This window comes from Gelidibacter sp., from assembly GCF_053579655.1.
The window spans coordinates 1-56,921 of the sequence record NZ_JBMDWE010000004.1 but is presented as its reverse complement, the minus strand read 5'-3'; the positions used below and the strand labels follow the sequence as shown (position 1 = coordinate 56,921).

Here is a 56,921-nt window from a genome sequence, read left to right as displayed (position 1 = left end):
GCCACAGGATTGCCAGCCTCAATGTTTTCTAAAGTCATGTTGACATATTCATCGCCTAAAATAGAGCGGACAAATTCGCCATCATTGGCGGCTGAAAAAGCACCAATCATAGTGAAAAGCGTGAAAATGATAAAGGCGATATAGACGAACTTCCGGTATTGGTACATAATTAAAGGCACTTCCGTTTTCCAAAAAGCGACGATTCTGTTGCTGTCTTCGCGTTTGGTTTTATATATTTTCTGAAAAGCCTTGGCCGCCAATTGATTTAAGTAGGTAATTACTTTACTTTTGGGGTAGTAAGTTTGCGCGTAGGATAAATCGTTAATCAATTGGATGTATTGTGAAGCGAGTTCATCCGGATTTTTAAAATCGTTATTGAAAATGGCAGTTTCAAAACTCAGCCATTTTTCCTTATTTTGCTTAATAAATGCAACTTCTCTCATACAGTTGTTAAAATAAATTATAATATGTCAGAGTTACAAATTAACACCACCCAAAATGTGAAAATTAACTTTACGGCTTCTGGCGTGGGCGAACGTTTGTTGGCTTTTGTGATTGACATGCTGATTAAGATAGGGTATATCACAATTTTGAATATGACGGTTGGTGCTTTTGAGGATATGGATCAGTGGTCGCAAATTGGCATCAACACTTTACTTGGTTTGCCAGTTGTTTTTTATACGCTGGTTCTGGAAGCGCTAATGGAAGGACAGACCATAGGGAAGAAAATCATGAAAATAAAAGTCGTGAAGATTGATGGCTATCAAGCATCGCTCGCCGATTATGTAGTGCGCTGGTTTTTTAGGATTGTGGATATTTATATTTTAGGTTTGGGGTTTTTCGTTATTCTCTTTAGTAAAAGATCTCAACGTTTAGGAGATATGGCAGCGGGAACCGCGGTTATTTTATTAAAAGACAAAGTGAATATCAGCCATACCATTTTAGAGGATTTAAGTGAGGATTATCGACCGACCTATCCAACCGTAATTAAGCTTTCCGATAACGATGCTCGCATTATAAAAGACACTTTTACCACCGCAAAATCAGCCAACGATTATCAAACCTTGATTAAGTTGCGCAACAAAATAACCGAAGTTATAGGTGTTAAGGCAATTAATGGGAATGATGTTCAATTTATTGATACGATTTTAAAGGATTATAATTATTACACGCAAAGTATGTAAGCAGCGAACCATATTTTCCTTTTCGGAAAATATGTGTGAGTCGCTTACCCTGAGCCTGTCGAAGGGTCTCAAAACTGACAAGTCTAAATCTAAATTGCATATTTTCCTTTTCGGAAAATATGTGCTAGTCGCTTACCCTGAGCTTGTCGAAGGATCTCAATAAGATAAACGGAACACAATTTATCAATTGTCTATGTAAATTAATATAGCGTCCCTCTTGGACTCATTCAATTCTATCTATGTGATTGCTATTGATATTTTGCCCCTCTGCGGCAATGTGTGTTGAGGGATTTTTTAATTAGCAGAATATTATCACTTCCTTATCCATCATCCAAACCTCAAAAACATCTCATTTTACATTTTTTCCATTAAAGATTCAGATTGCACAGCGCGTGTTCTTATCTTTGCTTACTGAATCTTTTTCCTAGAAACTATGTTTATACAGACCCTTGATGTTTTGGGGACGATCGCTTTTGCTATTTCTGGTGTATCTGTAGCAATGAACAAAAGAATGGATGCTTTTGGCGTTCTTATTATTGCTTTTGTGACCGCTGTGGGTGGTGGAACCCTTCGTGATGTTTTAATTGGGATAACGCCAGTAACTTGGATGACCAATATGACTTATGTATATGTGATATTCACGGCCACCGTTTTCACGATCGCCTTTAGACGAAAAATCAATCATTTGCGGATGTCTTTACTGCTTTTTGATTCGATTGGTATTGGGCTTTATACCGTGGTGGGTATAGAAAAAGGTATAGCGGCAGGTTTACATCCCATTATTTGTATTTCGTTAGGCACGATGACTGCTTGTTTTGGCGGTGTGATTAGGGATATATTATGTAACGAGATTCCTGTGATTTTTAGAAGAAAGGAAATTTATGCAACGGCCTGTATTTTGGGAGGGATTGTCTATTTTCTTCTAAGACTATTTCCAATTCCTGATAATATTATATTTATGGCTTCAGGTTCTGTGGTCATTATTGTGAGATTGATTGCCGTACGATTTAGTATCACTTTGCCAAATATGTATAAGCGGGAAGAAAGGTTTTAATATTGTAATTGACTTCTGAGGGATTGAATTTTCATCTTTAAAGATTATCTAAAGCTAATTGCTTTAACTTCTAAGAATTTTGACACGAATTTCACTAATTTTCACAAATTAGCGCCATACAGAGCTTACTGGTAAAAATATTTTATGTTAATTTCACGAATGTAACAGACTTTCATTCTGTTTTAAAATCCCTCGCCAAAGTGCATGTCGAGATAATATGTCACTTTAATCTATAGTTCTTTATTTCAGGCTACTTAAAAACTCTTGAGCATTCATTACAGTAATTAAGGATTTTTTAAAATCTTTGCCATTTCGAGTAATGATGATTTCGCATTCTGATTCTGTAGCGGTAAAATATTGTAATGCATCTTCAAAGTCTTTGAAAGAGGAATTTAGTGCTTTTTCAACAGTTTGTTCGTTAAGCCTACATGTTTCGCTAATGATGCTGAATTTCCTTAGTTTTTCTCTTGCAATTTCAGGATTTTCAAATTTTGAAATAAAATAATTGACAGTAGCGAATGAAATGGGGGACACCACCATCGTCACTTTTCCTTTTTCGGCTAAGGTTGCAATTTTGGCAATTGGCTCATAAAATGGTGCTCTTTCTCCCAGTAAATCCAACATGACATTAGTGTCTATGAAAAGTCTTTTTGTCATTTGTGTTTCTCAAGAAGGTGCTCTGAATACTCTTTTTTATAATCTAAATCAGTAGGGACTTGTTTTCCTGTGGCGATACTTTTGACAAAAGGCGATATATCAAACTCATCTTTAGAATTCTCTGAAGTTAGCGACTGAAGATATGTCTCCACTATTCTGGAAAGACTTGTGTTTTTTTTGGAAGCATATTTTTTCGCTTTCTCAATGACCTTTTGATTGAGCTTCAATGTCAGTTTGGTGTCCATCTTATAAAAAGTTATACGTATAAATATAATAAAATAATGCGTACAATTAACATGTTGTATCATATTCTTGGCAAACTCTTTAAAATTAGGATAAAAAAAAGCCACGTCTCAAAAACGTGGCTTTGCAATATAAAATAAATAATAATTAACTTTTCGGAACAGGGAATCCTCTGTCTCTCAACAAGGCTTCGATTTTTGCATCGCGACCTCTAAATAGTCGGTAGGCTTCTGCTGGGTCCATTGAGTTTCTTGGTGCAAATAAGTATTTAACCAATTTATCAGCCATGTCTTTATCGTAAAACCCGCCCGGCGCATCTCTAAACGCTTCTGAGGCATCTGCTGTTAAAACATCTGCCCACATATAACCATAATACGCAGTAGCGTAGCCTTCGCCTGAAAAGACGTGACCAAATTGTGGTGTTCTATGACGCATGACCAATTCTTTTGGCATGCCCATTTCGCCTAAAGTTTCACGCTCAAATTTGGCAATATCTATATTTTTTGGATCGGCCAAATGTAATTTCATATCCATCAATGCTGATGCTAAAAACTCCGTAGTTCCAAAACCTTGGTTGAACGTGGATGCCTTTTTGATTTTAGCAACCAATGCCGCCGGGATAGGTTCGCCAGTTTTGTAATGTACCAAAAACTGATTGATCACTTCGTCGGTAGATAACCAACGCTCCAATAACTGCGATTGGAATTCGGTATAATCCCTCACGCCACCATTTAAGGTTGGGTATTTTACGTTAGATGAAAAGAAGTGCAAGGCGTGACCAAATTCATGGAAGAAGGTCGTTGCGTCATCCCAAGACACTAAAACAGGCTCACCAAGAGCAGGTTTTACGAAATTGGAGTTGTTGGATGCTAATACTGTTTTGTCGCCGTCAAACGTCGTGTGGCTTCTGTAAGTTGTTGCCCATGCTCCAGAACGTTTTCCTTGACGTGCAAATGGATCCAAATACCATAAGCCGATATGTTTTCCAGAATCTTTATCCGTAACATCCCAAACTTTTACATCTTCATGAAAAACAGGCACAGATCCTTCTGCAACTGGGGTAAATTCATAATTGAATAAGCGTCCAGCAGTGTAAAATAAGGCCTGTGTCAATTTGTCAAGTTGTAGGTACTGTTTTACTTCTTCACTATCTAAATCGTATTTCTTTTGACGTACTTTCTCGGCGTAATATCTGTAATCCCATGGTTCAATCGTAATGTTGTCGCCACTGGCATTCGCCACAGCTTGCATGTCCGTTACTTCTTCTTTAACTCTTGCAATAGCAGCTGGCCAAACAGCCATCATCAAATCCATGGCGTTTTCTGGAGTTTTTGCCATACGATCTTGTAAGCGCCACTCAGCATAGTTATCATAGCCCATCAGTCCAACGCGTTCTTTACGGAGTTTTAAGATCTCAGCAATGAGTTTTTTGTTGTCAAATTCGTCATTATTATCGCCACGGGAATAGTAATTGTTCCATACTTGTTTGCGCAATTCGCGTTCCGTAGAATAAGTTAAAAATGGATCGACAGATGAGCGTGTGTTCGTAATCGCATATTTCCCTTCTTGTCCTTTTTCCGAAGCAATTTGAGCAGCCGATTTCACAAAAGATTCAGAAAGCCCGCCGATTTGATCCGCATTCAAATACGTTACATAATTTTCTTCATCATGTAAAACGTTGTTTGAGAATTTGGTATAAATTGACGAAAGTTCTTTGTTGATTTCAGCGAAACGCTTCTTTTTTTCAGCATCCAAGTTAGCGCCATTCATTTCAAAGCTTTTATAGGTCAAATCAACCACACGTTGTTGATCGGCTTCTAAAGGTGTTGTTTGAGAGGCTTCATAAACTGCTTTAATACGCTGAAACAGTTTTTCGTTTTGCGAAATTTTAGAGTTGTACTCTGATAGCTTAGGCGCTAATTCCGCTTGAAGGTCTCTAAATTCAGGAGAAGAGACGTTGCTGCTCATAATCCCGTAATAGGTAAAAACGCGTTCGAGTTCTTTTCCAGAACGTTCCATTGCAGCCATGGTGTTTTCAAAAGTTGGTGCTTCAGGATTATTGGCGATTTTTTCGATATCTGCCAATCCAAGTTCCATGCCTTTTTCCATAGCGCCCTTGACGTCTTCAACTTTCATTTTGTCAAATGCAGGAACGCCATTGTAAGGTCCTGTCCATTCTTGAAGTAAAGCATTGTCATTTTTAGCCATAGTGTCTTCCTTTTTTTCTTCGTTCTTACAGCTTGAAAAAGCAATAAGCGCACATAAACTCAAAGTTTTAAGGTGTTTTAAATTGTTTTTTGTCATTTGTTTTTTTAGTGTTGATTTGTAAAGAGTTCCAAGATATTGATTTAAAGACTCAATTTTCTTAATTAATTTATAATTTCTATTTTTCGGATATAAACGTTGGTTAATGGCCATTCGCCATCATCAGTTTTTTGAGCTGCTATGGTATCCACGACATCCATCCCATGGATCACTTTTCCAAATACCGTGTATTCGCCATCCAGATGATGGGCACCGCCTTGTTTTTGGACAATAAAAAACTCGTACGGAGAAGCCAATTTATAGGCGTTTTCAATCTCGCTGCTAGGCATGCTGATCACACCGCGATCGTGTAGAAATCCGCGTTTGGTATCTGGAGGCAATAAATACTTTCCAATTTTTGTGCGTCTATCGGCAATTGCTATGTCATCGCTATTCCCACCTTGAATGACGAAATTGTTGACGATGCGGTAAAACTGGGTATTATCAAAATAACCTTGTTTGATCAGGAAAATGAAATTGGCACGATGGAACATGGTTTCATCAAACAGTTGAATGTCGATCGTTCCAAAATCGGTAGTAATGCGGACTTTGTTTTCCTTGTATTCTTTTTCGTATTCCAGAAAGAAATCCATGGCATTTTTGTCCGTGAGTTTTGGGTGTTCACGTTGCTTTTTTTGAGATGTGTCTTTCTTGACTTGGAGGTGTTCCGTAGTTAAGGAATCCGGAGTAGAATAATTATTTTTTTGCCGAGATTGTTTATCTTCACAGTTAAGAAGCATAAAAAACACGCCAATGACCATTAAAATTCTCATATCTAAATGAATTTTGATACTTTTTTAAAATCGATCTCAAAAATAGAACATATTCCACTTCCAGGGCATGCTTCACAAGTTAAAATGTCGCCTTCCTTTCGGATCCAACTCATCGAGCAACAAAAGGAAATCATAAAAGACGCCCGAAAAGCAGGGGTGATGGCTTTGTTCTATCCTGATCTGGCGCAACGTACACGATTGATTTTGATTTTAAGAAAAACCTATAGTGGCGTACATTCTGCCCAAGTCGGTTTTCCTGGCGGAAAGTTGGAAAAGGAAGATCCGTCACTGGAATATGCGGCACTTCGGGAAACTTTTGAGGAAGTTGGTGTGCCTATTGAAAGCATGACGGTTTTGAAGGCGATGACGTGGGTTTATATTCCGCCAAGTAATTTTATGGTGTATCCTTTTTTGGGCATTACCCTCCAAACACCCCAGTTTTTGAAACAAGATGATGAGGTTGAAGATTTGATTGAAGTCACGCTTGACGATTTTCTCGATGATGATAATGTTGGCTCACAAATGTTGATGACGTCGTTGGAAAAAGAGGTGGAGGTTCCGGTTTTCAAGTTAAACGGACATACGGTTTGGGGCGCAACTGCTATGATGCTCAGCGAAATAAAAGACTTGTTAAAAAAAGTAGTCTAAGTTACAGATTTTACTAAATTTGTTTTTTCAGGTATGTTGAGGTTATACGCATCATAAATAGCATATCATAATCGTAAATATAAATAATGGGATTATTTAAAAGAAACCCTTTTGGTCATATACTTTTTGTAAAGAAATGGCTCATTCGTATCCTTGGAGCCGTGACTCACAGACGTTTTAGAGGATTTAATGAACTTCAAATTGAGGGTTCTGAGGTTATAAGAAATTTGCCGGATACCAATGTGCTTTTCATTTCCAATCATCAAACTTATTTTGCTGATGTCGTCGCGATGTTTCATGTATTTAACGCGAGTTTGAGTAATCGGGAGGACAATATTAAGAATATCGGCTATTTATGGCAACCCAAATTGAATATGTACTACGTTGCTGCCAAAGAAACAATGAAGTCGGGATTATTGCCTAAAATATTTGCCTATGTGGGCTCGATCAGTATTGAGCGCACCTGGAGAGCAGAAGGTAAGGAAGTGAATCGTCAGGTCAAAATGAGTGATATCACTATGATTTCGAAAGCTCTTGATGATGGATGGGTCATTACCTTTCCGCAGGGTACCACCACACCGTTTAGACCTATCCGAAAAGGAACGGCGCATATTATAAAGCGTTACAAACCGATTGTTGTACCTGTTGTGATTGACGGGTTTAGACGTTCTTTCGATAAAAAGGGACTTCGCGTCAAAAAGAAAAATATTCTTCAGTCGATGGAGATTAAAGCGCCTTTGGTTATCGATTACGAAAATGAAACTATCGATCAGATCGTAGAAAAAATTGAATACGCCATTGAGCAACACCCTTCGTTCCTGAAAGTTATTCCACAAGAAGAACTGAAGGCACAAGAGGAATTAAACAAGCTCAGAAGGTATAAAGTAGAGGAGTAAGCCGTAAGCATTGAAAAAACTAGATTATAACTCTAGTTTTTTCAATTCTTTATAATTCCTATTAAGTTTACTGAGCAGCAATCCATAGATCAACCAGTAGAAAAACAGTAAGACGGCTGCAAAAACCGCAATTACACCCGCTACAAGTAATATGGTTTTGGCATAGAACAAAAACGCTTCGCCATTGGCCGCAGCGGTTTGCGCTTTACTGATAAAGGCTTTGTCCTGGTCAAATTCAATGTATAGCACGGCCACAAACGTAATCGCCATGAAGGCCAGATTGAAAAACACATAATTCTTAACTGTTTTTCGAGTTCTTAAAATATTCTCCATCAATACTTTGGCGTTGTCTGTCACTGAGATTTTCCTGTAATTCTTATAGAATAAGAAGAAGAAATAAGCCAACACCACATATCCTAAAACAGTTAGGGGAATGATGAGGTAATCAGAGTCCATTTTATCAAAATGTTGTGCGTTTTCTGTGTCCTTTAAGAAAAAGGATAGGCATGCCCATAAGGCAAACTCCAACAGACTGATGATAAAGATCCATTTAACGATCGATGAGGAGCGTTTTAGGATCATTTTATATATAGCATCAGCAGAAACTTTAGGGTACTCTGTATCCTGCTGTTTCCAGTGTTTTTTTAATAGTTCTAATTCGTCCATATACTTAAGGATTAAGTATTGTTTTTAATTTGTTTTTAATCCTGTTCATTTTCACTCGGGCATTGACCTCACTAATCCCTAAAGTTTCGCTGATTTCGCGATAATCTTTTTCTTCTAAATAAAGAAAAACGAGGGCTTTTTCAATATCATTTAATTGATGAACGGCTTGATACAATAATTTCAATTGTTGCTCTTCCGTGTCGTCATATTCTTCAGCCTTGATTTTAAATTGAAAGGTTTCCAATTCATAAGTGTTGACTGTGCGCTTTGATTTTCGGTATAAGGTGATGGCAGTATTTAGACCTACACGATACATCCACGTGCTGAATTTTGCGTCGCCACGGAACTTCGGATAGGCCTTCCAAAGCTGTATCGTGATTTCCTGAAACAAATCATTATGGGCATCTCTATGGTTTGTATATAGCCTACAAACTTTGTGCACAATGTTTTGATGCTCTTCAAGCAACGCGACAAAATTATGTTCTAATTCTTTGTCCAATTCTGATGGTTAGTTGTGCTATTAGTAGAAGAATGTAGGAGATTGTTACAGAAATACTGGTTTATTTTTAAAAATATTAAGTGTGAAATTAATCTTGAATAAACACTTTGATTAAGATGAATTATAAATCTGATAAATAATGAGTTGAATAGTCACTATAGAGAACGTCTATGGTTGTTTTAAAAGGCCTAAAACAATAAAAAACTGCGCCAAGCCATAAGTGAGCATGATGCTGATGCTTGAAAACGGCAACGGCATATAAAATTTATTCAAGGCCAAAATGCTATCTGAAATCACGAACAATATAGCGCCAATAAACACGAAAATAAAACTTTTTTGAGACACTTTTTTCTGTCTTAAAAACGCCGAAATGATCATCAATAAAATAACGAGGATGTAAAAAACGACGGGAATTAATAAGTCGCCCAAGTTATTTTTGAGCAGATAAAAAAGTCCGAAGGCATAAAAAGTTAAAACGATAATTAAGCCAATGGGATTTGTTTTGGGATTTCTATTTCTGAAAAACACCAAACAATAAAATACATGTGCCACGAAAAAAGAGATCAAACCGAGCATAAAAAAGATTGGGGATTTATCCACAAACATTAAAAGGACATCACCAGATAAAGAGAAAATAAGTGCATTTGAAATCCATATTCTCGTTTTTAGAATCATCATTTTGCTCTGGACGAAAAAATAGAGAATTAAAGAAATGAGTAGTAAAGGTTTTGTTAGATAATGCCATCGGGATAAATTTTCAACGCTTCCGCAGATGAGTTCCGCCATAAGAAGCAATAGGAATAAAATCGTAAATTTTTTTTCAGTTGTGGTCAGCATCGGTTGGAATTTGTTTCTAAGATACTAAAATGCTAGAATTATATGCTTTAAAAATGATTGTCCAATTCATCCTCAAATTCTGACAGTTCAGAACTTATGAATTTTGATTCTGCTTGTTTCGATACACATTTGTACTATCAACAAATCCATCAAGTATTATGAAAGCGTTTATTCCAGTACTCTTGTTTTTTATAACTTCTATCAGTTTCTCACAAACTACAATTTCAGGGAAAGTAACCGATGCCAAAGGGTTGCCCATTGAAGGTGCCAACGTTTATCTGGAAGGTTCTTATGATGGCGGGTCTACGGATAGTTCTGGTGTGTTTTCTTTTACCACCAGCGAAACGGGAATAAAAACCTTAATCGTATCATTTCTCTCTTTTGAAACCTTTAAAAAGCTCGCTGAGGTCAAAACGATGACGAGTTTGCAGATCAGATTGAGAGAAGATGTCAATACATTGGATGCTGTAGAGCTGTCGGCAGGAGCTTTTGAAGCGGGCGACAATAGCAAGGTTTCCGTATTAAAACCATTAGATGTTGTTACTACGGCAAGTGCTTTGGGCGATTTTGTAGGTGCGCTACAAACCTTGCCTGGAACTACAACAGTTGCAGAAGACGGACGTTTATTTGTGCGCGGTGGGGAAGCCGAGGAAACTCAGATTTTTATTGATGGCATTCGGGTATTCACGCCGTATACGCCAACCACCAATAATGCGCCAACCCGTGGACGCTATTCGCCATTTTTGTTTGATGGTATTACGTTTTCCACTGGCGGTTATTCGGCGGAATATGGTCAGGCACTTTCTAGCGTATTGTTGCTGAATACTATTGATGAAGCCGATCAAAACAAAACAGATGTCAGTCTGATGACTTTAGGTGGAGGTGTCGGCAATTCTCGAAAATGGGATAAAAGTTCTTTGAGCGTGAATACTTCTTATATTAATTTGGCACCATACGTTGCTCTATTTAAGGATAGAAATGATTGGAAGAAACCTTATGAAGCGTTTTCGGGCGAAGCGGTATTTAGACAACAATTTGATAAAGGATTACTCAAACTTTACACTGCTTTTGAGTCTTCCAATTTCGAATTGACCCAAGAAGATATCAACTATGCTGAAGGTGTCCATTTTAAACTCAACAATAGTAATCTTTATTTTAACGGCTCTTATCAAGGCATGTTGACCGATGTTTGGTCTGTTTCTGGCGGATTGAGTTATACGCACGATCAAACCAAAGTTCGGATTATCGATAGCGATATTGACAATGCTGAAAACTCCTATCACGCCAAATTGAAATTCAAACGCCGATTTAGCAACCGTTTTAAATTGAATTTTGGTGGGGAATATTTTTCCACCCATTTCAATGAAAACTATCAGGATGACTTGATAGCTTCTAATAACTACGGATTCACGAATGACATTGCTGCCGCTTTTGTTGAAGCAGACGTTATTTTTTCAAAAAAGCTAGCGCTGAAAGCAGGTTTACGTGCCGATTATAGCCAATTGTTCAAATCTACAGAGATAGCGCCACGTTTGTCACTTGCTTATAAAACCTCCAAAAGCAGTCAGGTATCTTTAGCTTATGGTAACTTTTATCAAAATCCGAGTAATGCTATTTTGAAATTCGATCAAGATCTTAAGTCAGAAAATACGGCGCATTATATTTTAAATTACCAATACAACGCCGAAGGGAGAATTTTTAGAGCGGAGGCTTATTATAAAGGCTATAAACGTTTAGTAAAATACGACACCGAATTGGTCGATTTTGATACTCATTTTGATAGTTCAGGGAGTGGTTATGCCAAGGGAATTGACTTGTTTTGGCGCGATAATAAAAATATCAAGAACGTCGATTATTGGATTAGCTATTCCTTTTTAGATACGAAACGGGATTATAAAAACTATCCCTATGCTGCGCAACCAAGTTTCGTCAATAGACATAACCTTTCTGTGGTGGGCAAATATTGGATCGAAGACTTAAAAAGTCAGGTCGGTTTCAGCTATGGTTTTGCTTCTGGCAGAAACTATACCGATCCTAATCACGACGGATTTTTAAATGCCAAAACCAATTGCTATAATAATTTGAGTCTGAATTGGGCGTATTTATTGAGTCCTCAAAAGATTCTTTATTTTTCAGTAAACAATGCCTTGGGTTCTAAAAACATCAATGGTTATCAATTTTCAAACACGGTAGATGTGAATGGTAATTATTCAAAAAGAGCCTTACGTCCTGCTGCAGATCAGTTTTTTTTCATAGGTTTCTTTTGGACAATCAGTGATAAAGGAACGGATAATCAGTTGAAGAATTTATAAGTTGATTTTTTCCTTCCTTAAGAATTGATTGTTCTTAGAATCATAGGTTATATCAATCTGAAATCTCAATTTTTTTGGATTATGGTTTTAAAGCTGATTTCTTTATTAACTCCAAGCATTCGTTATACGTGATTTCGAAAGGTGTTTTATTTTCTGGGTGGTACTCAGTCAATTTTTGGTAGATTTCCTTTCTGACATCCGTGCAGGTGTTCAGGTAGAAATCATCCCCATCGTCGTTATGATCAAATCTTTTCATCATAACTGCTTGCAATGGGAAAACGATCAGATGTTACATTGTCGCTTCGCCATTTTATATTGCAGCCTAAACTAGGTTTTTGGTCTTCTGATATGGGTTGATTGTTCAATAGGGCATCCAGTGCATTTGTAAGATCTTCTCCCGTTACAGGAATGTTATTTCCAGGCCTCGAGCTATCGAGTTGACCTCTATAAACCAGTTTTAAATCGGCGTCGAAAAGATAGAAATCTGGTGTGCAGGCAGCATCATAAGCTTTCGCTACCGACTGCGTTTGATCATATAAATAAGGAAAAATAAAACCTTCGTCGATCGCTAGCTTTTTCATGAATTCCGGACCGTCTTGTGGGTAGTTTTCAACGGCATTGCTGGCAATCGCAACAAATTCAATGCCTTTAGATTTGTATTCTTTTGCAAGTTTTGCCAATCGCGCATTCACATGTTTAACAAACGGACAATGATTTGAAATAAACATAATAACCGTTCCGTTCACGCCTTTGCAATCTGCCAGGTTGCAATTTTCATTGCTTACCACGTCCAATAATTTAAAATTCGGAGCTTGAGTGCCCAAAGGCAACATGTTTGAAGGAGTATTAGCCATAACGTTTTATTTTTTTATATTGCGAGCTATTTCAAATTTTAAGGATGGAAAAGATAGTGACTTTTGAGGAGTTTGCCAAAGTTGATTTACGTGTGGGGACCATCATTGAGGTCAATGATTTTCCACAGGCAAGAAATCCGTCCTATCAGTTAACCATTGATTTTGGTGCCTTAGGAATTAAAAAATCTTCGGCACAAATTACCTCACTTTATTCGAAGGAGGATTTGCTCAACAGACAAATTATCGCAATCATTAATTTTCCGAAAAAGCAGATTGCCAAATTTATGAGCGAATGTCTTGTAATGGGAGCTGTAGAAGATAAAGATGTGTGTTTATTACGGCCAGAAATACATGTTAAAAACGGATCTACCGTAGCTTAAATCAAAACATTTTAGAGGAAAAAACATATGGCAACTATTATGGTTGCACTATTATGAGAAGCTATCTCAGGATTGCGTTATTTTTTTACTACAAAAAAATTAGTTCAATTATCAAGAACCATTACGTCCAAATCAGGCCAGACTTTTTTTAGGAAATCATCAAAATGGTTGGATGGATCCACTTATACTCGCCACTAAAAACGGAGATTTTTATTACTTCTTAATCCGCGCAAGCGTCTTTCAAAAACCATGGGTCAGTAAGTTTTTACAAAGCTTGCTAATGATGCCAGTATATCGGTTAAGAGATGGCTGGGATAAAAATTCAAAAAACAAGGCCGTTTTCAAATTCTGTTCGGACTTATTATCCGATCATAATGCCATCGTGCTTTTTCCTGAAAAAAGCTATAATATCCAACGATTTGTCCGGCCATTGAATTAAAGCTTTTCGCACATCATTGAAGAAGCATTAGTCAACTATTCAGAGAACGTTAAGATGGTGCCTGTGGGATTGAATTATAAAAGCATAGAGGATTTTGAGGATAGCGTCGTGTTGAATTTTGGAACGCCAATCGCGTCCAAGGATTATGAAAATCTTAATCTGAATGCCTCCGTATTACGAATGAAAAGTGATGTCCATAATGCTTTGATAGTACTTACAACACAAATGGATGTTGAAGATTATGATGACATTCTTCAGAAATTAGAAAACATAAATGTAGATTTTCTAAATCCTGAAGACGTCAATCAATGTGTGAAATCGAACTTTAAAGACTGCAACACTCTACCAAACCAGAATTTACGGCGACCTTTCGTTTTGCCTTGGTCATCAGTTTGGTGCCTATTTTCATGCTGGTTATGGCAGTCATCTTATGGTTTAATTTTGGCATTTCTTATGCGCTTTTGTATTTAGCATCCATTTTTGTTTTGAATTTGGTGGCGGTTAAATTATAGTTCGTCTCTAAAAAATATCGCATTCATCATGAGTTTGTTCGTTCCGAACCAGAACGCTCTGAAATTGGTGTTGTCCGTAAATGCCACTACTTTCCCACGTTTCATACGTTGCATTTGGTAAGGTACGGTCAGTGCCAAACTATCTAAATTGGACTTGGAAATATAACCGCTCATCAATGGATTTTTGGTGTATTGTATAGGGTTGTTATAGCTCTGTTTATCAGCTTTAACGAATAAAGTTGAATTTCTAAATAATGGCAGTTTGTCGTTTTTATAGCCAAAATTAATCGGATGGGAACGATCCAGTTTCGCTTCAAAAATAGCGCCGCCGATCACCTGAGCGCCATCATAATCGCTTCGTTCTTCAAAAGTGATGCTTTTGGCCACTCTTTCTGATTTTTTAATATCGAGTTTCATGAATTTATTCGTGTTCATCCAACGTAAAGTGTTCTTGAAACCAATAAGCGTTCCGCCATTTTCAACCCAGGCTGCTAAGGTTTCTGTATCACTTTTGCTGAGGTTGGCACTTGGTAAAATGATGGTGTTGTAGCGGCTTAAATCGGCGCGACCTAAATTTTCAGTATCCAATTTGGTCAAAATCATGTCATAACGTTGGTCCAAAAGATGCCAGATTTCGCCAGCATCAGAAGATGCCACACCATTGCCAACAATGAGTGCTATTTTTGGAAGTGTTAAGGGTTTGAATTCGTTGCTTCCCATGTTAATACCTTCGGTTAAACCTGTAGCCACTGCATCTATTTGGACATGCGCGTCTTTGGCCGCTTCATTTAAAAATTGGTAGAGTTCATCAGCATTTTTTGATTGGTTTTGAATAGGAATCAAAATTGTGCCATAATCATACTCTTTTCCGTTGGCACGAAATTTTTTCATGGCAACTTGCGCTCGTAAGTCGTTTTTTAGAATTTGATTCAATGCTTTAGGAGAATAATATTCATGCCACTCCATGATATAGGCATAATCACTTTTTGAATCAACTTGTCCTACTTTCATTTTTAAATCTACAACCCGATCGCCCAGATGTGAGGAAGGAATGCCTTCAACATAATCTAAATTAAATGCTAGGGGCAGGGTCCAAGCTGAAATATCATAAAATAAGCTATCCTGAAATGAGGTGCGTTTTTCAAACATGGCGTTGATCAATCGCGTGTTTTTCTGATTTTTTGGAACGACGTAACTATAGCCTTTTTTGAATTGCTTGCCGTCAATGGTAGCATCGTTTTTAAGTTCATACATTTCAATCTGATGTCTTCTTAATATTTCGGCCAATTCGTAGGTTTTGGCAGCATCCTTCGCATCGCCAAAAATGATGTTTTTTCCTTTTTCTTTATTGCCTTCATTGCGGGCGTTTTTGAAAAAGTCGTGTTGGTATTTTAAAATTTCTTCACGCATATGGTAACCCGCATCCAAAGTTGATAGTGCGGCTGTAAACTGATTGCGGATGGTAAAAGGGAAGGTTAAAATCCCGTTCGTGCTTTCTTGAATATGGCCTCTGGAACTGGCTTGTTCAAACAGAATGCCGATGCTCCCGTTAATATCAGGGAATGTGGAGCCTTTTCCATAATAGAAATCGTCAAAACTTTCTTCGGTATAATAGAAGGAACCGATTTTATCAAAAGCTTTTGCGTGATAATTACCGATTTTTTTGGTCAAATCCTGATTTAATTGCGGCGTGAGTGGATGAGTTCTGCTTGGAATTCCTGGTTGAAAAAAGAAAGAGGAGTTCGTGCCCATTTCATGATGATCGGTCAGGATATTTGGCAGCCACTTATGAAAGGTTTCCAGTCGCGCTCTTGATTCTGGCAATTGCACCGGTAGCCAATCTCTATTCATGTCAAACCAATAATGATTGGTTCTACCTCTTGGCCAAACTTCATTGTATTCGCGATCATTTGGATCTGGATTTAAGTTTTTGCTTTTATTGGAATTCGCCCAATAAGCAAAACGCTGTAATCCATCGGGATTGAATGAAGGGTCAAAAAGTATGATAGTATTGTCCAGCAAATCTTTAACAGCGTCACTTTCTGCGGCAGCGAGATAATAAGCTAATAAAAGTGCAGCATTAGAGCCACTTGGCTCATTACCATGAATGGAAAACCCTTGGTTGACCACAATGGGCATAGTGCTGGTGTTGACCGACGCATTATCTTCAGTGGCGGCGATATGTTGCTGACGAATGACGTCAATATTTTGATGGTTTTTTGGTGAAGTGATGGTCAGCAGTATCAAAGGTCGGCCTTCATAAGTGTTGCCTCTATTTTCAATAGTGATTCGGTCTGAGCTTGCCGCTAGTGCTTTCATGTATTCGACCAACTTGTCGTGGGTAATGTGCCACTCGCCAACTTCGTGGCCAATGACCGATTGCGGCGTAGGAATCGCTTGGTTGTAAGTGGTGTTTTGCGGGAGATAATAGCTGAGGTCCGTTTGTTTTTGTCCAAAAACGAAACAGGTCGTTAAAAAGAGTAGGGTGTGTATTAGTTTCATAGATATTTAGTTAGTTTATAAAATATAAAAAAAACCGCTACTTAAAGTAACGGTTTTTTTTATATTTTGTCCTGTGATCGCTTATATGTCTTCAAAGTTGATGTCAGTAAAGTTTTCTGCAGATTTAATTGTCTCTGAATCGAAATCCTCATCTTCAGCGTCAAGCTCTTCTTTTTTGAAATCTTTTTGATGACGTTCGCTGATGACTTCATCGCCTTTTTCATCAATAACATAATCGATCATTTCCTTCAAAATCACATTAAACTCACTGAAATCCTCTTTGTAAAGATAAATTTTGTGCTTTTTGTAGTGAAAAGAACCATCGTCATTCGTGAATTTTTTACTTTCTGTAATGGTGAGGTAATAATCTCCTGCTTTTGTGGCTCTTACGTCAAAGAAATAAGTCCTTCTTCCTGCGCGTAATACTTTAGAGAATATTTCCTCTTTCTCCATCATTCCGTGATCACTCATATGTTTTTATTTTAATTAGTAACAGTTTACGTACCAAAAATCTAAAAAATAATATTAGTAACCAACATTTTCTGAAATTTCTTTTAATGAATGGGCAAGAATCATCTGGCGTCAACGTAACGGTGCGACTTGTAGGGTTGAAAACAAATGGATTAGCGGTTAGAAAGGATTTGCCAAACGGTCTGAAACTAAGCTTTATTGAATAAATAATTTAGGGTTTGACTATTAAGATATTCCGTTTAATGGTTTTCTGTTAGCTGTTTCAGGTAAAGTTCCTTGTAATAACCATCCACATCAATCAAGGTGCTATGAGAGCCTTTTTGAAGGATTTTGCCGTCATCCAAAACAATGATAATATCGGCATTTTTGGCTGCAGAAATCCTATGGCTCACGATAATAGTGGTTTTATCTTTGGTAATGGTTTTGAGATTATTGAGGATTTTTTCTTCAGTCTCAGTATCTACGGCCGATAGGCAGTCATCAAACAATAAGATTTGTGGCGCTTTGATGATCGCTCTTGCAATAGAAATACGTTGCTTTTGTCCGCCAGATAAGGTAATCCCGCGCTCCCCTAAAATAGTATCGTAGCCTTTACTGAACTTCTTGATGTTTTTGTGGACGTCGGCATTTTTTGCGGCAGCGATGACTTCTTCATCCGTTGCATCTTCTTTACCAAACATGATGTTGTTTTTAATCGTATCAGAAAACAAAAAGGCATCTTGAGGCACGTATCCAATATGATCCCTTAAACTCGTCAAATTGAGATCTTGAATAGGCGTGCCGTCAATTTTGATCTCTCCAGAAGTGACATCATATAAACGTCCGATGAGGTCGAGGACGGTCGATTTTCCTGAGCCTGTTTTCCCAATAATAGCCATCGTTTGGCCTTTATTTAGCGTGAAGCTGACGTTATTTAGTGCTTGGATATTGGTATCAGGATAGGTAAAGGATACTTGGTCAAATACAATATCTCCTTTTATGATGGAAGGTTCTGGGTTATTGTTTTTTATACTTGGTTCCTGCTTTAAAAACTCGTTGATCCGTTTTTGAGAAGCTTCCGCTTGTTGTATGACCGAAGTCACCCAGCCCACAGTAGCCACCGGCCAGGTTAAAAGGTTGACGTAAATAATGAATTTGGCAATAACGCCTAAACTTTCAATTTCGCCATCGATATATTGTTTACCACCAATATAGATGACAATAATATTACTTAACCCAATTAAAAAGATCATCAAAGGATAGAATAACGCTTGGACTTTCGTAAGGTCAATATTTTTTTGTCGACTTTCCTCAGAAAGCGCATCAAAGTCAGCATTGGTAACCTCTTCAATGCCATAAGATTTGATGACGCTTATACCGCTAAAAGTTTCTTGGGTAAACGTAGAAAGTTTTGCGAGCCATTGCTGTACAATAGTGCTGCGTTTATGGATGGATTTACTTAAAATATAGATAAAGTAAGAAAGGATCGGTAAAGGAATAATAGTGTATAAGGTCAATGTCGGTGCAGAGCGAAACATTAAAAATAGCGCGATAATAAAAAGGGTAATCGTATTAATGCTATACATGATTGCAGGCCCAGCATATTCCCTGACTTTGCCAACGTCTTCACTAATCCGGCTCATCAAGTCGCCTGTCCGGTTGGATTTATAGAAGTCTAGAGATAAGCGTTGGTATTGCTGATAGACTTCGTTTTTTAAATCATATTCTATCTGGCGCGATACGTAAATAATGGTCTGCCGCATCAAAAAGGTGAAAATTCCACCCAAAATAGCTGCGCCAATGATGTAGACGATATTGATGAGTAATTCAGTTTTGACCTCGCCAAGGTCGGTCGTGAGCCCTTTCCGGTAACTGTCGATGACATCTACAGAGTTGCCAACGAGTTCTGGTGTAAAAAGAAGGAATATTCTTGCAACAATAGTAATTAAAATTCCGGCTAATAACTTATACCTGTACTTATAAAAATATTTATTGACGTGTTGTAGCTCTTTCATTGATTATTGTTGGCCGCTAATGCTTTAACCTTGAAGAATTTGGCGATTATATTTATGCAAAAACTCTAAATAGTGATTTATTTTTAATTGTGATTTTTTAGATAATCCAAAAAAGATGACCACTAATTGCAATCCGATAGTTTTGAAAGATATAAGTTCATAGAACTTTATCTACAGATCCCGATTTGAATAAGAATCTTTCGATAATCAAGAACACTATGTTTTTTTTGCATCGACAAAGATAATCGTTTAAAAGTAATTATTGGTATTCATAATAGGCTTTTAGGAGCAGTATTTGGTGGAAGGCAGATTTAAATTTATTCCTAGGAGCACCAAATTTTAGAATGGGGTATTGAATCTGTCCCGACCTCTTTTATGCTTCAGATCACTAAGCAGTGTGTTGTTTTATATCCTGAACTTGAGGAGTAGCATAGGCAAGAGGCCATCTGTAAAACAGAAAATAGTTGCCCTGTTTGTTTAGAGATATTGGAAGATGTCACCGCAAATAAGGTAAAGCCAAACAGGGTTCTCTTAACCATTGCTAAAGAACCTATTGAAAAATGAAAACCTGGATATTTAAAATAAAGTTGAGATATCCGTGGCAATTAATTTATCAAGTTATAAATTAATACTATTTTTGCAGACGAAAAGACACTAAGCTTTTTCACCTTTTAATTTAATAAGTTCTTATCAATGCTAAACAGAAGACATATTCGTATAAAAGTAATGCAAACCCTTTATGCGTTTGACGGTGGGGAAAGTGATGACTTCATAAAAGATCAGAAATTCTTGATCCAAAGTCTTGAAAACATGTATGATTTACATCTCTTGATGTTATCACTTTTAATCGAAGTTCAAAAGCGTGCTGAAGATTATCAAGAACGATCACAGCGAAAAATTTTAGCAACACAAGAAGAAAAAAATCCAAACAAAAAATTTATCAATAATCAGGTGCTGCAAATTTTGCAAGAAGATAGAGCGCTTCAAATTGATATCGAAAACCGTAAAATTGATCATTGGTATCTTGATTTTGAATATGTTGATATCATATTTAAAAGCATTATAGAAAGTGAACTGTATAAGAAATATATGGCCACTGATGTTTCTAGCTTTAAGGAAGATCAAGATTTCATTATTGATGTCTTTACTGAAATCATTGCTCCAAATGAAAAACTCTACGACTATATTGAGGATAAAAAATTGACTTGGTTGGATGATTTGCCAGTGGTTAATACAGGCATCCTTAAATTGCTTCGCAAGCTGAAAAAGGAAAATAAATCCGCCTATTTTACACCTAAACTTTTTAAAGACACAGAAGATAAGGAATTTGCAACGGCATTGTTCCAGAAAACTTTATTGAATAAATCAAAATTCAATCAGGAAATTGCGGCAAAAACGCAAAATTGGGATGCGGAACGTATTGCTAATTTAGATGGTATTTTACTTCAAATGGCCATTTGTGAATTTCAGAAATTCCCGTCCATTCCAGTAAAAGTAACCATTAATGAGTATATCGATATCGCCAAGGAATACTCCACGCCAAAGAGCAGTTTCTTTATTAATGGTATTTTGGATAAAATCGTTAAAGAATATAACGAGAACGGCGAGTTAAATAAAATAGGGCGCGGGTTGATGTAATGGTAAATTATTGCTATTTTTACATTCTCAAATTTATTTTAAGTGAGCATTTTAATCAAATAATAATACGATGAAAAAAATAATATTAGGTGTTTGTGCACTTTCTTTAGTTGGGTTCATGTCTTGTAAAGAAGATGCTACCGCAAAAATTAAATCCGAAAATGTTGTGGATGCGGCAGAAAGAGATGCGAACTCCGGTAGTTTTGCGATGGTGGAATTTGAAGAAGTCGAACACGATTTTGGAACCATAAAAAATGGTACTCCTGTAGAGACTATTTTTAAATACAAGAATACAGGAAGTTCTCCGTTGGTCGTTAGTAATATTCAAAGTACTTGCGGCTGTACAGTGCCTTCAGATTGGACAAAACAAGTTGCTCCAGGAGAAACTGGTGAAATGAAAGTGAAATTTGATGGTAAAGGAAATGGCGTTGTTACCAAATCTATAACCTTGACCACTAATACTGAAAAAGGTTCTGAGACCGTTAGAATCAAAGCAACCGTTGAAGGAGATCCAAATGCATCTGGTCAGCCAATGACGCAACAACCAGCAGAAGGCGCTCAATCTATTATGCAACAACCTGCTCGAAAATATAGCACACAACCTGGTCATGAAGGCCATAATCACGATTAATAATAAATAAGAATTGATGGAAGGAATAAGTTCGTTTTTACCCTTTATTGCGATGTTCGCTGTAGTGTATTTCTTTATGATTGCACCACAAATGAAACGCGCTAAAAAAGAAAAGAAGTTTGCAAGTGAATTAAAAAGAGGCGACAAAGTCATTACCAAAAGCGGAATGCATGGTAGAATTGCTGACCTCAATGATAAAGACAGTAGCTGTATTATTGAAACTATGTCAGGAAAAATTAAGTTTGATCGTTCTGCCATTTCGATGGAAATGAGCCAAAAGCTTAACCAAGATCCTGCGACAACAAAATAACCTGTTGCAATCGAATTAAAAAAGCCATTTCAATTGAAATGGCTTTTTTTGTGTCTATAAGTAATTAGATTTTTTGATTTTCAATGGCTTCTTTGAGGTAACTTAAAACGATATTCTGGTCGATATCAGATAGTGAGTTAAACCGCATCTGTCGCAAATGTTTCGTTTTTTCAGAAGCCTTTACCAATATTTTTTTTTCATCTTTAAGAACATCGCCTTGATGGAACCAAATACTAAAATGGTTTTTAAAAGCGCCAAGAGCTACTACTTTTTTGTTCTCTAAATAATAGGTTGGCGCATTCCATTTAAAGGTTTCCACCAATTCGGTAGAATTGATGAGGTGTCTTAAAAGTTGTAGTGCTTCAGCAAAATGTGAATGGACTTCAAGATAGTCTTCGATAGAATTTACTTTCTCCATGCGGATTTCATTTTTTTACATACCTCAAACTACTTCTTCAAAGCTACCAATTCTGCGATTTTACAAATTACTTCCGTCGCTTTGATCATGCTTTCCACAGGCACATATTCATAACGTCCGTGAAAATTATGGCCTCCGGCAAATATATTAGGGCAAGGCAATCCCATAAAACTCAATTGTGAGCCATCGGTTCCGCCTCTTATCGCTTTGATGATCGGTTTGACGTTGACCGCTAGCATGGCTTGTTCGGCAAGATCCACGATATGCATAACTGGTTCAATTTTTTCCTTCATGTTGAAATATTGATCCTTGATGTCAATGGTTATAACTTCTCTTTCGTACTGGGTATTCAAATCGAAGGCCATTTGCATCATGGCTTCTTTCCTGGCTTCAAAATGATCCTTGTCGTGATCTCTGATGATGTATTTTAAAACGGTTTCTTCAACTACGCCTTCAATGCTTGACAAATGGAAAAAACCTTGGTAGTTTTCGGTGTGCTCAGGTGTTTCCAGCATCGGTAAAGAATTGATGAATTCCGTAGCGATATACATGGAGTTGATCATTTTGCCTTTGGCATAACCGGGATGCACAATTTTGCCTTTGACTTTTACGGTAGCGCCTGCAGCATTGAAATTTTCGTATTCCAATTCGCCAATTTGGCTTCCATCCATAGTATAAGCCCATTCGGCACCAAATTTTTCAACGTCAAACTTATGCGCACCACGACCAATTTCTTCGTCTGGAGTAAAACCGACACGAATTTTACCATGTTTAATTTCAGGATGTTGAATCAAGTATTCCATCGCTGAAACAATTTCTGTGATTCCCGCTTTATCATCGGCACCTAAAAGCGTTGTGCCGTCCGTTGTAATAAGTGTTTGTCCTTTATATTGTAACAAATCGTCAAAAAGATCAGGAGATAAAATAATGCCTTCTTCCGCATTTAAAATAATGTCCTTGCCATCATAATTCTCAATGATTTGAGGCTTGACATTCGCACCTGTAAAATCAGGGCTGGTATCAAAATGAGACACAAAACCAATGACCGGAACCTCATGATCCACATTGCTCGGTAAGGTTGCCATAATATAAGCGTTATGATCAATGGAAACTTCTGTCATGCCAATAGCAGTGAGATCTTTAACTAAGGCATGGGCCAAATCCCATTGTTTTTCAGTGCTTGGCGTGGTGTCAGAATTAGGATCAGATTCGGTGTCAACGGTCACGTAACTTATAAATCTATCAATAATGTGTTGTTTCGGTATCATAACTTTTCAATTTTTTTTATTCAAAGTGCAATATAAATGACCCTTTTGTGCTTGGGGTTTAGAGTTCAAAAATACTACTAATTTTCAAAATGAATAATGACAATCTTTATTAAAGGAATGGTATTTTTGCACAACAACTTCTTAAGATCTATGTACAAAAGCATCATCCGTCCCTTGTTTTTCAGTTTTGATCCTGAAAAAATCCATCACTTTACATTTTCAATGATTCGTTTTTCAAACCTGATTGGCTTGGGAGGCGCTTTTCGAAGTGTTTATAAATTTGAAAATCCAAAATTGGAGCGCGAACTTTTCGGAATCAAATTTCCTAATCCTGTTGGATTGGCCGCAGGTTTTGATAAAGACGCGAAACTTTACAAAGAGCTTTCAAATTTAGGTTTTGGTTTTATTGAAATTGGAACCGTCACACCAAAGCCTCAGGATGGGAATGAAAAGCCGCGTATTTTCCGATTGATCGAAGACGAAGCCATCATCAACCGAATGGGATTTAATAATGGTGGCGTTGTAGAAGCAGTGGAGCGATTGAAAAATAATCCGGTACAAGGCGATAAGAAACGGGTGTTAATAGGCGGGAACATCGGTAAAAATAAAATCACGCCCAATGAAGAAGCAGTCAATGATTATATCATCTGCTTTGAAGCTCTTTTTGATTATGTCGATTATTTTGTGGTTAACGTCAGTTCGCCCAATACGCCAAACCTTCGGGCGTTACAGGAAAAGAAACCTTTGACGGATTTGCTACAAACCCTTCAAGATAAAAACAACTTAAAACACAAACGCAAACCCATTCTTTTGAAGATCGCTCCCGATCTTACAGATGAACAACTTCTAGATATTATTGACATTGTTTCCATCACAAAAATCGATGGCGTCATCGCTACAAATACGACCATTTCACGAGATGGCATTTCATCTGAAAACAAAAATGAAATGGGTGGTTTAAGTGGTAAACCCTTGACCAAAAGAGCGACTGAAGTGATCCGTTTTCTATCGGAAAAAAGCAATAAAGCATTCCCGATTATTGGGGTTGGTGGGATCCATTCTGCCGAAGACGCTTTGGAGAAATTGGATGCAGGGGCTGATTTAATACAACTTTATACCGGTTTTATTTATGAAGGTCCGGGATTGATAAAGGAGATTAATCAAGCGATTTTGAAACGCGCATAAGAGGGAATCAAGTATTTAAACCTAGAGATTATAATTGCTCAATTGTAGTTGACGATTTTAATTTAATAATTCTGTGTCAAAAGTAATTGAAATGGCTTTGTGGTTTCTTTGTGCAACTTTGTGTCATAGCTATTTATAACAATATTACTTCTCACTCAAGAAATTCCCGCAGATGACGCAGATTTTCGCAGATTCTTGGGAGTATAATATATTCTGACTTATATCTCATTTATAAATGATCGAAACCCTCATCTCCTTTTCAATAGCAACACTCGCGCTCGCCATTGCTCCAGGGCCTGATAACATCTATGTGCTTACCCAATCGTTGGTCAATGGTACCAAAAGTGGCATCGCCACTACGGCTGGTCTTATAAGCGGCTGCATTGTACACACCACACTTTTAGCATTTGGTGTTTCAGCAATAATTACGGCTTCGGAAGAGCTTTTTTATGGGGTCAAAGTTTTGGGCGCTTGCTATTTGCTGTATTTAGCCTATATGGTTTATAAGTCTGATGAGACAATTTCGCTTTCAGAAAACGCACCCAGAAAATCATATTTAGAACTTTATAAAACGGGCGTCATCATGAATTTAGTCAATCCGAAAGTGATGATTTTCTTCCTGGCGTTTTTCCCTGGTTTTCTTTGGAATGATGAGGGAAACACAGTTTTTCAATTTTACACTTTAGGAATCATTTTTATGGTTGTTTCCTTTCTCGTTTTCAGTAGCATCGCTTTATTGGCAGGTCGTATATCTGAGTTTATATTGAAAAGGAAAGGCGTTGGCAGTTTTTTGAAATGGCTTCAAATAGTCGTTTTTGTGGGCATCGCGCTTTATATCATCGCCGCATAAAGACGGGATTCGTCTTGTTGTAAGTTGTTGTAAATCAAAAGATAAAACTTTTTTTTGCACTTGTAAATTATATTAATAAATGTAATTTAGCAGTCAACTCAATTTAGTTTTATTATGAAAAAAACATTATTTCTTACAGGAATGGTCTTGTTGCTGTTCTCCTGTAACTCTGGCAACAAGGAATCTTCAGAAACTTCTGCAGATGGCAAGACTGAGAAAGTAAGCAAAAAGAATAGCAATAAATCTTATGATTGCTTAAAAAAGTTTGAGGACGATTACAGCTTACTTTTAACAAAAGAAGAAATGACATCCGTATATCCCATAAATTCCGATAAGGTCAAAGAGCAATTGCGTTCTGGCAGCTATGGCGAACATATGTATCAATGGCCAAGTAATCGTCCTAGTTTTACTATGGAGGTGTCCGGAATGAAAATGGAACTGCCAGATGAAAATACCATGGGTGTAAAAAATCTCTCTTTCTATTCGGATAAAAGTAATATCAAATCCAATATTGAAAACTTTGACATGGCTTACAAAGAATTATCTGAAAAAGAACTCGATCAAATTCAAGAAAATCTTGCCAAGCAGGAAGATGAAATAAAAAAGACGGGGGAGGACTTTATGAAAGTTCGTGCCAAAAGAAGTTGGGATTTTATTGAAGGTTTAGGCTCGAGTGCCTGGTATAAATGGAATGAGCAATGGGGTGGGGAATTGGTTGTACTGGCAGGAATATCTAAATTCACCATCATTACAAAAATTAGTGCCAACCCAGACGAGAATCGGGAAATAGCTAAAAAATTGGCGGAAAAAGTTCTTGCCAAATGTAAATAATTGTGAAGTGGACTTTTAAGGAAGTTATCTTAAAAGTCCGTTTTTTTTATCGAAATTCAATAATGATTATTTAAACTTCTTCTCTCATCATATGCTCGTGTTTATTTTTTTGAACTAAAGATTCCTGCCTTCGCAGGAATTTATATCTTTGAGCCAATGCAACAGGTGAAAATTATAGAATGTCCGCGAGATGCCATGCAAGGGATCAGAGACTTTATTCCTACTGAAAAAAAGGTGCAATACATTCAGTCGTTGTTACGAGTGGGTTTTGATACCATTGATTTTGGGAGCTTTGTGTCTCCAAAAGCGATTCCACAGATGGTGGATACGGCGGAGGTGCTTTCACAGCTAGATCTTTCCAAAACCCAGAGTAAACTTCTGGCTATTATTGCCAATACACGCGGTGCTGAGGATGCGTCCGTACACCCTGAAATTAGCTATTTAGGCTATCCTTTTTCTATTTCAGAAAATTTCCAAATGCGGAATACTCATAAAACGATTGCACAATCGGTAGTGGCTTTGAATGAGATTTTGGAAATTGCAGACGCTTCAAATAAAGAAGTCGTGGTTTATATATCGATGGGCTTTGGCAATCCATACGGAGATCCTTGGAATGTGGATGTAGTGGGAGATTGGACTGAACGTTTGTCAAAAATGGGTGTGAAGATATTGTCGTTGAGCGATACCGTTGGCACGTCTAATCCTGAGAATATTGACTATCTTTTTTCTAATTTGATTCCGAAGTATCCGCATATTGAATTTGGTGCTCACCTTCATACAACGCCTACTTCCTGGCATGAAAAAGTAGATGCTGCTTTCAACGCTGGTTGTAAACGTTTTGATGGTGCCATTCAAGGTTTTGGTGGTTGTCCAATGGCAAAAGATGAATTGACAGGCAATATGCCTACGGAAAAATTGCTCTCTTATTTTACTTCAAAAAAATGTAATCCTCTCAATGCCTTAAGTTTTGAAAGTGCCTATAATGAGGCGACCAAGATTTTTAAGAATTATCATTAATTGGGGATGAGGTTTGAGTATTACACTTTTCACCTCCATGAAAAGTGTTGACTTTTTTCAGTCGGCGGTTAGCAATCTTTAGTTTGATTATCAATTCGTTTAAGTTCTCCAGAATTTCTCTGGGTATCTCCATGGAACTTTGCGCTACTCTGTGCAATAACCTTTCAGTTTTTAGTGGGTAGTTATTAGAGGTTTGTACTTTCCTGAAATAGGTTGACTAAAAATTAATCAATTAATTATAGTCACTTATGAAAACACAAAAAGAACACTGGCTAAAAAAAAGCTACCAAAAAGTAACTTTAGAGACTAAACTTTTAGTCGTTGACCAAATCCTGAACGGCCAAGTATCCAAAAATTTCGCTTCTAAAAAGTATGACGTTCCCAGAACTACCATTAGCTATTGGATCAGAAAATATAGTACCTTAGTACAACAGAACACAGGCATGAGTAAAAACGATGAAATTAAAAAACTAAGGGAACGCATTGAAGAGCTGGAGTTTGTAAAAGACTTCCAGCAGGACATTATCGCTGAAATGGAACTTATTACAGGCGTGGATATGTCAAAAAACTCATTGCCCAAATCATTAGCAAAAGAGATAGAGCTAAAGAAGAAAAACCGTTTAAAAGAAAATGGCTCTATCAATGCTTTGGGATCACTAAGCAAGCCTTCCACAAACGACTCAAAACCCAGCAAAAAGAACTAATAGACCATCAGAAACTAATTGTAATGGTCAAGGACTACCGTAAAAAGGTAGGCTCTAAAACGGGTGGCATAAAGCTCTATGATGCCCTTAGACAAGACTTTATAAATGCGGATATCAAAATGGGCAGAGATAAGTTCTATCGGTTCCTAAGGCTGCATAAGCTATTGGTGCCCAAATCTAAAAATTACATTACCACAACAAACTCTAACCATATGTTCAAGAAATATAAAAACCTGGTAAAAGACCACGTTCCTACCCGACCGGAACAACTATGGGTAAGCGACATCACATATATTAAAACTGAAAATGGACACAATTATCTGGCCTTGGTAACAGACGCCTATTCCAAGCAGATTATGGGCTACAACCTGGACGACCATATGAGAACATCCCTCTGCACAGAGGCGCTCGCCATGGCCATCAAAAACAGAAAATATCCCAGTCAAAAGCTTGTTCACCACTCAGACAGAGGGTTCCAATACTGCAATCCCAAATACACCGAATTTGCAGAAAGCAATGGCATTACAATGAGCATGACCGAGCAATATGACCCATACGAAAATGCTGTTGCTAAACGCATTAATAGAACTTTGAAATATGAATATGGTCTGAAACAGACTATAAAAAATACAGAGTTGGCCAAGAAAATGACCCAGCAAGCTGTATATATCTATAACCATTTAAGAACTCATTTTAGTCTGGACTTAAGAAAGCCAGTTGAAGTACACCTGAACCCAAACATCAAATACAAATCATATCGAAAAAATAAAGTAAATTTGACCGAACTGACGATTTAAGCACGAACCCAGTTCGAATTATTTTTTTGCCTTCTAAACGGCTAAAAAAAATCATTTGAACGTCTAAAGTAAACCTAAAAAAAGGTCAACCTATATCAGTATAATACAGTTAGGCAATATATCACCATTTTGGTTTTACAACAATTCTCGAGGCAACTCCACGTTTTTCTGCGAATCTCTGTGCCACAACTTTCAACTCAACAACGCTCAAAATCTTTCGGCATTTCATATCAAAAAAACTATCTTTGATCCTTTCAAAATTAGACTATGAACGCACATTTTATAGCTATTGGTGGCAGTGCTATGCACAATCTTGCCATAGCTTTACACAATAAAGGTTATCAAGTTACAGGGAGTGATGATGAGATTTACGAACCTTCTAAATCGAGATTAAAGCAGAAAGGTTTATTGCCAGAAAGCTTTGGTTGGTTTCCCGAAAAAATTAATACTACAATCGATGCTGTTGTTCTGGGAATGCACGCCAAAGCAGATAATACTGAGCTTTTAAGAGCACAAGAACTCGGCTTAAAAATATACAGTTATCCTGAGTTTTTATATGAACAATCCAAGCATAAAACCCGTGTGGTTATTGGTGGAAGTCATGGTAAAACAACCATTACGTCCATGATTCTTCATGTGATGCAGTATCACGATATTGATGTGGATTATATGGTGGGTGCACAGTTGGAAGGTTTTGAGGTCATGGTAAAGTTGACCGATGCCAATGATTTTATTGTTTTGGAAGGCGATGAGTATTTGAGCTCGCCGATTGACCGTCGACCAAAATTCCATTTGTATAAACCCAATATTGCCTTGTTGAGCGGGATTGCTTGGGATCATATCAATGTGTTTCCAACCTATGAAGGTTATGTGGAGCAGTTTTCGATTTTTGTAGATAGCATCGTGAAAGGCGGCAGTATCACTTATAATGAGGAAGATTTAGAAGTTAAAAGGGTAGTGGAAACTTCTGAAAATACCATCCGAAAATTGCCATACCATACGCCACAGTATACCGTCGAAAATGGCCAAACGCTTTTGGAAACTCCGGATGGGCCGTTGCCAATTGAAGTTTTTGGAAAGCATAATTTGAACAATCTCGCCGGGGCGAAATGGATTTGCCAGCATATGGGAGTTGATGAGGACGATTTTTACGAGGCTATTGCTAGTTTTAAAGGTGCGAGTAAACGATTGGAAAAATTAGCAGAAGGCAAAAGTGGTATTGCCTTTAAGGATTTTGCGCATTCGCCAAGTAAAGTGAAGGCCAGTACATATGCGGTAAAAGAACAGTTCCCAGATAGAACCGTTGTAGCCTGTTTGGAATTGCATACCTACAGTAGTTTGAATGCCGATTTTTTAAAGGAATATAAAGGTACTTTGGATGCGGCTGATGTTGCTGTTGTCTTTTATTCGCCACATGCCGTTGAAATTAAAAAACTTAAGGAAGTAACCCACGATCAAATTGCGCAAGCCTTTGAGCGCGACGATTTGATTATTTATACGAATCCCGACGATTTCAAGAACTTTTTGTTTTCACAAAGTTTTGAAAATAAAGTGTTGCTGTTAATGAGCTCAGGAACTTATGGAGGCTTGAATTTTGAAGAAGTCAAAAGTCTGATCGTCTAGTGATTTCTAGAGATAGAATGCATGAAAAAGCCATTAACTTTGTTAATGGCTTTAAATTATATGGTACTCAAATTTTAGTTGATTTCAACGACTTCCAATTCAAAAACTAAATCCTGACCAGCTAATGGATGGTTTCCATCTACTACAATATGGTCTTCTTTAACTTCAATAACTCTAAATTGATGTTCTATACCGTCAGGTCCTTTTGAAGCTAATCCCATACCAACTTCTGGCTCCATATCTTGTGGCAATTGGTCTTTTGGTACTTGATGAAACAATTCCTCCAAAATATCGCCATAAGCGTCTTCTTTAGCTATTTCGACGGTTTTTTTGTCGTTCAATTTCATATCAATAATGGCATTTTCAAAACCAGGGATCAGTTTGCCATCGCCAATAGTAAATTCTAAAGGTTCGCGCTCCAAGGAACTGTCAAAAATTTGACCGTCGGTTAATTTTCCTGTATAATGAACTTTTACCGTATCATTCTGCTTTACTTGACTCATAAATTCGTTTTAATATTAATATAGGCTACAAAATTATAATTTATAAAGGGCACGACAAGGTTTTATCGTTTTAATCAGGATTTATTAAGAAAAGCTTAACGTAAACTGATGGTTTTGAAGAATTATAATATAAATAAGACCTAACGAATTTTGCTTTTTACCCTTAGTTTAATGGGTATTTTATAAAGATTCATTGAAGCTGTTTTTGGGGATTAAAATATAGATATTAAATCCTATTGGTATCCGAAAAAAAACTTGAAATACCTCGGCCAACCTTTTAAAACTGAGGTTTTTAAAGTTTCGTTCAATTCCAGGTTTCTTTGATTTTTTGTTATAAACACTTATAAATATCGCGAATTTGGACGTGCTCTTAGTGTTCGCTTATAACTTTCAGTGTTTTACGATATAAGTCTATAATCTATGTTCTATCAACGCAGTGGTCTTAGTTCTTTTATCAAATAATAGTCATTAAATCCATTTAATTATCGCGAAAAATAGAGTAATTTAGATAGGTGTTTTTTAATATCTCACTGGGTATTAACTTAATAAAAGTAGTGAATGAACCATAATTCGTTGCTTTTCCGGAGAAAATCGGTGGCTCAACTTCAAAAGGACTCCGAGACTTCCTCTTTAAAAAGAACCTTAACGGCTTTTGACCTCACGATGCTTGGCATAGGTGCCATCATTGGTACAGGTATTTTTGTGCTGACGGGCGAGGCGGCAGCTGGTACTCCTGATGCTTTGGGCGCAGGGCCAGCCATTACCATTAGTTTTGTGATCACAGGTTTGGCCTGTGGTTTTGCAGCTTTATGCTATGCGGAATTTGCCTCCATGATTCCAATCTCTGGAAGTGCCTATACCTATGCTTATGCATCTTTTGGCGAAATAATTGCATGGATTATTGGGTGGGATTTGATCTTGGAATATGCCATCGGAAATGTTGCGGTTGCCATTGGTTGGTCGGGTTATTTTAAGAGTTTTCTCAGTGGGCTTGGTGTGCATTTTCCACCATATTTGATGGCGTCAACAGGAACGGAATTAGTGCAATTGTCTAATGGAGAATGGCAGCCGCTTACGGATATTCTAAAAAGTCAACTGGGAAGTCAGGTCAATATGATGCCTCATGAAGTTTCTATCCTGAATTTGCCGGCGCTCATCATCACTTTTGTGGTAACTGTATTGTTGATTATTGGTATTAAGGAGTCTGCAAGAACCAACTCCGTATTGGTTATCATAAAACTTCTGTTAGTAGGGCTGTTTTTATATTTCGGTATTCCGCATTTCAATCCGAGTGAGCACTGGCAAAATTTTGCGCCCAACGGTTGGCATGGAATTATGACTGGTGCTGCGCTTGTGTTTTTTGCCTATATCGGTTTTGATGCCGTGAGCACCACGGCCGAAGAAACTAAAAATCCTCAACGGAATTTGCCTATTGGGATGATTGCGGCGTTGATCGTATGTACCATTTTATATATTGCCGTGGCAGCCGTGTTGACGGGAATGGTTCCTTTAGATGTGCTTGCCAACGAAAAACCTATTTCGGCAGCTCTGGACGCTGTGGGAGAAAATAAGGTGGCGTTTATTATTTCACTGGGAATTACATTGACCATGCCAACCGTTTTATTGGTGATGCAAATGGGGCAGATCCGTATTTTCTATTCGATGAGTCGCGACGGACTTTTACCGAAAAAATTCAGCAGGGTAAGTAAACGATTCAGAACACCAGCATATTCTACAGTTGTGGTGGGTTTATTGGTAGGTCTTTTAGCCGGATTTATGGATATTGGAGCTGTAGCTGAACTGACCAACATTGGAACGCTCTTCGCCTTTGTTCTCGTGGCCATCGGCGTTTGGATATTAAGAGTGCAACAGCCTGATCGCGTCCGAAAATTCCAAGTTCCTGCCTACAAATTTGTCTGTTCGGGTGCGATAATTGTCTGCAGTTATTTGATGCTTTCCTTGCCATTGATTACCTGGTTGCGATTTGTTATTTGGATGTCCGTTGGGTTGGTGGTCTATTTTATTTACAGTAGAAAGCACAGCGTATTAAATGAAGCTATTGAAAAGTTGGAATAGGAATTTCCATTGGTTTAATTCGTGCATCATCTAATTGAAAGTACAAACAGGACTATTTTCTCTCATATTTTAAGGTCGGACCAACGATTTCCATGTCATGGTCAATAAAAACTTTAGCCATTTCTTCATTTGTCGGTTCGTGGTCTAAAGCTGCAACGGTTAAGAAAAAATCCTCCATTTTTCCTGCGGGTTGAAAGGTCACCAACATTTTTCCTTTTTCTGAGAGCTGTGTCCATGCATGCGGAACTTTTTTAGGCAAAAAAATGGAATCTCCTCCAGAAAGTGTGAACTCATCATTTCCTACTTTAAAAAAATAATTGCCTTCCAAAACATAAAAAATTTCATCTTGAAAATAATGAACATGAAGCGGTGTGCCTTTTCCTTGAGACCGGGAAGTTTGTTCAAAAATTGCTAAAGAACTGTTGGTGTCGCTACCTGAAATTTTTAAATCCAGAACATTCGCATTCACACCTTTTAGTGTGATGTGTCCATGTAATCTTCCTTCTCCTGAGCTAACTTTGAAACCTTTAATATTTGGGTCTGTGGTTTTCATGTTTCTCGGATAGGGGGTTACAGGAAATACAAGTGAAGTGCTACTTGCAATACAGAGTTTTAAGAAATGATTGCGTTTCATGTTCTCACAAGTTTATTTGCCAATGATGAATGAGTGCTGGATAACCAGACAATTCTTCATTGGCATCCCATAATTGTAAGATATTAAATTACGCTAATTTTTATCATATTAAGCACGTTGTCAGTGTTTATAATGAAATATATTTATATTCAAAAATCTATTTTAAGATCGATTTATTTATCAAGGGTTCCACGCGTATTTGTGAATTGATTGCCTAAAATATACAAGTGTTTTAGACGAGTTACTCAAAAATCGCATCTTGTTTACAACAAATATATCTTCTAAAAGGCTGAGCGAAATATTTCAATTACTCCCAAGTTGATTTAAAATGACCTATATCGGTTCGTTAAATTTTATGTTTTCCGTTATTTATGTGAAGCCTCGGGCCAAACAAGTTTAATCTTAAATCAAAAAATTATGAGATGCCTTTTTCCTCTATTTCAGAATTAAATGTTGAATGAAAAACTCCATCATTCTACTGAAATTCAAAGCCGTATGTCCTTGGTCAGGACCAACTTGTACTTCAAAGCTTTTTCCTGCTTTTTGCAACGCTTGGATTAATTGCAAAGAATTGGCTGGATGCACATTATTGTCATTGGTGCCATAAAAAATCATCAATTCGCCTTTCAAATCATTGGCATAGTTCATTAAACTGGACGCTTCATAACCTTTTAGATTGTTTTCCAATAAGTTCATGTAACGTTCGGTGTAAATGTTATCGTAGTTTCTCCAATCGGTTACTGAGGAATTGGCTACTGCGGCATGATAGACCTCTGGAAATCTTAATAAGCTCATAGCCGACACTGTTCCACCATAAGAAGTGCCATAAACGCCAACTCTGGTGGTATCAAAATAAGGACGATCATATAATGATTTTACGCCCGCTGCAAAATCGTCCATTTCAACAATTCCTAAGTTGCCATATAATTTATCCAACATTTTCTTTCCTCTTCCGCCGACATTTCGTCCGTCGATGTTGACGACCAAAAACCCAAACTCCGTTATTGAGTTTGGAAGTGTGAAGTTTTCTGTAAAAGCGTTCACACCTGGACCGCCATAATTGCTTAAAATCAAAGGGTATTTTTTTGAAGGGTCAAAATCAGATGGAAAATGAATCAGTCCATCCAGTTGCGTTTCGCCATCGGCAGCCGTAAATTGGAATCTTTCAACAGTTTTAAAATCGAGTTCTTTGAATTTTGAAATATCTGTTTTTAGAATTTCTGAAACAACTTTTCCTTTATCGCTGACGAGGTTCATAAAAGGTGGCGTGTTATGTGTTTGTGCAATATCAACAAAGTATTTGCCAGTAGGCGATAGTATGACGTTGTGATTGTATGCAGGATTTGTTAATCGAACATCTTTAGTGCCATCAAGTTTAACCCGGTGCAACTGCATTTTCATGTGGTTGTCGCCACTAGCTGCCATGTAGTACACTAGCTTTTTAGCTTCATCGACTTCCACAATTCTACGCACTTCAAAATTGTGATTAGTGAGTGTGTTGACTAATTTCCCATTGAAATTGTAGAGGTGATAGTTTTTAAAACCATTTCTTTCAGAAGCCCAAATAAAATGTTGTTTGTCTTTTAATTTATAGATTTCTGGAGAATTTACGGTAAAGCTTGGCAGCCATTCTTCCCTAATCACAACGCGAGTTTTGCCAGATACAGGATCAGCTGCTTTGAATTCCATGATATCTTGCTTGCGATTGGTGCTGTGAAAAAGCAATTCTTTCCCGTCAGGCGACCAGTCGATATCATATAAATAAGTGCCGATGGCGCCGTCATTAAACGGCTTGCCGTCACGAGTATCTAGGGTAATTGTTTTTTTTGTTTCTAAATCATAAACCAAAAGATCGACAGGAAGGTTTTTGGCGCCCACTTTTGGATAGGCCTCTGTTTCTAAGGAGTCTTGTATTTTTGTTTGATGATAAAGCACATAATACTTTGTGGCATCTTTCTCCTTAAACCGATAGAAAGCAACTTTCTTACTGTCTGGCGACCACCACATGGCGGTGTTTTGAGCTAACTCTTCGCCATAAACCCAGGTTGCAATCCCATATTTCACTTGGTTTTCATCATTGCCATCCGTAGTAATGGCGATGACATTAGACCCATCAGGATTGCTGATGTACATATTTCTATCCTTAGTAAAAGCTTTTAACTTTTCGTTTGGGGAATTAACCGAGGCATATTGTCTGCCGCGCTCTGGTCTATTTCCTCTAGAAAAAGGCAGTCTTTGTGGTGCTTGATAGTCTTCAGATTTTATAATCTTCTTTTGATTCACATCAAAAGTATGCAGTATATTATCCTCAACATAGGTGAATGTATTGCCGTCTTTACTCCAAACAATGTTAGGTGATATCCTTTTTATAGAACTTTGTAATTGTGACGACATTTTTTGATGTTGTTCGTATCCTGGCATCTTTTTTAGTTTGTCTTGTCCTATTGAGGTGCCTGTCACTATTAAAAATAAAGATAGGAAACAGAAAGTTATTGATCTTTTAGAATGGCTAGGAATCATTTGAAACGGATTTAAGTTTGGTAAGAGGTAAAGTTACTTGAAATATAGACTCTTTAAAAACCAATGCCCGATGAAATTGCATCGGGCATTGGTTTTTAAAATATAAAAGTGTTTTGAAACAAATACCACTTTCACTTCTTTGGATTATCTAATCGGTAATCGTATTTGTGAAGGATATTTGCTTGAGTGATGCACTTGGTTTTCGGCGATAACACCTTCGGTTTCGTCGTAATTATTTCCTCCAGTGTTCATATTACGTCCAAAACGTGGAAAGTTACTGCTGGAAATCTCGATACGGATACGGTGTCCTTTTTTAAAATAGTTGCTTGTAGACATTGGTGTCAAGTCAACTTTATAGACTTTCCCGCCTTCCATAAACACTTCTTTTTCATAGCCTTCTCTATAACGCACACGCTGAATGGTTTCGTCAAGATTGTAAGCTGTTCCATCAGGATAGACATCGATTAACTTAATAGTAAAATCAGTGTCCTTGGCATCGGAAGAAACATAGAGCGTAGACTCGATAAACCCGGTTACTTCTACGCCTTCCTTAAGAACATCCGTGGTATAAACAAGGATATCTGGGCGCTCCTCCATTTTTTGTTGATCGAATGCACCACCTTGCACGGCATTTCCTGTGCAGCAAACATTACCACCCAAGGAGGTAACGGGATTCATAGGATCATAAACAAAAGAGTCTGGATTATCTTTAGTAGGTTTCTTTTTGGTAAGCGTACCGTCGCCTTTAAGAGTGTTGACTTTTCCGTCACTATTTAGGTAATAGGTGGTCATTTTACTATCTGCAGGTGGCCATTGGTCTGCCGATTTCCATTCGTTGCTACCCATAGTAAAATATTGAACGCGCGGAGTTTTTTTCTTAAAATCATTAGTTTCTCCCTTCAACCAAAGATCAAACCAAGCATAAATCTGTTCATCATAATTTAGTCGGGCATCGCCTACGCTGCGTTCTCCAACCACCGTGTTTTCGGTGGCGCGTGTAAATGCACAATGAAGCGTAGGGGCAATTACCAAATACTGATTTTCTCTTATTTCGGGATCTTTGGATTTGTTGCGAACATAGTTGAACAAGGCTAAGTTGGGCGTGATCGACACATCATATCAAGAGGCGAACCAGAAACTTGGAGCGCCAATTTCCATGGTATCATGATAAAGTCCGCCTTCATACCATGCTGGGTCATTTGGTTTGCGTACCACCATTTTATCAAATATTTCATTTTTCCCATGCATATTCTTAACAATATTCTTTAAAGGCAAATGCTTAAGAGCTTCTGCCATATCTATTGATGGGTTTTTTGGAGACAGATCATAAAACCTTGAAATTCTGATCAGGTCTTCTTGTGTAGCACCTTCAGGAATTCTTGGTTTGAATTTGTCCTGCTCAACACCGTATAGCCAAGCGTAGAATAAAAGTTGTTCAGCGCCACCTCTATACCAGTTGCCTTGTTCCTTGATGTTGCCTACCGTTCCTACGCCTGCACCAAAACCTTGTGGCACCATGGCGGCATGTGAAGGATGATCCAGTGCGGATACGGCCATTTGCCATTCGGCCGTGGATGAGCAGCCAATGGTACCAATTTTACCGTTAGACCATGGTTGAGCGGTCATCCATGAAAAAGCATCATAACCATCAGTAAGGGGCATGCCCAGAATATCCCACTCGCCTTCCGAAAAATAACGGCCGCGCTCATTTTGCACTACAAAAGCGTAGCCTCGTTTGACCGCTTCATAAGCTTGTTCGGCAGTACGGGTTTGTTGCACGCCATCCACCCAAGTATTAAAATTATAGGGGGTGCTCGAAAAGATTATGGGAACTTTTCCTGAGGTTTTGGGCCTGTAAATATCCGTGGCCAGACGAATGCCGTCTCGCATGGGCATCATGACCTTTTGATCAACAATGGCAATTTCATTAAGTTTTTCAAATATGTCTTGTTGATTTTGACCATAGAATATCTGAAAAGTAAATAAAAAGAGAAAGAAACTAGGAATACGAAAAGGTTTCATATGATTAATTTATTTGTTGGTTTGCTATATGGGATTACTAATTTAAAGAAAATTAATTCAAATGCTTTAAAGCCAGAAAACTTATGAGGTGAATCTTATTAAATTTAAAATTGACCACTTAATTAATGAAAATCCCGATGAAAATGCATCGGGATTTAATTTTAATAATGAATCATTTATTAACGGGTTTCCGGTAAAGGAATTGGCATTGCATTGAAAACTTGGTCTCCAGGTCTATCTATGGGCAACGTATTGGATAAGTTATAGCGTCTTAAATCGAACATTCTATGATTCTCAGACCAAAGTGAGTATCGACGTTGTTTCAGCATTTCCGTTGTTAATGCAGCTGCAGTTTTCGCTCCTGAATAATTAGGTAAATTAGCTGAATTACGGATTACGTTGAGTGCATCTTCTGCATTTTGTAGATTATTGGCTAAAATACTTGCCTCTGCATAAATCAATATCAACTCCTCATTTCTAAGGAAATCGATAGGGCTGGTATCGGATGGGCATAAACGTGTTTCATGAGTGCCGTTAAGATTATCCTGTGTGGTTGGGTCTGGTCTTAAAGCTTAGTTCTTCCTATATAGAATCACAACAATTTATGCGTAATCTTAAAATCCCCTTTTTTTTACTTGTGCTCAACTGTGGGCAACGCCACAAATGAAAAAAGCCTAGAAAATCAATGATTTTCTAGGCTTTTACTGGTCGGGGTGGCAGGATTCGAACCTGCGACCTCCGCGTCCCAAACGCGGCGCGATAACCGGGCTACGCTACACCCCGAAGTGGTTATCTTTTGTATCGATTGCTTTATCGAAGGTGCAAATATATAGCTTTTCTTTAAATAGTAACGATAATTATTTCTAAATTTAAACATTAAACTCTAATTGTATGAAAATAAGAAGTTTTGTGGTGTTAATTGCTCTATTTATTGGAATGACGTCCTGTGCGCAGGATAAAAATCCTATTAATATGAATCATACTTATGAATTAGTCGTCTCTGATTTAACTATTCCTTGGGGAATTGTGTTTCTGCCCGACAATTCAATGTTAATCAATGAGAAGGAAGGGAAGATGATTCGTTTTAAAGATGGTGTTAAAACCGAAGTACAAGGCGTTCCAAAAGTGTATAACAGAGGTCAAGGCGGACTTTTGGATTTGGCACTTCATCCTAATTACAAAGAAAATGGTTGGATTTACTTCACGTATGCATCTTCTGAAGGGGAAGGCGAAGGCGGACATACAGCATTGATGCGCGCTAAACTTGATAATGATACGCTCGTAAATAAAGAATTGCTATACAAAGCCACACCAAATACAACTAAAGGGGAACATTTTGGCTCGCGAATTGTTTTTGATAATGATGGCTATCTCTATTTTACCATTGGTGAGCGTGGCAATAGAGATGAAAATCCGCAAGACATTACGCGAGATGGTGGTAAAGTGTATCGGTTAAATGATGATGGCTCTATTCCGAATGATAATCCGTTTGTAAATGAACCAAACGCGAAAAAGGCTATCTACTCTTACGGACATCGGAATCCTCAAGGTATGGTCGTAAATCCTGATACGGGTCAAATTTGGGTGCATGAACATGGACCTAAAGGTGGCGACGAAATAAATATCATTAAAAAAGGGGCAAATTATGGTTGGCCTGTTATAAGTTATGGTGTTAATTATAGTGGTACAAAATTCACTGATATTACTAAAAAGGAAGGCATGGAGCAACCCATTCATTATTGGGATCCATCCATTGCGCCTAGTGGAATGGCATTTATTACCAGTGACAACTATCCGGGTTGGAAAGGTAACTTATTAGTAGGATCATTAAAATTCAGTTATATGGATAAGGTGGTCCTTGCCGATGAGAAAGTGGTCAAGGAAGAGCGTCTTTTAGATGGATTGGGTCGCGTGAGAACGATCGTTCAAGGTCCTGATGGTTATGTATACGTAGGTGTTGAAAACCTGGGAATCGTTAAACTCTTACCTAAAAATTAGTGTTCAAAATGATTGGAATATTTGTGTTCTTAAGTCTTTTGCTTTCTTGCAATGACGCACCAAAACAAACTCCAGAACTTAAAGAGAGTATCGCGCGAGGTGCCCTAGTGTATGAGGATTTTTGTATGAATTGCCATATGCCCAAAGGCGAAGGTGTACCGAGTGCTTTTCCACCATTGGCAGATTCTGACTATTTATTGGGCAAACGCTTAGAAAGTATTAAGGCTGTTAAATATGGAATGTCTGGAGAAATTACCGTCAATGGAAATGTATATAATAGTTCCATGGCTGCGTTAGGACTCTCAGACGACGAAGTAGCAGATGTGATGAATTATATATTAAATTCATGGGGGAATGATGATGGTAAAATAGTAACCCCCTCTGAAGTTTCCAAAGTTCAGCAATAGTAGTTCTTAATAATTGGTTAAATTTGCCCTCAAAATCTAAACATTAAGGAATGCTGATTATAGGAATTGCAGGTGGTACAGGATGTGGTAAAACTACGGTTGTCAATCAAATTTTAACTGAATTGCCTGAAGGCGAAGTGGGCGTCATATCCCAGGATTCTTATTATAAGGATACGTCGCATTTAAGCTTTGATGAACGTGTGAAAATTAATTTTGACCATCCGCGTTCCATTGATTTTGAATTGTTGGAAAGCCATTTACAGGAGCTAAAAGAAGGTAGAGACATTCAGCAGCCGATATATTCATTTATAAAACACAACAGAACCGGTGATACTGTTTTGACGCATCCTCGAAAAGTAATGATTGTTGAAGGTATTTTGATTTTGACAAATCCAGAGTTGCGCGAAATGTTTGATATCAAGATTTTTGTGCATGCTGATAGTGATGAACGCTTGATCAGACGTTTGAAACGCGATATTTCTGAACGCGGACGTGACTTGGATGAAGTGTTGGCCCGATACAAAAACACTTTGAAGCCAATGCATCAGCAGTTTATTGAGCCAATGAAAGAATATGCAGATATTATTATTCCAAACAATAAGTACAACACTGTGGCTGTCGATATTGTGAAATCAATCATTAATGAACGTTTAGCATAGATGAATCGTAAATATTTAAAACCATTCAAAAATATGTATGTGATCATCTTTATGGTGTTCGCGGTATGGATGTTGTTTTTTGATGGCAATTCTTTTTTGATCCACCATGAATTAAATTCAGAAATGAACGCTTTGAAGAATGAACGTGACTACTACAAGAAAGAGATTATAAAGGATAAGAAAGGCATAAAAGCCTTGAGTACGGAAGAAGGTTTGGAACGATTGGCTCGCGAAAAATATTATATGAAGCGCGTGAATGAAGAAATTTATATTATCGAATACGAGGATAGTATAGAAAATCAAAATGATCATGACTAAAACGTTATTTGAAGATTTTTCTGAGGTCTCCTCCAAGCAATGGAAGCAACTCATTCAATATGACCTAAAAGGAGCCGACTATAACGAAACGCTTATTTGGAACACTGATGAAGGTATTCATGTGAAGCCTTTCTATCATGCAGATGAGTTTAAGGAACTCCCGAATGTATCGGATACAAAAGCTACGGAATGGCAGATATGCCAAGCCATATTCGTCGCCCATGTTGAAAAATCAAATCTTAAGGCGGTTAATGCGATCGAGCGGGGCGCGGAAAGTATCAAGTTTATTCTGCCTTCTGAAGAAATTTTAGTAAAAGACCTTTTGGTTAATATCAATTTAGCGAAAGTTGCTGTTTTTTTTGAATGTCAATTTATATCTTCAAAATTTGCAAAGCAATTTTCATTCATCCCAAGTAAGGGAAACAAACATATTCAAGTCGATATTATTGGGCATCTTGCCAAAACAGGAAATTGGTATAACAATCTGAAATCAGATTTTAGCGAATTTGAAGCCATTATAAAGCATACCAAAACCTTTACCGTAAATCTGCGATTATACCAAAATGCGGGTGCCAATATGGTGCAGCAATTGGCCTACGCTTTAGCGCACGCCAATGAGTATCTCAATTATTTAGAAAGTCTATTGACGAGTTCAGCGAAGGAGTCCTTTGAAGTCATCTTCAATGTTTCGGTAGGCACCAATTATTTTTTTGAAATCGCAAAACTTCGAGCGTTGCGGGAATTATGGCGAACGTTGGCAGAGGCTTACGGTTTTAATACCGAATGTTTTATTGTTGCGATCCCAACGAAACGCAACAAAACCCTTTACGATTATAATACCAATATGTTGCGTACGACCACCGAATGTATGAGTGCAGTTCTTGGTGGCGCGAATACAATTTCTAATTTGCCATACGATGCCATTTATCATAAGGACAATGAGTTTGCAGAACGTATTTCAAGAAATCAATTGTTGGTTTTAAAGCACGAAAGCTATTTTGATAAGGTAAATAATCCAGCAGATGGCGCTTACTATATCGAAAGTATAACAGAACAATTAGCAGAAAAAGCCTTGGTACTTTTCAAGGATATCGAAGCTAACGGCGGATTTTTACAGCAGCTAAAGGAAGGCACGATTCAAAAGAAAATAAAAGAAAGCGCAGCCAAAGAACAAGAACAGTTTGATAAAGGCGAATTGATTTTGTTAGGCACCAACAAACATCCTCATGCGGATGATAAAATGAAGCATGAATTGGAGTTGTATCCTTTCGTTAAAAAAAATCCTGTCAAAACCTTGATAGAGCCTATTATTGAAAAGCGTTTGGCGGAAGCTGTCGAGCAAAAAAGATTGGAAAACGAGTGAATTAAATAATCATAATATGGAAGCTCTAAGAAAAATTGTAAGCGTAAAAAATCGTACGATTAATATCGTCCTTCCAGATGATTTTGATGCTAGTGAAGTAGAAGTTATTATTTTTCCATCTAATAAATCAGATAGAGACGAATATAAAGTTCCACAATGGCAGATTGATCGTGTCAGAGAGCGTACCGATAAATATTTAAAGAATCCGAATGATGTTGACGAAATCAATGATTTTTTAAAAGAAATAGAAGATGAATTATAGCGTAGTGATTCTTCCTGAAGCAAAACTTGAATTTAAGGAAGCGATCTCTTATTATAAAAATATAAATCCTAAGCTTTCTGATAGGTTTTTTGATTCTTTTAAAGAAAGTCTCAATAATATTAAAAGTGAGCCCTTACTTTTCAATTGTGATATGATAATGTAAGAATAAAAATGCTTAGAACATTTCCCTATCTTATTCATTATCTTATTCATTGTTAGATTTATGAGTCTAAAATTGTGATTAAATTGATATGTCATTCGTCAAAAGACAGTGATATTGATATCTTTTAAACAAAAAGTTATGAGTAGAAAGAATTTGCAACATATCGAATTGAACCGAAGACGGATGACGGATGACGGAAGAACGAGTTTAGAATCTAGTAAACTCGAAACTTTAAACGAGAAACCAGAAACTTTCCACACGGCAGAAGACATCGATATCAAATCCACTAACGGCAAGGAAGATATAAAGGACCTCGAGCATCTCAATTTTATTGCTGGAATCGCACCAAACCTTCGCGGACCCTACTCGACCATGTATGTTCGCAGACCTTGGACAATTCGTCAATACGCTGGTTTTTCAACGGCAGAAGAAAGTAATGCGTTTTACCGACGCAATTTGGCTGCAGGACAAAAGGGATTGTCGGTAGCCTTTGATTTGGCCACGCATCGCGGTTATGATTCTGACCATGATCGTGTGGTGGGCGACGTTGGTAAAGCTGGTGTTGCCATTGATACCGTTGAGGATATGAAAATTCTCTTTGATCATATTCCTTTGGATAAAATGTCGGTTTCCATGACCATGAATGGCGCGGTTTTGCCCATTTTGGCATTTTATATTGTGGCAGCTGAAGAACAAGGCGTAAAGCCTGAACAATTGGAAGGGACGATCCAAAACGATATTTTAAAGGAATTTATGGTACGGAATACTTATATCTATCCGCCAACACCTTCCATGAAAATTGTTTCTGATATTTTTGAATATTCCAGTAAATTCATGCCGAAGTTCAATAGCATCAGTATTTCTGGATACCACATGCAAGAAGCAGGCGCTACGGCCGATATTGAATTGGCCTATACCTTAGCAGATGGATTGGAATATATCCGGAAAGGTCTTGAAGCGGGCATGGACATTGATACGTTTGCACCACGTTTATCTTTCTTTTGGGCCATAGGGATGAACCATTTCATGGAAATTGCCAAAATGCGCGCTGCCCGAATGTTATGGGCAAAAATGGTAAAACAATTCCATCCTAAAAACGACAAATCACTCTCGTTACGTACCCATTCCCAAACTTCGGGATGGAGTTTGACCGAGCAGGATCCGTTTAATAATGTGGCAAGAACTACTATTGAAGCGGCAGCAGCAGCGTTTGGAGGGACTCAAAGTTTACATACCAATGCCTTAGATGAAGCGATTGCACTGCCAACCGATTTTTCAGCACGAATTGCACGAAATACACAACTTTTTCTTCAATTGGAAACCCAAATCACTAAGACGGTTGATCCTTGGGGAGGAAGTTTTTACGTTGAAAAACTGACACACGATATCGCTGTAAAAGCTTGGGCTCTGATCGAGGAAGTTGAAGAACTTGGAGGCATGACGAAAGCCATTGAAGCAGGCATTCCAAAATTGCGGATTGAGGAAGCAGCGGCACGTAAGCAGGCACGAATTGATTCTGGTCAGGATATCATCGTGGGCGTAAATAAGTACAGATTAGAAAAGGAAGATCCGATTACAACTCTTGAAGTCGATAATCAAACGGTCAGACTTTCGCAGATTGAACGATTAAATAGAGTGAAGGCTGAACGGAATTCTGGTAAAGTAGCACAAGCTTTGGCTAATTTGACGGAAGCCGCTAAAAATATTATAAATTCGGATCGAGGCTCTGATGAGAATTTGTTAACTTTAGCAGTAGATGCGGCAAGAGAGCGCGCTACTTTAGGCGAAATTAGTGATGCACTTGAAGTAGCATTCGGTCGTTATAAAGCTCAGATTAAATCATTTTCAGGCGTGTATAGCAAAGAAATAAAAGACGATAGTTCGTTCAAAAAAGCACGGGAACTTGCCGATAAGTTTGCAGAGCAAGATGGTCGTCGTCCGCGTATCATGATTGCCAAAATGGGGCAGGACGGTCACGACAGAGGTGCCAAAGTAGTCGCCACAGGCTATGCGGATGTTGGTTTTGATGTGGATATTGGTCCGCTGTTTCAAACTCCAAAAGAAGCTGCTAAACAGGCGGTTGAAAATGATGTCCATATTCTGGGCGTGTCTTCACTGGCCGCAGGTCATAAAACTTTAGTCCCGCAAGTCATTCAGGAATTGAAAAACTACGGTCGCGAAGATATTATGGTCATTGTCGGAGGAGTCATTCCTAAACAGGATTACCAATATTTATTTGATGCAGGAGCTGTTGCCATATTTGGTCCTGGAACGAAAATTAGTGATGCAGCCATTCAAATGTTGGAGATTTTGTTAGATGAATAGCGCTTTTCTAAAAGGATTTTATTCTATAGTACTTTCGTTTTTACCAATCCTCATTTTAAATTGAAAACTTATTAAACATAGACCATTAGTGTTCGATAGAGCCTCCTTATTACACCAGTTGGAAAATAACAGCGATTGGGATGTTATTGTTATTGGAGGTGGAGCAACTGGTTTGGGCGTGGCTTTGGATAGTGTGACGCGCGGCTACAAAACACTGCTTTTGGAACAGTCTGATTTTGCAAAGGGAACGTCTAGTAGAAGTACCAAACTCGTTCATGGCGGCGTACGCTATTTGGCACAAGGCAATATTGATTTGGTCAAAGAAGCCTTGTATGAAAGAGGTTTGCTATTGAAGAACGCTTCGCACTTGGTCAAGAATCAGACATTTATTATTCCGACTTATAAATGGTGGAACACTTTGTTTTACACCATTGGTTTAAAAACCTATGATCTTTTAGCTGGAAAGTTGAGCTTCGGGAAATCCATGAGAATGTCTAAAGAAGAAACATTTTCAAGACTTTCGACTATTAAAAAGGAGCATCTTAAAGGTGGCGTAGTCTATCATGACGGACAATTTGATGATGCGCGATTAGCAGTCAATATTGCCCAGACCGCTATCGAACAAGGTGCGACGATTTTGAATCATTTTAGAGTCATTCAATTGCAAAAAGATGCGAATGGCAAACTTAATGGAGTTACGGCAATTGATCATGAGTCGCACAAAGAATACATCTTAAATACAAAAGTAGTCATCAACGCGACAGGCGTGTTCACAGATGAAATCCTAAAAATGGATAATGCGGATGCTAAAAATACGGTAAGACCAAGTCAAGGCATTCATTTGGTGTTAGATCGCTCATTTTTGCCAGGTAAAGATGCCATCATGATTCCAAAAACAACAGATGGACGGGTTCTTTTTTTGGTGCCTTGGCATAATAGAGTAGTGGTAGGAACTACGGATACCTTATTGGACAGCCATAGTTTGGAGCCAAAACCCTTGGAAAAGGAAATTGATTTTATTTTGGAAACCACAAATGCTTATTTGAATAAAACCGTTACTAGAGCTGATGTATTGAGCATCTTTGCAGGATTACGTCCGTTGGCAGCTCCAAAAAATCCTTCAGAAAAAACAAAAGAAATTTCAAGAAGCCATAAAGTAATTGTTTCTGAATCGGACTTAATTACCATCACAGGTGGAAAATGGACCACCTATAGATGCATGGCACAAGACACCATGAAAAAGGTCATTGCTATGGGGAAATTGCCTTATACCGTGTGTCTGACCAAACATCTTAGAATTCATGGTGCTGATGGTGCTACAGATTATACTAATCATCTTTATATTTATGGAACTGATCAAAAATTTATTGACCAACTAATTAAAGAATCTCCAGAATTAGGCGAAAAATTGCATCCGCGTTTAGAATTTTTAAAGGCCGAAGTGGTTTGGGCAGTTACCAATGAAATGGCACGAACGGTTGAAGATGTTTTGGCCAGGCGTGTGCGTATCTTGTTTTTGGATGCCAAGGCTGCTCAAGAAGTTGCACCACAAGTGGCTGAAATTCTTACAAAATATTTAGGTAAAGACGAGGATTGGAAGCAATCACAGATAGAGGAGTTTACGCATTTAACAACTCAATATATTTTATAGGAGCTTATTTTTTTTTTAACGCAAGGACGCTAGGTTTTTTGCAAAGATCGAAAAGAAAATAAACGACATTTAAGAATTATAGTTTCACAGTCATTGTTGTCCGATAAAAAAGGAGCCCTTAAAAATGGCTACTTGAATAATATCGTAAATTAGAGTTGCAAAATTCAAAATACGATGAGTAAAAGTAATTATTATTCTAGTAAATCTGTTTTCGGACAGCTGATTTCTTTAATAGACGATTCTTTGGTAAGAAAAGAGGTCAAAAAATTTGAGTCAGACCTTACACCAAACGATTTACTACAAAAGACCATTTGATAAGTATGCTTTTTTGTTCATTTTCAAAGAGTATATCACTTCGAGTAATATCTATTGCAATGCTTGGTCTATCAGGAAAAACGGATGGTTTTCAGTTAAATCCTATTCTAAAAAAGCGCAATTGAACATTTTCAAATTTGGTCAGCTTCTGTAAAAACCATCTTTTAAATTACAACAATTTGATGAAATTTCTAGAAAACCCGGAAAAAGACTGGATTAATAAAGCTGAGCAAGAACAATTATCTTTTAATTGGTAGCCTGTTTTTGAAAAATAATAAAGCGCAGAGATTAAGAGGCTGGTAGTCAGATAAGTGAAAAATAAATTCAAGTGGTTTTATCTTTTATCGGACATTAATAAATTTGTTTATTAGTAAGTTTTAATTTTTAGTCTTCAATTTGATCTTCCAATCGGTCCGACCCATCCAAATCCAATTCAATTATTTTGCTCACAGTTATTGTTAAAAGAAAATATACAAAGATATTTTGGGTGTGCCTTGTTATTGTTTCGTTAATTTGCCGAATATAAATTTTTCAATGATTGACCTCCATCTTTTAGAGCATTTAGAAACTTACCTTACCCCAGAAAGAAAAGTACGATTCGATACCGTTCTTCCAAATCGGACGAAACATTTTACCGTGGCCACAGAAGATGTGTACCAATTACACAACACGAGTGCAGTCATTCGGAGTTGTGATGTTTTTGGGATTCAGGAAGTCCATATTGTGGAAGAGCGAAATTCCAAACGCATTGATCGTGAAATTGCAATGGGCTCTCAAAAATGGGTGGATTTACAAAGATTTCATACCGTGAAAGACTGTATTCAGAATCTAAAAGAAAATGGCTATCAAATTGTCGCCACAACACCTCACGAAAACGAGCAGGTACTTGCCGATTTTGATATCAGTAAAAAGTCTTGTTTTTTCTTCGGAAGAGAGACGGAAGGTTTGTCACAAGAGGTTTTGGACGCTGCCGATTGCTATTTGAAAATTCCGATGGTCGGCTTTACCGAGAGTTTGAATATTTCGGTTTCCGCCGCAATAATCTTACAGGATGTCACAAATAAATTACGGAAATCGGATGTTAAATGGCAGTTATCTGAACATGAACAATTAGAAAAGCGATTGGATTGGATCTCAAAAACCTTGAAAAGTTATGATGAGATCGTGACGCGTTATTACAAAAACAAAAAGGATTAATTATTCCTCTTTTTACTTCTGCTCAGCACTTTGTATTCTTCGTAGCATTCGTTGATGGCATCCAAAATCTGGAGGTCATTAGCCGTTTGAATAAAATCTCTGGAGTAGTTGCATTGACTGACAATTTCATCTAAATCTAATCGATCTACTTCTAGTAAAACCATCAACATTTCACGATCAAAACGAGCTGCGAGCAAGTTTCTGATTTCATCGTCTTGTTTCATTTGTTTTAACTTCCGAAGCTGATTGCCTTTTTTGCCAAACATATTGTATAAGAAGTCGGCAGGATTAAAAATGGCTCCCAAAGCTTTGTTTATAGCGCCTGTGGTTCCGCCTTCATATCCTGTTGTGGATAAACCAGAAATACTATAGCGATAATTGGTTCTTACCGGAACTTGTTTGATATCGACCTCTAAAAAACCCGTAAGTCTTAATTGATTGACGACGACTTCTTCAAGAGCAAGCGCCAGTTCGGTCATTTCAATTTTGGTTTCCCCAAATTTTAGCCAGTCGTTGGTTACTTTTACTTTAATGGATTTATAACCCAAAAACGAAAAATGCAAAGTATCATTAGCAATGGACTTGATTTCAAACTCACCTTTATTGTTTGTGGTCGTGCCAATAACTTGATTTAAGTTGACGATATTGACGCTCTCCAAAATTTCATTTGTACTTGTACTATAGACCACACCTTTAACAGAAGAGGGTGTTTGGGCCACACTTAGTGAAGAAATGAATAAAAAAGCAGTAAGTATTAGTAGGTGCCTCATTGATTTATTTAATCGTTAAAAATAAGAAACTAAACTTAGATACATCACTAAATATGGTAATTTTCATATAAAATTAACGTTAGGGAAAAGGCATAAGTAATCAGGTATTAACTAAAGCGTAACAATGAATTTCATAAAATAAAAAAAACGAAGCGAAAAGTTTAAACTTCCCACTTCGTTTTATATTATTAAATTACGAATTTCAAATTTTGTCATCCGTCATCTGTCTTGCTACTAGTCTCTGCGTCTTGAAACTTTCGGTCTAGAGAAATTTGAATCCGATGATTTCTCCCCTACACCAGCTCCAGCACGCCTGTCGCGTCTGTTTGGGCCAGCACTTTCTGCTCCTGAACGTCTTGGTCTAGAAGAATCAGAAGAAGTTCTTCTGTCACTTCTTCCGCCACCAGATCCGAAATCGCCTCCAGAACGTCTTTCACCTCTCGGTTTAAAATCGCCACCTTCTGAACGTCTTCCGCCGCCGCCGCTAGGACGTCTTTTGTTTCTGCTGGTTCCGCCACCTTGATCTTCACTCACTTCAACATTTACAAAACGACCGTTGTGTTTGTAGTCAGTAAAGAAAGCCAATACTTTTTCCTGCAATCCTTTTTCAGTATTGAAGAAAGAGAAACTTTCCTTAACATCAACTTTAAAGACATCATCTCTTCCAAGTTCAAGAATTTCTTTTAAGTAATCCTTTAAACTCATCCAGTCATAGCCGTCTTTTTTACCAACATTGATAAAATAACGTGAGGAATCATCTCCATTGCCATAATCACGTCCAGAGTCGCGTCCAAAATCATCTTCTCTATCACTTCCGCGTGATTCAGATACCGATAAGTTTTTTGATTTATTATAGTAGTTAAAAAATCTTGTAAACTCAACCGAAAAGAATTTTTGAATCAATTCTTCTTTGGTCGTATCCTCAAGTAATTCGTTGATACTGCCTAAATATTTTTCAATTTCAGGATTGATTTCTGTCTTGTGGATTTTATTTGCCAAAGACATTAATTGTACTTCACAAATTTCCATTCCATCCGGAATGTCTTTTTTCACGAAGCTTTTATTGATAATGCGCTCGATACTTTTGATTTTGCGCAATTCACTTTTAGAAACAATAACGATAGAAACCCCAGTTTTACCTGCACGTCCTGTTCTACCTGAACGGTGTGTATACGTTTCGATTTCATCAGGTAATTGGTAGTTGATAACGTGTGTAATGTTGTCCACATCAATTCCACGAGCGGCAACATCAGTAGCCACCAACATTTGGATTTGATTTTTACGGAATGAGTTCATGACCATATCACGTTGGTTCTGGCTCAAATCGCCATGTAGAGCACCAGCGCTATAGCCATCTTCAATTAATTGTTCCGCCACTTTTTGCGTATCGCGTTTGGTACGACAGAAAATCACTGAGAAAATATCAGGATGTGCATCAGCCAAACGTTTTAAGGCTTGGTAACGGTCACGAGAATTCACTAAATAATATTCGTGGGATACTTGATTGGTACTTTCATTTTTATTACCAACTGTAATTTCAACTGGCGAATTCATGAATTTTTTAGCAATATTCGACACTTCTTTAGGCATCGTTGCTGAAAATAACCAGGTATTTTTGTCTGCTGGAGAATGGGAAAGAATATCTGTAATATCCTCATAGAAGCCCATGTTCAACATCTCATCAGCCTCATCAAGTACGGCGTATTCAATTTTAGAAATGTCAACCATATTACGGTTAATCATATCTTTCATACGACCTGGTGTAGCAACAATAATTTGTGCGCCTCTTTTTACTTCACGAGCTTGATCCGTAATACTTGCACCACCATAAATAGCAACAACATTAAATCCTTTGCAGTATTTTCCGTAGTTTTTTAATTCGTTGGTAATTTGTAAACAAAGTTCACGTGTAGGAGAGATGATCAAGCCTTGAGTGGTTCTGCTTTCAATGTTGATTTTTTGCAACATAGGAAAGCCAAACGCCGCAGTTTTACCTGTTCCTGTTTGCGCTAAAGCCACTAAATCAGTGTCTTGCTCTAATAAAATTGGAATTGCTTTTGCTTGGACATCACTTGGCGTTGTAAAGCCAATATCACTAATAGCACGTAATAGGTCGTCATTAAGACCTAAATCTTGGAATGTGTTCATTCGATTTAATAAGTATTCGATTATGTTCTTTGGTGTTACAACAGAAGCGAATCGACTTACTTAACCTAAACTTCCAGTAACACATCCTCACCTTGAGGAAAATTTCAAGGTGCAAAACTACGATTTATTTTTTTTACTACAATTTATTTTTTATGTTTTTTTCAGAAAGGATAAAAATAGTCATTTCGGCTTTGATTTTTAGCTATCAAAATGTTATGATACTTGGTCTTGAAAATAGTAGAAGATTACTGTTGCATATTTAAGAATTGTACCAGTAATTGCACCGCTTTTCCACGGTGGCCGATGCGGTTTTTTTCTTCCAAAGAGATTTCCGCAAATGTTTTGTCATAACCTTCAGCTTTAAAAATAGGATCGTAGCCAAAACCTTGGTCACCCATTTTATCCATTGTGATTTCTCCTTTACAAATCCCGGTAAATAAGTGTTGTTTCCCCTGAAACTCCAATGCAATTACCGTTTTGAATTGGGCATTTCTGTTAGATTCGTTGTTTAGATTCTTAAGGATTTTTTGAATATTATCTTCTGAGTTGCGCTGTTCGCCAGCATATCGTGCCGAATATACGCCAGGTTCTCCGTTAAGAGCGTCAACTTCTAATCCTGTATCGTCCGCAAAACAATCATAACCGTAATGCTTCTTAATGTACTCTGCTTTTTGGATGGCATTACCTTCTATAGTGTCTTGGGTTTCTGGCACATCTTCAACACAACCAATGTCAGCAAGACTCAATAGTTTTATGTGTTCTGGAATTAGGCTTTGAACTTCCTTGAGTTTGTTGAGATTATTGGTGGCAAAAACGAGTTGCATAGTGAAATTGATTTTTGAATTGGATCGGTTAATATAATGTAAAATTTAGAATCTGTTTTTATGACTTCAAGAGTTACATAAGAATTTTAAATTTAAGCTTAATTTATGATTTATGTCATTAGGTCTTTCTTTTTAAACCCTTAATTTAGTCCTATAACTTAAAAATAATAGATATGACAATTAACATCCAATTTATAAACTTAGATTACAGTGATTCACTTGCAGCCTTCACTAAAGAAAAATTAAATAAACTCGCTGATAAATACGAATGGTTGATTAGCGCTGATGTGTTTTTCAAAGAAGAAGGTACTAATCCTGAAAAAGGAAAAATTTGTAATATTAAATTAAGTCTTCCAGGGCCTCAAATATTTGCAACTTCTGATGAAAAAAATTATGAAATGTCGGTAAAAGAGACAATTAGTGATTTGGAAATTCAGCTAAAAAAGAGAAAACAGACGCTTTTGGCACACTGATTTAGGTATGAGGGAATAGGGATTAGGTATTATGAGAAGTCGAAATTGAATTTGAGGTTGAAATTGAAAAATTAGTTTAAACTTAAACTTGAACTCGAAACCTGAAGCTTGCTTGCTCGTCCGTAGCTTTAGCGAAGGCGGGAAACCTCAAACCCCAAACCTCCAACCTATTTCAGCGATGAAAATAAGGTTCATTTCTTAAAATAGTAAAAGCATGATACAATTGTTCGATCATGAACAAGTGGATCATTTGATGGGAAAAAGTCATTTTAGATAATGATATTTTCCCATTTGCTTTTTCATAAACTTCTGATGATAAATCCTTGAAACCACCCGTCGCAATGCCGGTGGGTTGTTTTTTTTAAATTTTTATCCATTTAAGTTTAGTATGGTTTCAATAAAAAGATTGATGTAAATCAAAGTCGTAAAAATTCCCAACCGAATTCAAAATCTATAAAATTGGTTTAATTCAGATCTAAGACTGTTGATTATCAAAATTTAGCTATTCATATCATTTCATGATTTTCGAAGACTTTTTCAAATAATTTAGTGGTTGTAAAAGAGTGATCATCAATTTACAATCAAAAAACGAATAGTAATCTTAAATTTTATTTATCATGAAAACTTTAATTTTTTTATCAGTATGTGTGTTATGGGCTTCGATTGGTCAAGCTCAAGAAATCACGAAATTAGATGAGGTAAAAGTTAAATATTCTCCTCTAAATGCAGATATAACCCAAAATGGTTCGGTTTTTACAATTAAAATCAAACCTCGTGGGGTACATGAATTCGTGAATAATCCGATAGGGTTTTTGAATGAGAATTTTGACATCCGTAAATTTATCAATTTGGTTAGCCATGAGGAATATGAATCCTATTCAGTAGAGCTTAGAAGTTCAAAAGGATTTATGGTCGCTAGTTATGATGGGGAAGGCAATTTGATTTCTACTCAACAAAATTTCAAAAACATCCTAATGCCGCGCCATTTAAGATTGCAAGTTTATAACTCCTATAAAGGTTGGGATTTGATTAAAAACAAATATATAGCAAGCACAAAAGGAATAATTTTGGATAAAGCCGTCTATAAATTAACGTTGAAAAATGGAAATCAAAAACGTAATATAACATTCGATGCTTTGGATAAGGATTATGGCGTAGTAGCTAACAATTAAAAAATTGAACAAAGTTTTGGCAGTTAATTAAGGTCACCAAATCATTATGGTCATCAGATTATGGTCTGATGACCTCTTTGATTAAATTAATTTTGAATGTACTTCCGATTATTTATTTATGAATAATTTATAACTCAGTTGGATGAGATTAAATAACTTTAAATTACTTTTAGATAGCTATTAATTTTCGCACCTTAGATTATGAAAGCATTGGTCATAGATGACGAAGAACTGGCGCGTAAAAGAGTTCTGAAATTATTGGAAACAGTGCCTCAAATTGAAGTGCTTGGGGAATGCTCAAATGGTAAAACCGCAATAATTTCCATCGATAAACTTCAGCCAGATCTTATTTTCCTTGATATTAACATGAAGGACATGAATGGGTTTGAAGTGCTCCAAAAAATGAAAATATCTCCAAAACCTATTGTAATCTTTGTCACGGCTTATAATAACTATGCTTTGAAAGCTTTCGAAGTGGAGGCGTTTGACTTTTTGCTAAAACCATTTAAGGACCAACGTTTTTTTAGGATTATAGACAGGGTTTTAAAAACTTCAAAGTCAGAGGCTGATGCTAACTTCAAAAAACGATTTGAAGAGTTGTTCCATTTTTACAGCATGAAATCGGGAAAAGTCCCGATGCCGACAAAATTCCTGATTAGGCAAGGCAATAAAACCATCTTAATCAATCCTTTGGATATCATGTACATTACTTCTTCAGGATATTATGTGGAGATTTTTGTTGCGAATAAAAAGTACATGTTGCGTGAAGCATTGACCAAACTCTGTGATGGACTTGACGAAGCTGTTTTTTTTAGAATCCATAGATCGAGCGTCGTAAATATAAATTTTGTTAGAGAAATTGTGCATTCTAGTTTTTCTGAAATTGACGCCAAAATGACCGATAATAAAATGTTGCGCATAAGTAAATCTCATAAAAATGAATTTCTTGAAAAAATAGGAATATCATGAACTTCTTCAATAAAAAAAGACAATTTATAGACCTGAATCTCGTTTTGCTTTTGGCTGGTTTTTATCTTCTTTTTTACCTCGTTTTGATTGCAAAAATACTTTACATGGAATCCATTGGGAATGAGGGCATGTCGTCCTCATTGCGTGATTTTTTAATCTATAATCCATTTCTCGATTATATTATCGTGGTGAGCTATATGACGTTTATAGCCGTGAGCACCAAGCGGTTTTTAAATAAAAATTATTCTTGGGTTAAAATTATTTCTATCCATACGGTCTTATCGCTTTTTATTGGAATGGTCATACGTCTTATTACCGATTTGCAAAGTTGGCTAAAAGGAATGTTTACCATATCTGAATACGACATTCAATATAGTATTTATAGGTTTATGAACGTAATTGAGTTGAACTTTTTGACCTATTTTGCCATGGTTTTTATCGTTTATACTTATTATTATTTAAAACAGGTGAAAGAAGCTGAGAAGAAACAAAATCAACTGGAAGCACAATTGGTAAATACCAGAATTAAAATGCTTTCATCACAAATGCAACCACATTTTTTGTTTAATACCCTAAACTCGATTGCTGTCTTAACAGATATTGATCCTGGTAAGGCCAAAGATACGATTGCCGATTTGAGTGATTTTCTTAGAGAAATACTTAAGGACAATGGGGGTCATACCATAAGGCTTGAAAAGGAACTTCGAATTCTTGAATATTATCTCAATATTTTAAACGTAAGGTTTTCAGATCATTTAGTTATAAAAAAAGAGATTGATGAAGCTTTACTTCAATATAATGTGCCCACACTATTACTTCAGCCAATTATAGAAAATTCAATTAAGCATGGTTATTCGTATGATCATACAGAGTTGGAGATACTCATTAAAATTTATGCTGAAAACGAGCAATTGGTGATTATAGTTGAAAATAATGGTGCGTTGTTAAAAGATAGTCCAACTGCCTTATTTAAAAAGGGAATTGGTTTATCAAATATAAACGACAGGTTGCGCAATCTTTATGATGAGAATTATATATATGAAATCAAAAACAAGGATGACCAATCTGGAGTGGAAACCATTGTTAAAATTCCCAGGAGTAATTAGTGTTGATTACTTCGGTTCGATTTGTGCCATTGATTTCGGTTTCATAGTGCCAGGCATTTCGGTTCAAACTGTGCCATTTTTGCCTGTTTGGTAAAAGCCTATAGTGGTTCGATTTGTGCCATATTTCGATCTGGTCCAACTGTACCGACTTTGAAAGATCAAGTATTAATTACCTTATCGCTTAAAAGTATGCGATATGGCCAACACACTTGATCCAATGGACTTAAAACAAATCATTTCCCTATATATTGATGGGTTTAGCAACCGTAAAATAGGTGCTACCCTAGGGATATCCCGCAATACGGTAAACAATTATATGCGCCTGTTCAAGGCCAGTACCCGTTCTTTAGAAGAACTGCTGGCCAGTGACAATGTTGCCCTTGAGGCGCTCTTTCCTTCCAGCACCACCATAGCCAATCCCCGTTATGAGGAGCTCATGCTGTATTTTGATGGTATCAAGAAAGCGCGGAACCATCCTGGGTTTACCTTTTTGTTCGTATCCCCCCGAGCAACTGCATCTTGATTAATGCAATAAGATTATTCAGGTAG

General features: G+C 37.2%; 57 protein-coding genes, 1 tRNA gene and 2 pseudogenes (1 of these 60 running past the window's edge). 34 read left to right on the top strand and 26 right to left on the bottom strand.

The genetic code is table 11. The features are described from left to right. Positions 1–443: the 5' end (the start) of a stage II sporulation protein M gene (locus tag ACOH2D_RS03470; protein WP_449534369.1), read on the bottom strand. Its footprint begins 544 nt before the window's first position; the window shows 443 of its 987 coding nt (coding positions 1–443); it begins with the start codon at positions 441–443; its stop codon lies beyond the left edge, outside the window. A gap of 24 nt (positions 444–467) precedes the next feature. Between ACOH2D_RS03470 and ACOH2D_RS03465 the strand changes: the two genes are divergently transcribed. Together ACOH2D_RS03465 and ACOH2D_RS03460 are read left to right on the top strand one after the other, a co-directional pair. Continuing rightward, positions 468–1,184 (top strand): RDD family protein, encoded by a 717-nt coding sequence (locus ACOH2D_RS03465; protein ID WP_449534368.1) that lies wholly within the window; start codon positions 468–470, stop codon positions 1,182–1,184. Between the two features lie 433 nt (positions 1,185–1,617). Continuing rightward, complete coding sequence (locus ACOH2D_RS03460) at positions 1,618–2,238, top strand: trimeric intracellular cation channel family protein (protein WP_449534367.1); 621 nt, start codon at positions 1,618–1,620, stop codon at positions 2,236–2,238. A 240-nt stretch (positions 2,239–2,478) separates the two neighbouring features. On the opposite strand, the gene ACOH2D_RS03455 is transcribed toward ACOH2D_RS03460, so the two are convergent. The 4 genes from ACOH2D_RS03455 to ACOH2D_RS03440 form a co-directional block, all read right to left on the bottom strand. Continuing rightward, on the bottom strand, positions 2,479–2,895 hold the full coding sequence (locus ACOH2D_RS03455; protein ID WP_449534366.1) for a type II toxin-antitoxin system VapC family toxin: 417 nt from the start codon (positions 2,893–2,895) through the stop codon (positions 2,479–2,481). Beyond that, a complete protein-coding gene (locus tag ACOH2D_RS03450) occupies positions 2,892–3,140 on the bottom strand; it encodes a DUF6364 family protein (RefSeq protein WP_449534365.1) in 249 nt (82 codons plus the stop codon). Before ACOH2D_RS03450 ends, ACOH2D_RS03455 begins: the two co-directional genes overlap by 4 nt. Before the next feature lie 145 nt (positions 3,141–3,285). Then, positions 3,286–5,442: a M3 family metallopeptidase gene (locus tag ACOH2D_RS03445; RefSeq protein ID WP_449534364.1), complete on the bottom strand. Its 2,157-nt coding sequence runs from the start codon at positions 5,440–5,442 to the stop codon at positions 3,286–3,288. A 65-nt stretch (positions 5,443–5,507) separates the two neighbouring features. Beyond that, a complete protein-coding gene (locus ACOH2D_RS03440; RefSeq protein ID WP_449534363.1) occupies positions 5,508–6,215 on the bottom strand; it encodes a peptidylprolyl isomerase in 708 nt (235 codons plus the stop codon). Positions 6,216–6,221: 6 nt separating this feature from the next. On the opposite strand from ACOH2D_RS03440, the gene ACOH2D_RS03435 reads away from it, so the two are divergent. Both ACOH2D_RS03435 and ACOH2D_RS03430 read left to right on the top strand, forming a co-directional pair. After that, entirely contained in the window at positions 6,222–6,863 is a 642-nt protein-coding gene (locus tag ACOH2D_RS03435; RefSeq protein WP_449534362.1) for an NUDIX hydrolase, read from the top strand. An 86-nt stretch (positions 6,864–6,949) separates the two neighbouring features. Next, positions 6,950–7,759 (top strand): lysophospholipid acyltransferase family protein, encoded by an 810-nt coding sequence (locus tag ACOH2D_RS03430; protein ID WP_449534361.1) that lies wholly within the window; start codon positions 6,950–6,952, stop codon positions 7,757–7,759. 24 nt (positions 7,760–7,783) lie between these two features. Here ACOH2D_RS03430 and ACOH2D_RS03425 read toward each other — a convergent pair whose 3' ends face one another. The 3 genes from ACOH2D_RS03425 to ACOH2D_RS03415 all read right to left on the bottom strand — a co-directional run bounded on the left by ACOH2D_RS03425 (position 7,784) and on the right by ACOH2D_RS03415 (position 9,761). Beyond that, a complete protein-coding gene (locus ACOH2D_RS03425; protein WP_449534360.1) occupies positions 7,784–8,425 on the bottom strand; it encodes a DUF8845 family protein in 642 nt (213 codons plus the stop codon). Between the two features lie 4 nt (positions 8,426–8,429). After that, on the bottom strand, positions 8,430–8,924 hold the full coding sequence (locus tag ACOH2D_RS03420; RefSeq protein WP_348035120.1) for an RNA polymerase sigma factor: 495 nt from the start codon (positions 8,922–8,924) through the stop codon (positions 8,430–8,432). A gap of 168 nt (positions 8,925–9,092) precedes the next feature. After that, entirely contained in the window at positions 9,093–9,761 is a 669-nt protein-coding gene (locus ACOH2D_RS03415) for a lysoplasmalogenase (RefSeq protein ID WP_449534359.1), read from the bottom strand. 158 nt (positions 9,762–9,919) lie between these two features. On the opposite strand from ACOH2D_RS03415, the gene ACOH2D_RS03410 reads away from it, so the two are divergent. Then, the gene (locus ACOH2D_RS03410) at positions 9,920–12,073 is read left to right on the top strand and encodes a TonB-dependent receptor (protein WP_449534358.1); all 2,154 of its coding nucleotides are present in this window, start codon (positions 9,920–9,922) and stop codon (positions 12,071–12,073) included. Between the two features lie 79 nt (positions 12,074–12,152). Here ACOH2D_RS03410 and ACOH2D_RS03405 read toward each other — a convergent pair whose 3' ends face one another. Together ACOH2D_RS03405 and ACOH2D_RS03400 are read right to left on the bottom strand one after the other, a co-directional pair. Next, the gene (locus ACOH2D_RS03405; protein WP_449534357.1) at positions 12,153–12,332 is read right to left on the bottom strand and encodes a hypothetical protein; all 180 of its coding nucleotides are present in this window, start codon (positions 12,330–12,332) and stop codon (positions 12,153–12,155) included. Continuing rightward, positions 12,316–12,927, bottom strand: a complete 612-nt coding sequence (locus tag ACOH2D_RS03400) for a thioredoxin family protein (RefSeq protein WP_449534356.1) — start codon at positions 12,925–12,927, stop codon at positions 12,316–12,318. The genes ACOH2D_RS03405 and ACOH2D_RS03400 overlap by 17 nt, the downstream gene beginning before the upstream one ends. Positions 12,928–12,971: 44 nt before the next feature. On the opposite strand from ACOH2D_RS03400, the gene ACOH2D_RS03395 reads away from it, so the two are divergent. The 3 genes and pseudogenes from ACOH2D_RS03395 (at position 12,972) to ACOH2D_RS03385 (ending at position 14,217) form a co-directional block, all read left to right on the top strand. Continuing rightward, positions 12,972–13,307 carry a tRNA-binding protein gene (locus tag ACOH2D_RS03395; RefSeq protein WP_449534355.1) on the top strand — a complete coding sequence of 112 codons (336 nt, stop codon included), beginning with the start codon at positions 12,972–12,974 and terminating at the stop codon, positions 13,305–13,307. A gap of 124 nt (positions 13,308–13,431) precedes the next feature. Further along, positions 13,432–13,746 (top strand): annotated as a pseudogene (locus ACOH2D_RS03390) (1-acyl-sn-glycerol-3-phosphate acyltransferase); the annotation flags it as partial. A gap of 63 nt (positions 13,747–13,809) precedes the next feature. Continuing rightward, a complete protein-coding gene (locus tag ACOH2D_RS03385) occupies positions 13,810–14,217 on the top strand; it encodes a hypothetical protein (RefSeq protein WP_449534354.1) in 408 nt (135 codons plus the stop codon). Positions 14,218–14,252: 35 nt separating this feature from the next. On the opposite strand, the gene ACOH2D_RS03380 is transcribed toward ACOH2D_RS03385, so the two are convergent. The 3 genes from ACOH2D_RS03380 to ACOH2D_RS03370 form a co-directional block, all read right to left on the bottom strand. Then, entirely contained in the window at positions 14,253–16,760 is a 2,508-nt protein-coding gene (locus ACOH2D_RS03380) for a M14 family metallopeptidase (RefSeq protein ID WP_449534353.1), read from the bottom strand. A gap of 81 nt (positions 16,761–16,841) precedes the next feature. Continuing rightward, the gene (locus tag ACOH2D_RS03375) at positions 16,842–17,231 is read right to left on the bottom strand and encodes a PUR family DNA/RNA-binding protein (protein WP_348035128.1); all 390 of its coding nucleotides are present in this window, start codon (positions 17,229–17,231) and stop codon (positions 16,842–16,844) included. Positions 17,232–17,470: 239 nt separating this feature from the next. After that, a complete protein-coding gene (locus ACOH2D_RS03370; RefSeq protein WP_449534352.1) occupies positions 17,471–19,225 on the bottom strand; it encodes an ABC transporter ATP-binding protein in 1,755 nt (584 codons plus the stop codon). A 693-nt stretch (positions 19,226–19,918) separates the two neighbouring features. On the opposite strand from ACOH2D_RS03370, the gene nusB reads away from it, so the two are divergent. The 3 genes from nusB (at position 19,919) to yajC (ending at position 21,804) form a co-directional block, all read left to right on the top strand. Further along, positions 19,919–20,863, top strand: coding sequence for a transcription antitermination factor NusB (nusB, locus tag ACOH2D_RS03365; RefSeq protein ID WP_348035583.1), 945 nt, complete (start codon positions 19,919–19,921; stop codon positions 20,861–20,863). A 70-nt stretch (positions 20,864–20,933) separates the two neighbouring features. Further along, entirely contained in the window at positions 20,934–21,494 is a 561-nt protein-coding gene (locus ACOH2D_RS03360; RefSeq protein WP_348035584.1) for a DUF1573 domain-containing protein, read from the top strand. A 16-nt stretch (positions 21,495–21,510) separates the two neighbouring features. Continuing rightward, positions 21,511–21,804, top strand: coding sequence for a preprotein translocase subunit YajC (gene yajC, locus ACOH2D_RS03355; RefSeq protein ID WP_348035586.1), 294 nt, complete (start codon positions 21,511–21,513; stop codon positions 21,802–21,804). A gap of 64 nt (positions 21,805–21,868) precedes the next feature. On the opposite strand, the gene ACOH2D_RS03350 is transcribed toward yajC, so the two are convergent. Both ACOH2D_RS03350 and pepT read right to left on the bottom strand, forming a co-directional pair. Further along, complete coding sequence (locus ACOH2D_RS03350) at positions 21,869–22,222, bottom strand: DUF1801 domain-containing protein (protein ID WP_348035587.1); 354 nt, start codon at positions 22,220–22,222, stop codon at positions 21,869–21,871. 29 nt (positions 22,223–22,251) lie between these two features. Continuing rightward, positions 22,252–23,490: a peptidase T gene (gene pepT, locus ACOH2D_RS03345; protein ID WP_449534351.1), complete on the bottom strand. Its 1,239-nt coding sequence runs from the start codon at positions 23,488–23,490 to the stop codon at positions 22,252–22,254. Positions 23,491–23,640: 150 nt separating this feature from the next. Here pepT and ACOH2D_RS03340 point away from each other — a divergent pair, with 150 nt between their 5' ends. The 7 genes from ACOH2D_RS03340 to ACOH2D_RS03310 all read left to right on the top strand — a co-directional run bounded on the left by ACOH2D_RS03340 (position 23,641) and on the right by ACOH2D_RS03310 (position 30,497). Further along, on the top strand, positions 23,641–24,675 hold the full coding sequence (locus ACOH2D_RS03340) for a quinone-dependent dihydroorotate dehydrogenase (RefSeq protein ID WP_348035601.1): 1,035 nt from the start codon (positions 23,641–23,643) through the stop codon (positions 24,673–24,675). Between the two features lie 235 nt (positions 24,676–24,910). Continuing rightward, positions 24,911–25,525: a LysE family translocator gene (locus ACOH2D_RS03335; RefSeq protein WP_348035591.1), complete on the top strand. Its 615-nt coding sequence runs from the start codon at positions 24,911–24,913 to the stop codon at positions 25,523–25,525. Positions 25,526–25,639: 114 nt separating this feature from the next. Beyond that, a complete protein-coding gene (locus ACOH2D_RS03330) occupies positions 25,640–26,356 on the top strand; it encodes a hypothetical protein (RefSeq protein WP_348035592.1) in 717 nt (238 codons plus the stop codon). A 156-nt stretch (positions 26,357–26,512) separates the two neighbouring features. After that, the gene (locus ACOH2D_RS03325) at positions 26,513–27,373 is read left to right on the top strand and encodes a hydroxymethylglutaryl-CoA lyase (protein ID WP_348035594.1); all 861 of its coding nucleotides are present in this window, start codon (positions 26,513–26,515) and stop codon (positions 27,371–27,373) included. Positions 27,374–27,621: 248 nt separating this feature from the next. Next, positions 27,622–28,077 carry a helix-turn-helix domain-containing protein gene (locus ACOH2D_RS03320; RefSeq protein ID WP_223266522.1) on the top strand — a complete coding sequence of 152 codons (456 nt, stop codon included), beginning with the start codon at positions 27,622–27,624 and terminating at the stop codon, positions 28,075–28,077. Further along, positions 28,026–28,874: an IS3 family transposase gene (locus ACOH2D_RS03315; RefSeq protein WP_449534423.1), complete on the top strand. Its 849-nt coding sequence runs from the start codon at positions 28,026–28,028 to the stop codon at positions 28,872–28,874. The genes ACOH2D_RS03320 and ACOH2D_RS03315 overlap by 52 nt, the downstream gene beginning before the upstream one ends. 267 nt (positions 28,875–29,141) lie before the next feature. Further along, the gene (locus tag ACOH2D_RS03310; protein WP_449534350.1) at positions 29,142–30,497 is read left to right on the top strand and encodes a UDP-N-acetylmuramate--L-alanine ligase; all 1,356 of its coding nucleotides are present in this window, start codon (positions 29,142–29,144) and stop codon (positions 30,495–30,497) included. A gap of 74 nt (positions 30,498–30,571) precedes the next feature. On the opposite strand, the gene ACOH2D_RS03305 is transcribed toward ACOH2D_RS03310, so the two are convergent. Continuing rightward, entirely contained in the window at positions 30,572–31,000 is a 429-nt protein-coding gene (locus ACOH2D_RS03305; RefSeq protein ID WP_348035598.1) for an FKBP-type peptidyl-prolyl cis-trans isomerase, read from the bottom strand. Positions 31,001–31,558: 558 nt separating this feature from the next. On the opposite strand from ACOH2D_RS03305, the gene ACOH2D_RS03300 reads away from it, so the two are divergent. Beyond that, positions 31,559–33,076, top strand: coding sequence for an amino acid permease (locus tag ACOH2D_RS03300; protein ID WP_449534349.1), 1,518 nt, complete (start codon positions 31,559–31,561; stop codon positions 33,074–33,076). Between the two features lie 52 nt (positions 33,077–33,128). Here ACOH2D_RS03300 and ACOH2D_RS03295 read toward each other — a convergent pair whose 3' ends face one another. The 6 genes from ACOH2D_RS03295 to ACOH2D_RS03270 form a co-directional block, all read right to left on the bottom strand. Beyond that, on the bottom strand, positions 33,129–33,710 hold the full coding sequence (locus ACOH2D_RS03295; protein WP_449534348.1) for a cupin domain-containing protein: 582 nt from the start codon (positions 33,708–33,710) through the stop codon (positions 33,129–33,131). A 435-nt stretch (positions 33,711–34,145) separates the two neighbouring features. Then, positions 34,146–36,131 carry a S9 family peptidase gene (locus tag ACOH2D_RS03290; RefSeq protein ID WP_449534347.1) on the bottom strand — a complete coding sequence of 662 codons (1,986 nt, stop codon included), beginning with the start codon at positions 36,129–36,131 and terminating at the stop codon, positions 34,146–34,148. Positions 36,132–36,374: 243 nt separating this feature from the next. Beyond that, a complete protein-coding gene (locus tag ACOH2D_RS03285) occupies positions 36,375–37,343 on the bottom strand; it encodes a CocE/NonD family hydrolase (RefSeq protein WP_449534346.1) in 969 nt (322 codons plus the stop codon). A 6-nt stretch (positions 37,344–37,349) separates the two neighbouring features. Then, positions 37,350–38,252, bottom strand: a complete 903-nt coding sequence (locus tag ACOH2D_RS03280) for a CocE/NonD family hydrolase (protein ID WP_449534345.1) — start codon at positions 38,250–38,252, stop codon at positions 37,350–37,352. A 179-nt stretch (positions 38,253–38,431) separates the two neighbouring features. Next, a complete protein-coding gene (locus ACOH2D_RS03275; RefSeq protein WP_449534422.1) occupies positions 38,432–38,743 on the bottom strand; it encodes a RagB/SusD family nutrient uptake outer membrane protein in 312 nt (103 codons plus the stop codon). A gap of 214 nt (positions 38,744–38,957) precedes the next feature. Further along, positions 38,958–39,035 (bottom strand) — tRNA-Pro (locus tag ACOH2D_RS03270). A gap of 108 nt (positions 39,036–39,143) precedes the next feature. Between ACOH2D_RS03270 and ACOH2D_RS03265 the strand changes: the two genes are divergently transcribed. From ACOH2D_RS03265 to ACOH2D_RS03220, 10 genes are all read left to right on the top strand, one after another. Continuing rightward, positions 39,144–40,250: a PQQ-dependent sugar dehydrogenase gene (locus ACOH2D_RS03265; protein ID WP_449534344.1), complete on the top strand. Its 1,107-nt coding sequence runs from the start codon at positions 39,144–39,146 to the stop codon at positions 40,248–40,250. A gap of 8 nt (positions 40,251–40,258) precedes the next feature. After that, positions 40,259–40,657, top strand: a complete 399-nt coding sequence (locus ACOH2D_RS03260; RefSeq protein WP_449534343.1) for a c-type cytochrome — start codon at positions 40,259–40,261, stop codon at positions 40,655–40,657. Positions 40,658–40,707: 50 nt separating this feature from the next. Then, positions 40,708–41,316 carry a uridine kinase gene (gene udk / locus ACOH2D_RS03255; RefSeq protein ID WP_348036453.1) on the top strand — a complete coding sequence of 203 codons (609 nt, stop codon included), beginning with the start codon at positions 40,708–40,710 and terminating at the stop codon, positions 41,314–41,316. After that, entirely contained in the window at positions 41,317–41,634 is a 318-nt protein-coding gene (locus ACOH2D_RS03250; RefSeq protein WP_348036452.1) for an FtsB family cell division protein, read from the top strand. It abuts the gene before it with no gap. After that, entirely contained in the window at positions 41,627–42,997 is a 1,371-nt protein-coding gene (locus ACOH2D_RS03245) for a methylmalonyl-CoA mutase subunit beta (protein ID WP_449534342.1), read from the top strand. The genes ACOH2D_RS03250 and ACOH2D_RS03245 overlap by 8 nt, the downstream gene beginning before the upstream one ends. 16 nt (positions 42,998–43,013) lie before the next feature. Continuing rightward, positions 43,014–43,259: a hypothetical protein gene (locus ACOH2D_RS03240; RefSeq protein WP_348036450.1), complete on the top strand. Its 246-nt coding sequence runs from the start codon at positions 43,014–43,016 to the stop codon at positions 43,257–43,259. A 301-nt stretch (positions 43,260–43,560) separates the two neighbouring features. Beyond that, positions 43,561–45,747 carry a methylmalonyl-CoA mutase gene (gene scpA, locus ACOH2D_RS03235; RefSeq protein ID WP_449534341.1) on the top strand — a complete coding sequence of 729 codons (2,187 nt, stop codon included), beginning with the start codon at positions 43,561–43,563 and terminating at the stop codon, positions 45,745–45,747. Positions 45,748–45,835: 88 nt separating this feature from the next. Beyond that, positions 45,836–47,398, top strand: a complete 1,563-nt coding sequence (locus ACOH2D_RS03230) for a glycerol-3-phosphate dehydrogenase/oxidase (protein WP_449534340.1) — start codon at positions 45,836–45,838, stop codon at positions 47,396–47,398. A 320-nt stretch (positions 47,399–47,718) separates the two neighbouring features. Next, entirely contained in the window at positions 47,719–47,838 is a 120-nt protein-coding gene (locus tag ACOH2D_RS03225; protein WP_348036456.1) for a hypothetical protein, read from the top strand. A 409-nt stretch (positions 47,839–48,247) separates the two neighbouring features. Beyond that, complete coding sequence (locus ACOH2D_RS03220) at positions 48,248–48,910, top strand: TrmH family RNA methyltransferase (RefSeq protein WP_449534339.1); 663 nt, start codon at positions 48,248–48,250, stop codon at positions 48,908–48,910. Here ACOH2D_RS03220 and ACOH2D_RS03215 read toward each other — a convergent pair. From ACOH2D_RS03215 to ACOH2D_RS03205, 3 genes are all read right to left on the bottom strand, one after another. Then, positions 48,907–49,680: a carboxypeptidase-like regulatory domain-containing protein gene (locus tag ACOH2D_RS03215; protein WP_449534338.1), complete on the bottom strand. Its 774-nt coding sequence runs from the start codon at positions 49,678–49,680 to the stop codon at positions 48,907–48,909. The genes ACOH2D_RS03220 and ACOH2D_RS03215 overlap by 4 nt on opposite strands. Before the next feature lie 234 nt (positions 49,681–49,914). Further along, positions 49,915–51,828, bottom strand: coding sequence for a DEAD/DEAH box helicase (locus ACOH2D_RS03210; RefSeq protein ID WP_348035422.1), 1,914 nt, complete (start codon positions 51,826–51,828; stop codon positions 49,915–49,917). Between the two features lie 245 nt (positions 51,829–52,073). Then, positions 52,074–52,652, bottom strand: coding sequence for a non-canonical purine NTP diphosphatase (locus ACOH2D_RS03205; protein WP_449534337.1), 579 nt, complete (start codon positions 52,650–52,652; stop codon positions 52,074–52,076). A 173-nt stretch (positions 52,653–52,825) separates the two neighbouring features. Between ACOH2D_RS03205 and ACOH2D_RS03200 the strand changes: the two genes are divergently transcribed. Next, positions 52,826–53,125 (top strand): HPF/RaiA family ribosome-associated protein, encoded by a 300-nt coding sequence (locus tag ACOH2D_RS03200; protein ID WP_348035420.1) that lies wholly within the window; start codon positions 52,826–52,828, stop codon positions 53,123–53,125. A gap of 172 nt (positions 53,126–53,297) precedes the next feature. Here the strand turns inward: ACOH2D_RS03200 and ACOH2D_RS03195 are convergent. Further along, positions 53,298–53,486: pseudogene (locus ACOH2D_RS03195) on the bottom strand (23S rRNA (pseudouridine(1915)-N(3))-methyltransferase RlmH); the annotation flags it as partial. A gap of 256 nt (positions 53,487–53,742) precedes the next feature. Here ACOH2D_RS03195 and ACOH2D_RS03190 point away from each other — a divergent pair. The 4 genes from ACOH2D_RS03190 to ACOH2D_RS03175 all read left to right on the top strand — a co-directional run bounded on the left by ACOH2D_RS03190 (position 53,743) and on the right by ACOH2D_RS03175 (position 56,895). Then, positions 53,743–54,297, top strand: a complete 555-nt coding sequence (locus ACOH2D_RS03190; RefSeq protein WP_348035419.1) for a hypothetical protein — start codon at positions 53,743–53,745, stop codon at positions 54,295–54,297. Positions 54,298–54,498: 201 nt separating this feature from the next. Continuing rightward, the gene (locus tag ACOH2D_RS03185) at positions 54,499–55,266 is read left to right on the top strand and encodes a LytR/AlgR family response regulator transcription factor (RefSeq protein WP_348035418.1); all 768 of its coding nucleotides are present in this window, start codon (positions 54,499–54,501) and stop codon (positions 55,264–55,266) included. Positions 55,267–55,370: 104 nt separating this feature from the next. Beyond that, positions 55,371–56,372 carry a sensor histidine kinase gene (locus ACOH2D_RS03180; protein ID WP_348035417.1) on the top strand — a complete coding sequence of 334 codons (1,002 nt, stop codon included), beginning with the start codon at positions 55,371–55,373 and terminating at the stop codon, positions 56,370–56,372. A gap of 196 nt (positions 56,373–56,568) precedes the next feature. Then, positions 56,569–56,895: a LuxR C-terminal-related transcriptional regulator gene (locus tag ACOH2D_RS03175; RefSeq protein ID WP_449534336.1), complete on the top strand. Its 327-nt coding sequence runs from the start codon at positions 56,569–56,571 to the stop codon at positions 56,893–56,895. Positions 56,896–56,921 lie beyond the last annotated feature (26 nt).

What these genes read in the sequence shown, in the direction of transcription:
- ACOH2D_RS03465 (WP_449534368.1), top strand. Translation starts at nt 468, where the DNA reads ATGTCAGAGTTACAAATTAACACCACCCAAAATGTGAAAATTAACTTT.
- ACOH2D_RS03460 (WP_449534367.1), top strand. Translation starts at nt 1,618, where the DNA reads ATGTTTATACAGACCCTTGATGTTTTGGGGACGATCGCTTTTGCTATT.
- ACOH2D_RS03455 (WP_449534366.1), bottom strand. Translation starts at nt 2,895, where the DNA reads ATGACAAAAAGACTTTTCATAGACACTAATGTCATGTTGGATTTACTG.
- ACOH2D_RS03450 (WP_449534365.1), bottom strand. Translation starts at nt 3,140, where the DNA reads ATGGACACCAAACTGACATTGAAGCTCAATCAAAAGGTCATTGAGAAA.
- ACOH2D_RS03445 (WP_449534364.1), bottom strand. Translation starts at nt 5,442, where the DNA reads ATGACAAAAAACAATTTAAAACACCTTAAAACTTTGAGTTTATGTGCG.
- ACOH2D_RS03440 (WP_449534363.1), bottom strand. Translation starts at nt 6,215, where the DNA reads ATGAGAATTTTAATGGTCATTGGCGTGTTTTTTATGCTTCTTAACTGT.
- ACOH2D_RS03435 (WP_449534362.1), top strand. Translation starts at nt 6,222, where the DNA reads ATGAATTTTGATACTTTTTTAAAATCGATCTCAAAAATAGAACATATT.
- ACOH2D_RS03430 (WP_449534361.1), top strand. Translation starts at nt 6,950, where the DNA reads ATGGGATTATTTAAAAGAAACCCTTTTGGTCATATACTTTTTGTAAAG.
- ACOH2D_RS03425 (WP_449534360.1), bottom strand. Translation starts at nt 8,425, where the DNA reads ATGGACGAATTAGAACTATTAAAAAAACACTGGAAACAGCAGGATACA.
- ACOH2D_RS03415 (WP_449534359.1), bottom strand. Translation starts at nt 9,761, where the DNA reads ATGCTGACCACAACTGAAAAAAAATTTACGATTTTATTCCTATTGCTT.
- ACOH2D_RS03410 (WP_449534358.1), top strand. Translation starts at nt 9,920, where the DNA reads ATGAAAGCGTTTATTCCAGTACTCTTGTTTTTTATAACTTCTATCAGT.
- ACOH2D_RS03405 (WP_449534357.1), bottom strand. Translation starts at nt 12,332, where the DNA reads ATGATGAAAAGATTTGATCATAACGACGATGGGGATGATTTCTACCTG.
- ACOH2D_RS03400 (WP_449534356.1), bottom strand. Translation starts at nt 12,927, where the DNA reads ATGGCTAATACTCCTTCAAACATGTTGCCTTTGGGCACTCAAGCTCCG.
- ACOH2D_RS03395 (WP_449534355.1), top strand. Translation starts at nt 12,972, where the DNA reads ATGGAAAAGATAGTGACTTTTGAGGAGTTTGCCAAAGTTGATTTACGT.
- ACOH2D_RS03380 (WP_449534353.1), bottom strand. Translation starts at nt 16,760, where the DNA reads ATGAAACTAATACACACCCTACTCTTTTTAACGACCTGTTTCGTTTTT.
- ACOH2D_RS03375 (WP_348035128.1), bottom strand. Translation starts at nt 17,231, where the DNA reads ATGAGTGATCACGGAATGATGGAGAAAGAGGAAATATTCTCTAAAGTA.
- ACOH2D_RS03370 (WP_449534352.1), bottom strand. Translation starts at nt 19,225, where the DNA reads ATGAAAGAGCTACAACACGTCAATAAATATTTTTATAAGTACAGGTAT.
- nusB (WP_348035583.1), top strand. Translation starts at nt 19,919, where the DNA reads ATGCTAAACAGAAGACATATTCGTATAAAAGTAATGCAAACCCTTTAT.
- ACOH2D_RS03360 (WP_348035584.1), top strand. Translation starts at nt 20,934, where the DNA reads ATGAAAAAAATAATATTAGGTGTTTGTGCACTTTCTTTAGTTGGGTTC.
- yajC (WP_348035586.1), top strand. Translation starts at nt 21,511, where the DNA reads ATGGAAGGAATAAGTTCGTTTTTACCCTTTATTGCGATGTTCGCTGTA.
- ACOH2D_RS03350 (WP_348035587.1), bottom strand. Translation starts at nt 22,222, where the DNA reads ATGGAGAAAGTAAATTCTATCGAAGACTATCTTGAAGTCCATTCACAT.
- pepT (WP_449534351.1), bottom strand. Translation starts at nt 23,490, where the DNA reads ATGATACCGAAACAACACATTATTGATAGATTTATAAGTTACGTGACC.
- ACOH2D_RS03340 (WP_348035601.1), top strand. Translation starts at nt 23,641, where the DNA reads ATGTACAAAAGCATCATCCGTCCCTTGTTTTTCAGTTTTGATCCTGAA.
- ACOH2D_RS03335 (WP_348035591.1), top strand. Translation starts at nt 24,911, where the DNA reads ATGATCGAAACCCTCATCTCCTTTTCAATAGCAACACTCGCGCTCGCC.
- ACOH2D_RS03330 (WP_348035592.1), top strand. Translation starts at nt 25,640, where the DNA reads ATGAAAAAAACATTATTTCTTACAGGAATGGTCTTGTTGCTGTTCTCC.
- ACOH2D_RS03325 (WP_348035594.1), top strand. Translation starts at nt 26,513, where the DNA reads ATGCAACAGGTGAAAATTATAGAATGTCCGCGAGATGCCATGCAAGGG.
- ACOH2D_RS03320 (WP_223266522.1), top strand. Translation starts at nt 27,622, where the DNA reads ATGAAAACACAAAAAGAACACTGGCTAAAAAAAAGCTACCAAAAAGTA.
- ACOH2D_RS03310 (WP_449534350.1), top strand. Translation starts at nt 29,142, where the DNA reads ATGAACGCACATTTTATAGCTATTGGTGGCAGTGCTATGCACAATCTT.
- ACOH2D_RS03305 (WP_348035598.1), bottom strand. Translation starts at nt 31,000, where the DNA reads ATGAGTCAAGTAAAGCAGAATGATACGGTAAAAGTTCATTATACAGGA.
- ACOH2D_RS03300 (WP_449534349.1), top strand. Translation starts at nt 31,559, where the DNA reads ATGAACCATAATTCGTTGCTTTTCCGGAGAAAATCGGTGGCTCAACTT.
- ACOH2D_RS03295 (WP_449534348.1), bottom strand. Translation starts at nt 33,710, where the DNA reads ATGAAACGCAATCATTTCTTAAAACTCTGTATTGCAAGTAGCACTTCA.
- ACOH2D_RS03290 (WP_449534347.1), bottom strand. Translation starts at nt 36,131, where the DNA reads ATGCCAGGATACGAACAACATCAAAAAATGTCGTCACAATTACAAAGT.
- ACOH2D_RS03280 (WP_449534345.1), bottom strand. Translation starts at nt 38,252, where the DNA reads ATGAAACCTTTTCGTATTCCTAGTTTCTTTCTCTTTTTATTTACTTTT.
- ACOH2D_RS03265 (WP_449534344.1), top strand. Translation starts at nt 39,144, where the DNA reads ATGAAAATAAGAAGTTTTGTGGTGTTAATTGCTCTATTTATTGGAATG.
- ACOH2D_RS03260 (WP_449534343.1), top strand. Translation starts at nt 40,259, where the DNA reads ATGATTGGAATATTTGTGTTCTTAAGTCTTTTGCTTTCTTGCAATGAC.
- udk (WP_348036453.1), top strand. Translation starts at nt 40,708, where the DNA reads ATGCTGATTATAGGAATTGCAGGTGGTACAGGATGTGGTAAAACTACG.
- ACOH2D_RS03250 (WP_348036452.1), top strand. Translation starts at nt 41,317, where the DNA reads ATGAATCGTAAATATTTAAAACCATTCAAAAATATGTATGTGATCATC.
- ACOH2D_RS03245 (WP_449534342.1), top strand. Translation starts at nt 41,627, where the DNA reads ATGACTAAAACGTTATTTGAAGATTTTTCTGAGGTCTCCTCCAAGCAA.
- ACOH2D_RS03240 (WP_348036450.1), top strand. Translation starts at nt 43,014, where the DNA reads ATGGAAGCTCTAAGAAAAATTGTAAGCGTAAAAAATCGTACGATTAAT.
- scpA (WP_449534341.1), top strand. Translation starts at nt 43,561, where the DNA reads ATGAGTAGAAAGAATTTGCAACATATCGAATTGAACCGAAGACGGATG.
- ACOH2D_RS03225 (WP_348036456.1), top strand. Translation starts at nt 47,719, where the DNA reads ATGCTTTTTTGTTCATTTTCAAAGAGTATATCACTTCGAGTAATATCT.
- ACOH2D_RS03220 (WP_449534339.1), top strand. Translation starts at nt 48,248, where the DNA reads ATGATTGACCTCCATCTTTTAGAGCATTTAGAAACTTACCTTACCCCA.
- ACOH2D_RS03215 (WP_449534338.1), bottom strand. Translation starts at nt 49,680, where the DNA reads ATGAGGCACCTACTAATACTTACTGCTTTTTTATTCATTTCTTCACTA.
- ACOH2D_RS03210 (WP_348035422.1), bottom strand. Translation starts at nt 51,828, where the DNA reads ATGAACACATTCCAAGATTTAGGTCTTAATGACGACCTATTACGTGCT.
- ACOH2D_RS03205 (WP_449534337.1), bottom strand. Translation starts at nt 52,652, where the DNA reads ATGCAACTCGTTTTTGCCACCAATAATCTCAACAAACTCAAGGAAGTT.
- ACOH2D_RS03200 (WP_348035420.1), top strand. Translation starts at nt 52,826, where the DNA reads ATGACAATTAACATCCAATTTATAAACTTAGATTACAGTGATTCACTT.
- ACOH2D_RS03190 (WP_348035419.1), top strand. Translation starts at nt 53,743, where the DNA reads ATGAAAACTTTAATTTTTTTATCAGTATGTGTGTTATGGGCTTCGATT.
- ACOH2D_RS03185 (WP_348035418.1), top strand. Translation starts at nt 54,499, where the DNA reads ATGAAAGCATTGGTCATAGATGACGAAGAACTGGCGCGTAAAAGAGTT.
- ACOH2D_RS03180 (WP_348035417.1), top strand. Translation starts at nt 55,371, where the DNA reads ATGGAATCCATTGGGAATGAGGGCATGTCGTCCTCATTGCGTGATTTT.
- ACOH2D_RS03175 (WP_449534336.1), top strand. Translation starts at nt 56,569, where the DNA reads ATGGCCAACACACTTGATCCAATGGACTTAAAACAAATCATTTCCCTA.